This is a genomic window from Thiothrix fructosivorans (genome assembly GCF_017349355.1).
GTDB lineage: Bacteria > Pseudomonadota > Gammaproteobacteria > Thiotrichales > Thiotrichaceae > Thiothrix > Thiothrix fructosivorans.
On record NZ_JAFMPM010000008.1, the window covers coordinates 57,247 to 114,727 of the forward strand.

Below are 57,481 nucleotides of genomic sequence, written 5' to 3' on the forward strand. Positions count from 1 at the left end.
CCGAGTTCGAGGATGGTGCTGCCAGTGCGTTGCGCTTGAACACATTGGTTGAGGTCGACGGGCAAATCAATGCGCAGGGCGTCTTGGTTGCGGAGGAAGTATCCGTCAAAGATTTTGGTTTCTAAAAAAATGCCTCGGTGTTACGAGCACTGAGGCATTTAACAACTCACCCAGTGATTGGGTAAGCACTTTGGTAAATGGCAAATGGAGAAATATTCATGAAAGCCAGTATAAACATTCCCTTAGCACTTGCGCTAGGGGTGTTGCTGACGGCTTGCGGCGGTGGTGGAAGTTCTACCACGACGACAAGCGGTAATGATAATGATGGTACTACGACGACCACAACAGGTACAACCACCACCGCTAGTGGTAGTACTGCCCCCAATATTGCAGCCCCCGATGGCGCACGTTTACTCGCTTCGCAATGTTTTCAGTGCCACGGCATGAACGGTGTTTCTGCCAGCGGAATTGAGAGCATTGCGGGTGATTCTGCTGCGGATTTGGTGTCGGAAATGCTGGAAATGAAATACAGCACCAAAATCGACATCATGCACTATCAGGCCAAGGGTTATAGCGAAGACGAAATTCGCTCAATGGCGACGTATATCGCTGCTTTACCTAAAAGTGGAGGGACTAACTAATGTCTAGTTTAAATCGTCGTCAATTTTTGCAATCACTAGGCTTAGCATCGGCAGCGACCGCAGCGATAGCTTTTCCGGGCATTATTACAGCGGCTACCACGCGCCCACACGTTGTGGTTATCGGGGGTGGTTTTGCAGGGGCAACGGCTGCAAAATATTTGCGCTACTGGTCAAGCGCTGTGGATGTGACGTTGGTTGAACCCAATGCTACGTATTACTCGCCGATCCTCAGCAATCTGGTATTAAACAACCAGCGCAATTTGGGGCAAATCAGCTTTAATTACAACACACTGGCTTCCAAGTACGGGATTAAAGTCGTAAACGATTGGGTGGATGCTATTAACGCGCCCAACCAAACTGTGAACTTGCGTAGCGGCACGACTTTGGCGTATGACCGCTTGATTATTGCACCGGGTATCCAGTTCATGGATGTGCCAGGTTTAGACAGCAATAAAGTGCCACACGCATGGAAAGCGGGGGCGCAAACTACCTTGCTGCAACAACAATTGGCGGCAATGCCAGCGGGGGGCACGTTTGTGATGACCATTCCCGCCGCGCCGTACCGTTGCCCGCCGGGGCCGTATGAACGCGCTTGTGTGGTGGCGGATTGGTTACGTACCAATAAACCCGGTTCTAAAGTCGTGGTGTTGGATGCAAATGCGTCGATTATCGTCGAGCCAGCGATTTTCGGGGCGGCGTTTACTGAATACGGCGTGCAATACGTGCCGAATGCGGCGTTGCAGGGCGTGGATTCCGACGCGAAAATTGCACACAGCAGTGCGGGCGATTTCAAAGCGGATGTGCTCAACGTGATTCCGCCGCAAAGTGCGGGTTCGATTGTGTTGCAATCCGGTTTGGCGAATGTGGGTGGGCGTTGGGCGGGTGTGAATCCGTTGAGTTACGAGTCAACGGCAGTACCGAACATCCATATTATTGGTGATTCGCAAGGCACAGGTCAGCCGAAAGCAGGGCATATTGCCAATGCGGAAGCCAAAGTGTGTGCGGATGCGATATTGCGTCTGTTGTCCGGCGGTCAGCCTTACGCAGCACCGGTAACCAATTCGGCGTGTTACAGCCCGATTTCTGCGACGACTGCATCATGGTTGACGGCGGTTTATGCGTATGACCAAGCCAGTGGCACGATGAAGGTTGTCCCAGAATCGTTTGGTGCAGCGGCAGCCCCTAGTGCCAAATATTACAGTCGCATGTTTGATTGGACGACGAATTTGTTTAACGACACGTTCGCTTAATAGTGACAATGACACGATAAAAAAAGCCCCGTTGTTACGGCAGCGGGGTAGCACATGCGTAAGGGAGAAAACCACCCCATGTTTTCATACAGTACCCACCCACGGAAGGAGATTCGCTAATGCCACGTACTCATGAACTGCTATTTATCAGTCTATTAATTATTATTATAATTTTGAATATGCGCGATTTTTATTACGATTACGGTGAATATCAAGAAGGCAAGTACAGCTTGTTGAGTCTTGCATTGGAATCATTTGTTATTGTCGCGTCGACACTCGGTATTGCCTTTCTCATTCATGTCATTCATGGCAGGATGCAGGAAGTTGAAGTATTGCGCCATCAATTAAAAACTACCCATAAAAATATCAACGAACTTAATCAGAATCTCAGTCAAATGAACGACAAAATGCGTCAAGCCAGTCGTCAATACGTAACTGAACAGTCCCCCCTTACCCAAACGCACTAAATTTGCGACACTCCCCCGATGACCCAACAACTGAAAGACCACAGCCTCAAACAGCTTAACAGCCAGTACCTTGCCAAGCTCACGCCGGAGGAACTGCTGCACCTGTCGACCAAGTTGTTGCATGACCTGAAAGAAGCGCGGGAACAGATCAACCAAAACTCCAACAACTCCTCCAAACCACCCAGCAGCGGTTTCCCGTGGGAAACGTCACCCAAAACGGTGGCTTTGCCCGAAACAGAAGGGGTGGGTGCAGCCAGAGGAAAGCCAACCCCGGAACCAGAAGCTGTGGCGGGCACAAAGCCAGCCCAACCAGCCAAACGCAAAGCGGGTAAACAACCCGGCGCACCGGGTTATGGTCGGGTATGGCATCCGCCCATCAATGCAGACGAACACCATTACCCCAGCCGATGTGAAGCCTGTGGCAGGTCCCTGGATGCGGCTGTCTCCCGTATTTATACCGCCTATGACAGTGTGGACATCCAGTTTGGCACGGATGGGAACCCCGGACTGACCGTCATCACCACCCGCCACCACCTTCACGATAGCGTATGCACCTGCGGTCATGTGAGCCGCCATATCCCGCATCGCCAAGCTCCCGACCCGTTATACCCGGAGGTTGATGTGGGCGAGTGGCGGCTGATTGGGGGCAATCTGGCGGCACTTATTGTCCACCTACGGCTGCGCTCACGCTTGTCACTGCGTGGCACACAAGAACTGTTGCGGGAGGTGTTGGGCATTCCCCTAAGTGTCGGGGTGTTGCAGCAATGTTTTGAGGAAGCAGCCGCGAGTGCTTCTCCATTGGAAGATGCCTTGGTGGAAGGGCTGTTGGCAGAAGCCACCGCTGACGGCGGGGTGCTGTATATTGATGAAACCTCTTGGAAAGAGCGTGGCGAAGCCCTGTGGCTATGGACATTCGTCACCACCCTCAGCGTTTGTTTCTACGTAGGGCAGCGCACCATTGAAATGCTCGACAACGTGATTAGCCCCCACTTTGGGGGCTGGCTGATGAGTGATGGCTATGCCGCTTACCGCCACCACCCCAAACGCTTGCGTTGCTGGGCGCACCTGATCCGCAAAGCCCGTGGGCTGGCAGAATCACTGGACAAAGACGGGCGGACGTTTGGCAACTTCACCCTCGCTTGGCTGAGGGTATTACAGGACGACATTTACGCTTGGCGGGCAGCAGGCGGCACGGTGGGGACGCAAACCGACGTGATCCGTCAACGCCATCAGGCAAAACTCCTGGAATTCAGGGCATTATGCTTGATCCATGCCGTATCTGCCCATGACAAGACGGCGGCACTGGCGAAAGAGTTCATCAATGATTGGGATGCCATTTTCCGAATCCTTGACCACCCGTGGCTTCCCTTGACCAATAATGAGGCTGAGCGGGCGTTGCGCCATTGGGTGATCCTGCGCAAAACCAACCATGGCACAAAGAGTGCTACGGGGAGCCGTGCGTTTGCCATGCTGGCCAGCATCATCGGTACTTGCCGCAAACGTGGACAGTCTGCCTTGGCTTATCTTGCCAGTGTTATTACCGCTGCCCGCGCTGGCTTTGCCCTGCCCGCTTTACCGCAAGGGGTGGGGATGTGATCAATTACGTCAATACAGCGAAGTGATTCAAGAACAGCTTACGACATGGGAATTCACCCCCAGCGAAAAAGAAATTGCCTTATTACTACTGAAAGGCTTGAGTTTTGAAGAAATTGCCGGTATTCGCGATGCTAAGGAAAAGACCGTGCGCCAACAGGCGACCGCTATTTACCGCAAATCGGGTTTGAATGGTCGGCATGAATTCGCCGCTTGGTTTTTCGAGGATTTTTTACATTAATAAAGACAAAACGGATAGTTTCACTAGTTTGAATCTGGTGATCGACTTTTAGGTGTTCGAGGTTGCCATCGCTTAAGGGTTATTTAAGGATAACGGCGCAACATCACCCTTGTTATTCATGTAATGAGGTATTTTTATGTTGCGCACCCACTATTGGCAGGCTATTGCAGTCTGCACGCTTCTTCTGACCGCACCTGTCATGGCAGAAACCCCGCAAGAAATCCTCGATGGCTTCACCGCACAAGCCAAGACCGAAGCACCTGATTTCAAGGGTTTTGATGCCGAGCGCGGTAAGCTGTTTTTCAACAATACCCACGGTAATGACTGGAGCTGTGCCAGTTGCCACACCTCAAATCCCGCTGATGTGGGCAAGCACGCCAAAACCGATAAGGCGATTGATCCGTTAGCCCCTTCCGCCAATGCCGAGCGTTTTACTGACCCGAAAAAGGTCGCCAAGTGGTTCAAACGCAACTGTGGCGATGTGCTGGATCGTGAGTGCACTTCGCTGGAAAAGGGTGATGTGCTGACGTATTTAATGGCGATCAAGTAAGGAGTTCCCCATGTTATTCAAAGCAAAAAAATCAACGTTGGCTATCACATTGGCGGTGCTGATGCTGTCTGGTTTTGGGGCGATGCAGGCATTCGGCGACGATGACGAGCGCGGCGAACGCGGTGAACATGACGAAGGTATGAAGGGTGGTTTAATGACCGCCACCAACGCGACGTTCCAAACCGAATGCAGTGCTTGCCACATGGCTTACCCGCCCGGTATGTTGCCCGCCTCCTCTTGGAAGGAAATGATGGGCACGCTGGACAAGCATTTCGATACCGATGCGAGTCTGGATGAGGCGACCGTTGCCGAGATTCTACCTTTCCTCGAACAGAATGCGGCGTCAGAACGTAAAGCGGATAGCGGCGCAAAGCCCGTATTGCGCATTACGGAAACCCGTTGGTTCAAGAATGAACACGATGAAGTTTCGCCCGCAACGTGGAAGCGCGAGTCCATCAAAAGTGCTTCCAACTGCATGGCGTGCCATACCAGCGCGGACAAGGGTGATTTCGACGAAGATAATATCCGCATTCCCAAGTAAGGAGGTTATGCCATGTTACAACGTATCTTGGTGTGGGACGTACCGACGCGGGTGTTCCATTGGACATTAGCGCTGTCGTTTGCTGGCGCGTACCTGACGGCGGAATCGGAACGGTATCGCGACATCCACTTAGCCTTGGGGTATTTGCTGCTGGGGATGATTGCGTTTCGCTTGGTCTGGGGTTTTGTGGGAACGGCTTATGCTCGCTTCGCCGCGTTTGTGTTTAAGCCAGTCGAGGTGGTGCAGTACATGCGTTCGTTGCTGAGTTCGCATCCGCAGCATTATCTGGGGCATAACCCAGCGGGTGCAGTAGCGATTTTCCTGTTGCTGGCGTTGGGTTCGCTGATCAGCATCAGCGGTTTAGGTTTGCATTGGGAATTCGGCGATGAGGATATTTTCGAGGAACTGCACGAAATTGCTGCCAATCTGATGTTGCTGGTGGTGTTCGTCCACATTGCGGGCGTGCTGATTAGCAGCGTGTTGCACAAGGAAAATCTGGTGCGTGCGATGTTTACCGGATACAAGCAAGCGGCGAATGTGGTTAGTATTCCACGTACTTACGCTTGGCTCGGTGTCGTGATGGCGTTGGCGAGTGCAGGATTCTTAATCGCTTACTTAGGATATTCATGAATCAGACGGAATTTTTGTTCATGCTGATCCCCGCGCTGGTGGCGTTGGGTGGTGGGGTACTGGCGATGTATTGGCATCCCAGTCATCAGATGCGCAGCCTGATCCAGCATTTTGCCGCAGGGGTAGTGCTGGCAGCGTTGGCGGTGGAGCTGTTACCGGAAATTGGGCGCGAACATGCTCCCGGCTCGGTGGCTGATTGCGGCGTTTGCGGCGGGAAGCCTGTTCATGTACGGCATGAAACTGTGGACAATGCGTCTGGAGGCGGGTGATGGTCATGCTCCCACCAAAAATGGGCTGGCTTGGGGCTTGCTGGTGGCGACCTTTATTGATATTGCGGTGGATGGTTTCATTATCGGTGCAGGCTTTGCGGCAGGCGGTGAAACGGGGATGATTCTGTCTTTGGGGCTGTCGGTGGAATTGCTGTTCTTGGGACTAGCATTGACGTCGGAAAGTACCAAAGGCTGGCGCATTGTGGCGATTTCTGGAGCATTGGCGGTTACGGTACTGGTGTGTGCGGTGCTGGGGAATATCCTGTTGTCGGGCGCATCCAATGCGGTGATTGCAGCGGCATTGGCATTCAGTGCAGCAGCGTTGCTATACCTTGTGACCGAGGAATTGCTGATCGAAGCACACACGGTGGAAGAACAGCCGATTGCGACACTGGTGTTGTTTAGCGGTTTTCTGGTGTTCTGGAGCATTCAGTTGTCGGGGAGTTAACCCGTATGCGGATTTTGGTGGTGGAAGACGATGCCCTGCTGGGTGATGCGATTCAGGCAGGGCTGAAGCAGTCCGGTGATGCGGTCGATTGGGTGCGGGATGGCATCCAGGCAGATCATGCACTGCTGACAGAAGCTTACGCAGCGGTGGTGCTGGATTTGGGTTTACCACGCCTATCTGGTTTGGAGGTGCTGCAACGTTTGCGCCACCGTCAGTCCACCCTGCCAGTGCTGATCCTCACTGCCCGCGATACGGTGGAAGACCGCATTCAGGGTTTGGATACCGGTGCGGATGATTATCTGGTCAAACCGTTTGATATGGGAGAATTGTCTGCACGCTTGCGAGCCTTGATTCGTCGTGCCAGTGGTTTCGCTACGCCGCTGTTGCAGGTCGGTGGGGTGGAACTTGACCCCGCTGGGCATTGCGTCAGTTATCAGGGCGCAAGTGTTGACCTTTCCTCGCGTGAATTCACCGTGTTGCAGGCATTGATGCTGAATGTCGGTAGGGTGCTATCCCGCGCCCAACTGGAAGACAAGCTGTATGCGTGGGGGCAGGAGGTCGAAAGTAATACCGTGGAAGTCCACATTCACCACCTGCGGCGCAAATTGTACCCCGGCTTGATTGAAACCATTCGCGGCGTGGGCTATCTCATCCCCCGCGACAAGGCGACTTGAGATGTCACTGAAACAACGCCTGCTGCTGTTGGTCTTGGGAGTGGTGACGCTGGTGTGGGGTGGCGTGGCGACGTTCGTCTATTACGATACTCGGCATGAGTTGGATGATGTGTTGGAGCATTATGCTGAGCAAGTTGAGTCGATGTTCAAGCATCGCAAACATGAGCGCGAGGATGATGACGAGGACGGTGACGCGGAATTGCTGGAACTGCGTAACGAATTGGCAGGCAAGATAACCTTCACCTTATTATTTCCCTTGCTGCTGACGCTACCTTTGCTGGCGGGGGTATTGTGGTGGGTGGTGGCGGTGAGTTTGCGTCCGTTGGCGAAGTTGACGCAAGCGGTGGCTAGTCGCCAACCGGACAACCTCGCCCCGCTGGAAGTGGCTGCCCCGCGTGAAGTCATGCCGCTGATCGAACGCCTCAACCACCTGTTCGCCCGCACCGGCAAGCTGATCGAAAACGAGCGCCGTTTTACCGCCGATGCTGCCCACGAATTACGCACCCCGATGGCTGCCATTAAAGCGCAAGTGCAAGTGGCGCAAGGTGCGACGGATAAGGCAGGGCGTAACCGTGCGCTGGATAATGCGATTCAGGGTTGCAACCGTGCCACCCATTTGATTGGGCAATTACTGACGCTGGCACGGCTGGAAAGTGCCGATACCGCCAACTTACAACTTTGCCCATTGCGAGCATTGGCGGCGGAAGTGATGGCAGAGCTTGCGCCCAAAGCCTTGGAATCTGGGGTACGCTTGGAATTGCTGGACGGTGAAAACATCAGCGTCAAGGGTCTGCCTGCCTTGTTACAGGTGATGCTACGCAACTTGTTGGATAACGCGGTGCGTTACTCGCCAGCCGGTACGCAGGTGGTGGTAGCTATTGGGCAGCGGCAGGGCAAGCCTTACCTGAGTGTCAGTGATGATGGTTGTGGTTTGCCGGAGGAAGAATTGGCGAAGATTTCGCAGCGGTTTTACCGCCCGTTAGGTACATCTGCCAGCGGTAGCGGGCTGGGGCTTTCCATCGTGCAGCGTATTGCGGAAATTCATCAGGCGGAGGTGCAAATCGTTACAGGTGTCGATGAGCGCGGTTTGCAGGTCACCGTGCGCTTTTAAGGCATTCAGTCAGCGTATAGGACAAATGTCTTATGTGATTTGTCTAACTTTTTTATAGATTTGATGTATGGTATGCCCGATGCAAGTTAATGAATTTTCATCATAAACTGGCAGCTTCGATAACCACATAAAAGAGGCAACCCCCATGAAACACTTATTGACTACAATAGTAGCCGTATCTGTGCTGCTCCCCGCTTTGGCTTCCGCCAACCCCGCCACGCTCAATCACCCCGGACGGCTTCTCGCCTCGAATTGTTTCCAATGCCACGGCACGGACGGTTACGGCATGGAACATCTGGCAGGCGAACGCGCGTCCGAAATTTCAGGTGAATTGATGGAAATGCAGTTCGAGCCAGCACGTCAGGACATTATGGCTGTCCATGCGCAGGCTTACACGGCAGAAGAAATCAACCTGATTGCCGACTATTTTTCCAAACAACCTAAATAAGAGGGGCGGGCTATGCAACGCAGAGACTTTTTACGTTTACTCGGTACGGGTGTAGCATTGGGCATGATGGCACCGTTTGCTGATGTTTTGGCTGCTGGCAGTGTGACCATGCCGGGAAATACCGGCGCTAATGGCAGGGTCGTGGTGATTGGTGGCGGCATGGCGGGGACAACCGTCGCCAAATACTTACGCTTGTGGGGCGGAACAGGGGTGCAAGTCACCTTGGTTGAACCTAACCCGACCTATATTTCCAATATTTTCAGCAACAAAGTGCTGACGGGTGAGCGCACCCTCACGCAGTTGTCGTACAAATACGGCACGCTGACCAGCAAGTACGGCGTTAAGTTGATTACCAAATCCGTCACCGCGATTGATTACGTCGGTCAGCAAGTCACGCTCAACGATGGCAGCAAACTGCCTTACGACCGTTTGGTGATTGCCCCCGGTGTGGCGTTTGATGCACTGCCGATGTCCGGCACAGCGGCGGCGCAGGCGAAAGTGGTACACGCATGGCAAGCGGGTGTGCAAACCACGTCACTGCAAACCCAGATCAAGGCCATGACCAAAGCGGATACCTTCATTCTGACTATTCCAGCAAAACCGTACCGTTGCCCACCGGGGCCGTATGAACGTGCTTGTGTGGTAGCAGATTACCTGACCCGTACCAAGAAGGGCGGCAAAGTCGTGGTATTGGATGCCAACCCCGGTATTCAGGCAGAAGTGGAAAACTTCACCAATGCTTTCAAGAATATCCACAAGAACATCACCTATGTCCCGAATGCCAGCATTAGCAGTATTGACGCGAATACCGGCACGGTCAACACCAGTGCGGGTGCATTCAAGGGCAAGGTGATTAATGCGATTCCACCGCACCGCGCAGGCAAGATCATTACCGATAACCCACTGCTAGCGAATGTTGGCGGGCGTTGGGCAGGTGTGAATGTGCTGAGCTATGAATCCGCGCTTCCCAAAATCCATGTGATCGGTGATGCTGCGGCAACGACACAGCCGAAAGCAGGGCATATCGCCAATGCTGAAGCGAAAGTGTGTGCGGATGCGATTGTGCATTTGTTGCGTGGTGAAGCGGTGAATCCGTCGCCGATGACGAATTCAGCTTGCTATACACCGATTACTAGCACGACTGCTTCGTGGTTGTCAGTGGTTTACCGTTACGATCCGGTGACAGGCACGATGTTGCCAACGGGTAATGGCGTGACCGAATCCAGCGGTATCAACAAGGATAACCACGAAGAAATGCTCAAATGGTTCAGTAACTTGATGTCGGATACCTTCGCATAATATCTCCCTAGTTTTTTGTTTGAGAGCCTTGACAGCCACCCACTCGCGGTGGCTGTTTTTTTCAGCTTCATTTCAGATTGCCCCCTTAACATGCTCCTTAACGAATCATTGATAAGGAGTATATCCAATGAAAACACTTAAAACGCTGAGCAGTGTGGTGCTGATGTGTGGCTTGCTGGCAGGTTGTGGCAGCGATAGTGCTGCTGCCAGCCTTACCGATACGACGGCTAGTAGTACCACGGCAATTACACCAACCACCGCTAGCAGTACAACCAGTGCAACGGGTACGGTAACAACGACGCTTGCTACCCAGTCATCGTTGAGCACCACGGAAACCGCCACGCTGCTATTCGTGCGCGAAGAGGAAAAGCTGGCACGCGATGTTTACCTGAGCTTGAATGATAAATGGGCGCAAAAGGTTTTCCTGAACATCGCCACCAAGAGCGAACAGCAACACATGGATGTCATGGGAACGTTGGTGGCTACGTACAACTTGCAAGACCCTGTACTGGATAACACCATCGGCGCATTTACCGACCCCGTGTTGTTGGGTTTGTATCAGGATTTGGTGATGCGTGGTTCAACCTCACTCGTTGAGGGTTTGCAGGTTGGTGGCTTCATCGAAGAATTCGACATCAACGATTTACAGGAAGCGATTGCTGAAGCCCAAGCAGGCACAAACCCTGCTGACATCATTGTGGCTTACACCAATTTGATGTGCGGTTCGCGTAATCATCTGCGGGCATTCGTGGGGCAACTGGCAAACAATGGCGTGAAGTATCAAGCGCAAGTCGTCCCGCAAGCTACCGTCGATGCGATTGTAAACAGCCCTGAAGAACAGTGCGGCAAGTAATAAAGCATAACGACAAGGAGAGATTCTCATGACATTCCGTAAAACACTTATTGCAGGCATGGTTGCCATTGCTTGCACAGGTCTACTGACCACGCCCACGTTTGCCAAAGGCAACGGGCAGCAAGCGCAAGCAACGACGGCGCAAGCTCAGGTATTAAGTACCGCTGAAACCCAGTCTCTGCGTTTCATGCGCGAGGAAGAAAAATTGGCACGGGATGCGTACATCGCGCTGTATCGCCAATGGCAATTGCCGGTGTTTAACAATATTTCCCAATCTGAACAGCAACATACCGATAAAGTTAAAGCCTTGCTACAAACCTACCGCATTGCTGACCCTGTAACCAATGATGCCGTCGGCGTTTTCCAGAATACGGATTTGGCAGCCTTGTACGCAACGCTAATGGCGCGAGGGCAAACCTCCGCACTGGATGCGCTGTACGTCGGTGCGTTGATTGAGGAAGTCGATATTGTGGACTTGCAAAAATCCATGCGCGAAACCACCCGCCCCGATATTCTCAACACTTACGATAATTTGATGCGAGCGTCACGCAATCACCTACGGGCGTTTGTTGGGCAGATTCAAAGCAAAGGTGTCGCGTATGTGGCGCAAACCATGCCACAAGCGGAAGTCGATGCCATCGTGAATAGCCCGAACGAGCGCGGCGGACAAGGTGGTGGACGTGGCAATGGGCAAGGACGCGGGCGTTAATAAGCTAACGCAACCTCATCCGACAAATGTCTTATAAGCATCATTAGTGCAGAAATAACAGTGTAGGCAGTCCATCCGCTACCTACACTGTTAACGTCTTCATAATAATTTGATCGGAGTGTTACCGCTATGCAATACCGTATTGTTTTCCCGACCTTATTGGCGACCTTGAGCCTGTTTGCTTGCAATAATTCAGACAGCCCCGCGAACCTCGCCACTGATACCACCACACTGAGCAGCACCCCCACGACAGGCATGACCCCCGCATTGACAGCGGAAATGGCGCAAGTGAGCCGTGCTTACGTGCCTGCCTTGTTTTACACCAATAACACGGCCGCCCCACTGCCGATTGCCGCCGCAGGCAAAGCCGCCCTGAGCCGCTTGGATAGTCGTTGGCAAGCCTTCGTGGTCAACAGTGCCGCCACGTTTCCACCCGCGACCACTGCCAAACCTGCCGTGGATACGCATCTATTAGCCGCCAATAATACGCTGGATCAAGTCAGCACATACCCCGCCGATTTGAGTGCTGCCCACGAACATCTCGAAGACATCCGCACCGTTATGCTGCAAATGCGCCGTGATAATGGCATTGATGATGTCATGGATACCCTGACGTTGGCGCATCGGAGCATGGGCGATGTGGTCGCCGCTTTCACGGGTGCAACCACGCCAGCCTTGCTGACACAGCAACACAAAGCCGATTTGACCGTGCAACTTGCCAATTACACCAGCGCCTTTAACACCTTGGCAGCACGCAAGATTGACAGCGAGCTATTCGGTTTTTCCCCCGCCAAAACCCAAGGGATACAAGCCGCTGTAAGCGCTTCCAAGCAAAATAATACGGCACTGCAAGACGCGCTCTTGCTCAATGATAATGCCGCTATTCTAGCCTCCGCCAACAAAGTGAAGCCGTTGTTTGTGAAATTGTTTCTCGCGTATGGCGATTTTCTCAGCCCTTCTGCGCCGCAATGGGTCGCGTTTGATCAAGCCTACATCCCCGCCTTATTTGCCAGTAATAACACCGTCGCCACCTTTGAAAATGTGCAAGCCGCCCAAACCGCGTTAACCGCCTTGGAAACTCGTTGGAATGTGTTGGGTTCAGCCACCACGTCCAGCCGTTATCCCGTGACCTTGCAAACTCCACTCAATTGGACAACGTATTTCAGCGCAATCAATGCCAATATTGCCGCCTCAAAAACCGCGTTGGAGGCAGCCTTGGCAGCAGGTGATTTCCCCACCGATATAACGCCCGCTCACGAGCCGCTGGAAGATATTCGGATGCAATTGCTGGCACTGCGTACCTTGGAAAATTATGAGTGGGTGATGGATCCGATCACCCGTTACCATCACGGTTTTGAGCCTGCACTGACAGCGGTGAAGAATGTGGTGGATGGCAGCCAATTGACCGCTGAAATCACCGCGATTATTGTGCAAACCTTGCCAGTCTTGCAGGCTGAAATGCCGAAAATGGTGACAGCCGTGCAACAGCTTGACCCCACGCTCTACGCGTTCAGTGCCGAAAAACAGGCTGCCCTAAATACTTCCCTGACCGCCCAAACCCAAAATCTGGCAGCCTTAGCCGCCGCGTTGACGGCAAATGATGCCACGGCAATTGTGGCGCGTACCAAACAAGTGAAAGCCTTGTTTGTGCCATTTTTCCTCCAGTTTGGCGGATAGATTTTTCAGCTTCATTTCAGGTTGAGCCGTTACAGTCTCGCGCTTTTCGTAAAATAGATAATGGGATTGTTCCGCATGAAAATGAAAAAAAGTATGGCTGTAGGGTATGTGGTCGCGTTGTGTTCCGTATTGGTACTCGTCGGGTGTGGCGCTGGTGATGGCGGCAGTGGCAACAGCACCGGCGGTAATGGTGGGGGTGGCGCACCCACCGAGTCTTACATTGATTACCTTGCCAGCCATCATGCGGCTTACACCAATACGGGTACGGCGGAAAATCCGAGCGCCCGCTTTGACGATACCAGCTATTCCTTATCATGGCTGATTGCCACCCAAACGGCAGAACAAGCTGAAAACCTTCAGAAACACATCGAGTTCATGGGAACAGCGATGGAGAATGGTGGTAATCCCCGTGAGTGGGATAAGTTGTTTTTAGCGGATGCCTACATGAAAACCGAACACCGTTATGAAACGCGTGTGTCGGTTTCTGGATATACTGTCTTGGTTGAAAAAGTGGCTACCGATGCGTGCGCTTATCAGCTTTTAAAAGCTCATGCGACGGGTATCAGTGGTCAGTTTTTTGAAGGCAATATCAAAGTGGATTTCAGCCCACTCGCCGAAGCTGTCATTGCCAGTGAAGCGTGTACGACTGACCGTAGTGCTATCGAGACGTACATTGCGGCACGGTTGAAACCCGTTCCCAAGGGTATTCAGAAAAACAGTTGAACATGGAGAAATATGACCGATGAAAAAAATCTACCTACCATTAATTGCCGTGGCGTTCCTCTCAGCGTGTTTCTCGCCGGAACACAAGCAACATGGCGCACAAGGTCAAGCAGCAACGCTTGATTTGGCGACGATGGAGCACCCCGGTGCAAAAGTGTTCCAGTCGGCGTGCGTATCGTGCCACGCGCTTGGCGGCAAGGCGGGTGGGATTGCGCCACCTGCGTTTGGCATGAAAGATCATGTAAAAAAGGCGTTCCCTGCGCGTGAGGCGTTTGTTGCGCATTTGGTGAAATGGGTGAAAGCGCCTAATGCCACTGATGCCATCATGACGGGTGCGGTGAAACAGTTTGGATTGATGCCCGCTATGCCGCAGCTCAGCGATGCCGATCTGACGGCGGTGGCGCAATTCTTGTACGATACGGATTTAGGTGAACCTGATTGGTACAAAGCGCATTATGAAGCAGAGCATGGTAAACAACCGTGAGTGTGTAGCGATAAGGATGGCTTATGCGCTTGCTATTGGTTGAAGATGACAGTGAACTCAGCAGCAGTTTGCACACCCGTTTGAAGCGTGAAGGCTTCGCCGTCGACATCGCCAGCAATGGCGTGGACGGCGAATTCATGGGCGACGAAACGCCTTACGATGCGGTGATTCTCGACCTCGGTTTGCCGCAACGCAGCGGGCTGGAAGTCTTGCAACATTGGCGGCAACGCAGCAATCGCGTGCCAGTGATTGTGCTGACTGCCCGCGATGCTTGGCACGAACGGGTGGATGGTTTTAAAGCGGGGGCGGACGATTACCTCGGCAAGCCGTTTCACTTTGAGGAATTGCTGGTGCGGGTGCAGGCATTGATTCGCCGCAATTTGCAAGCGGCTGTCCCCGACCAAAAGCTGCATTGCTGCGGCTTGCAATTAGATGAGGCACACCAGCAAGTGACCACGCCCGTCGGTGAGGTATTCGAGTTGACGGGGACAGAATTTCGCTTGCTGCGCTATTTTATGTTGCACCCCGGTCGGATTCTTACCAAATCACGCTTGACCGAACACGTCTACGAGCAAGATTTTGACCGTGATAGCAATGTGATCGAAGTCTACGTGCGCCATTTGCGCCGCAAGTTGGGTGATTGGCGCATTCAAACACGGCGCGGGCAGGGTTACATTTTCATCGACCCCGCTAAGCCGGAGTTGCCACTATGAAATCACTTGAACGCCAGTTACAGGTCAATCTTGCGGTTATTTTGGTGCTGGTGATGGCGCTGATTTGGGGCGTAGGCTTGGCTTTGCCGTGGTTCTTTGCGGAGACGCAAACGCTGCATTCACTTGATGTATCGGAAACACCCCATCATCCGCAGCGTTTCAAATGGCTGTTCCCCTTTCTGGCGGCGGGTGGCATTACGCTGATTTTAGCGATTCAAAGCATGGTCATCCGCCGCACGTTTCGCCGCCTTGACGCGATTCGTGCTGAGCTTCGGCAACTGGAAGCAGGCAATGTGGCAAAGCTAAACGAAGCTGTTCCTACCGAAATTGAGCCGATCATTAAGGAATTGAACCACCTGTTGAGCTTGATGCAGGAACGTTTGGAACGTTCCCGTAATGCCTTGGGTAATCTTGCACACGCCTTGAAAACGCCGCTGAATTTGCTGGCGCAACACCTTGATACTGCCACACCGGATGCTGCCACCAACCAGCAGGCATTACTGCAAACCGAACGTATTCGCCAATTGACCGAACGCGAACTCAAACGTGCGCGGCTAGCAGGTTTGGGCAATACCACGCAACGCTTTGATCCGCTTGAGGAATTGCCGGTGTTGGTGGAGGTGTTGGCGCGAGTACACCAGAAATCCCCGCGCTGCATCACGCTGGCGATTGCGCCCACTATTACGCGTTTCGGTGATCGCGAAGACATGTTGGAACTGCTGGGCAATTTACTGGATAACGCCTGCAAATGGGCACGAGAACAGGTGCATTGCCAGCTTGAAAGCGTAGCTGGGCAAGTGCGTATCACGGTGGAAGACGATGGGGTAGGGCGTACCGATGCTGAGTTGCTGCAACTGACCGAGCGCGGCGTGCGGCTGGATGAAACCGTGGAAGGTCACGGTTTGGGGCTGGCAATTTGCAAGGATATTACCAAGCTGTACGGCGGTACGTTGGTGTTTGGGCGTTCGGCACGGCTGGGCGGTTTGGCGGCAACGGTCACGCTTTAGTCAAGTTTTAGCCAGAAGTCTTGTTGGGTTTGAGCAATTTCTGTAGCACAGTAAGGCGGGTATTTAGGGCAAATAATATTTCGTACCGAGTGAGAGTGGGTGGGTATAATTTGTCTTTTGGTTAAGATTTACCGCCATGACTGTACGCCTGCACCACAATGAAATCCGCAATCGCTCCCATGCCTTCGTGCAGAAATGGCGTGCGGAAAGCCGCGAAGAGGCGGAAGCCAAGTCTTTTTGGGATGCGTTTTTCAGTGTGTTCGGCATTGAGCGCAAGGATGTGGCAGTATTCGAGTGGTCGGTTGCCAAGCTGGATGCGCGGCACGGTTTCATCGACTTGTTTTGGAAGGGCGTGTTGCTGGTCGAGCATAAATCACGCGGCAAGTCGTTGGATAAAGCCGAGTCACAAGCCTTCGAGTATTACCTTGGCTTGCCGGAAAAGGAAAAGCCTAACTTTGTGCTGCTGTCGGATTTTGCCACGTTCCGCCTCTACGATTTGCGCCGTAAGCAGGAATACAGCTTTGCGATTGAGGCGCTGCCGGAACACATTCACCTGTTCGATTTTATGTCCGGTTTGCAGCATTACGGTGATGTGGCGGCGGAAACTACGCTTAATATCCAAGCGGCGGAATTGCTGGGTAGTTTGCACGATGCGCTGGCGGATTCGGGTTACAGCGGGCATGAGCTGGAAATTTTTCTGGTACGGATTTTGTTCTGTTTGTTTGCGGAAGATACGGGGATTTTTCCGCATCACCTGTTCATCAACTACCTGCTGAATTTCACGGTGGAAGACGGTTCGGATACCGAGATGCACTTGAGCAAATTGTTTCAGGTGATGGATACGCCGTTCAATAAACGCAGCAAAAACCTGACAGCGGAGTTGAATGAGTTCCCGTATGTGAATGGGCATTTGTTCCGTGAGCGCTTGGATATGCCGTCGTTTGATGCGGCAATGCGCGATGTGTTGCTGGATGGGGCGCATTTTGATTGGAGCAGCATTTCGCCCGCGATTTTTGGTTCGTTATTCCAGTCGATTATGGATAAGGATGCGCGGCGCAATTTGGGGGCGCATTACACCAGCGAAACGCATATTTTGCGGCTGATTAAACCGTTGTTTTTGGATGCGTTGTGGGCGGAATTTCGGGCAATCCAGCAAGGCGGCAACCGTGACAAGCGCAAGAAATTGGCGGCATTTCAGCAGCGGCTGACAGCGTTGCAGTTCTTTGATCCGGCGTGTGGCTGTGGTAACTTCCTGATCATTACTTACCGTGAATTGCGGCGGCTGGAATTGGCGGTGCTGCGAGCACAACACGGCGACAAGCTCGACACCACGCACCTTGGGTTGGACATTACCGTTGAGCCGACCATCAAGCTGGAGCATTTCCACGGCATCGAGATTGAGGAATGGCCTGCGCGTATCGCCGAAGTTGCCATGTGGTTGACGCAGCACCAGATGAACCGTGAATTTGCCCGCCAGTTTGGGCGCGAACCGGATTTGTTGCCACTGAAAACGGCGGCGCATATCACCATCGGCAATTCCTTGCACCTCGATTGGAACAGCGTGGTAGCGCGTGACTCCCTCTCCCACATCATCGGCAACCCGCCGTTTATTGGGAAGAATTTCCGGCTCTTTGGGAATTCCCGTGGAAGCCACCAGATGTAGTGTTAGCCTCATGCTGGTTGCTTCCTTGAAAATGCCAGATCCACCTGAATGTGTTGGAAGAAACGCTTCACATCCAACAACCCATAGCAGCGGCGCTTGATGACTTTCAGCTTGTTGTTCATGCCTTCGACAAAACCGGAGGTGTTGCGATCTTCAAAGTAGTTGGTGATGCCATCCTGCCATGTTTCCAGCAAGTTGAGGAATTTGTCAAAACAGGCCAGCCCTGATGCTTTAACCTTGGCCTTCCAGTCTTGTAGTTGTTGTTGGGCTTGTGCCTTGGTTTGTTCCTGTTCAAATAGCAGGTTCAGTTCATGACGCAGTAGCCAAGCATCTTTCAACTCAGGGGCGAGTAGCAGAAATTCTTCCAGTTGCCCACGCTGTTCTGCGGTCAATGACCAGTAGTGGTGACGGAACAGCCAGAGTGTCCCCTTACAGGTAGCGTAGGTATCTGCCGAAAGTGTTTGTTTGAGTTCCTGCAAGGTCTGCTTACGGAAATTGTCCACCTCCCGGTTGTAGTATTGTGCGACATGGAAACGGTCTACCACGATAGCGACCTTGGGCAAGGTTTCCCGGACGGCATTGGCAAAACCCTCGTTCATGTCACAACATGCCCCGCACACGGTGGTTTGCAGGTGTTCAGGAATGCTGCGCAGGAAGGCAGCTACCGTTTCTTTGAGACGGTCAGGCAACACAGCCAACACCTGCGGACGGTCATGATCATCCAGTGAGCTGATAATCGCGGCATAGTGCTTATGGCCTTTTTTCAGGGCGATTTCATCAATGCCCAAGGTGCGTAATTGCTTAAAACCAGACCAATCCACTTGGGTGCTGACACGACGTTTCAGCACCCCTTCCACCTCACCATAGCTGACACCACAGCGGCGGCTGACATCCATGACGGTGGAATTGCCCAACATCTTCAACAGCCAGTCCTCAAAAGCACGGGTATGCGGGCTGCGTGGGTCATACCATTCCAGCGTCTGGGTAGTGGTCGGGTCACCTTCGCAATGGCGGCAGCGGTAACGTTTGGGGCGGATTTCAATCCAGACATCACGCCCCAGAATCGGCAAATGGCGCAAACGGATCGGTCGGTCGTAGCCATGGAATTCGGTAATCTTGTGCCCACAGCAACGACACTTCGTGAATGAAAGGCTACTTTCCACTTCCAGAATGAAATTGCCCTGTGCGTCATGGGAACTCGACTGTAAACGGACGTTGGGGAGATCAAGCGGGATTTGCAGGCTACTGTTCATGGGGGATCCTCGCTAGGGGTGCTCGGTTTTCCTCATGATACTACATGTTGTGGCTTCCACGGGAATTCCCAAAGAGCCGAATTTCCGCACGGCGGAACAGAATGAGGATATGGATAAGCTGTTCAGCGTGGTGAAAAACCACAAATCGCTGGATTACGTCACCTGCTGGTTTTACAAAGCCGCGCAGTTCATCCAAGGGACGCGCATCACCGTAGCGTTTGTCTCCACCAATTCGATTACGCAAGGCGAACAGGTTGCACCGTTATGGCAACCGCTGCTGAATCAGGGTATCCACTTGCATTTTGCGCACCGCACTTTTGCATGGGATTCAGAAGCACGCGGCAAGGCGGCTGTGCATGTGGTCATTGTGGGGTTTGCTGATTTTGATACGGATGGCAAACGCATTTTCGATTACCTGAATATCAAGGGCGAACCTGTCGAAATCGCCGCAAATAACGTCAATCCTTATCTGATCGACGCTCCCGATATAGTGGTTGATAATCGGACAAAACCTCTGTGTAACGTGTCTGAAATTGTGTACGGCAATAAGCCTGTTGATGGTGGGTTTTTGCTGCTATCGCCTGACGAAAAAACCGAATTATTAGCAAAAGAACCACTCGCTGCGAAATGGTTAAAACCACTGCTTGGTGCAGAAGAATTCATTAACGGAAAGGAGCGTTGGTGTTTATGGTTAGTAGGCATTCAGCCTCATGAATTACGAGCACTGCCAGAAGTCATGAAGCGAGTGGAACAAGTGAAAGCGTTTCGCTTGGCAAGTAGCAAAGCTCAAACGAGAGATAAGGCAAGTGCAGCAGCGTTTTTTGTAGAAAATCGTCAACCTCAAGGTGACTATATTTTAGTGCCACGGGTATCTTCTGAGCGCCGTGACTATGTTCCGATGGGATTTTTTGACCACAACACCATTTCTACCGACTTGAATAATATGATCCCCAATGCAACGCTCTATGAGTTTGGAGTGCTGGAATCGAAAATGAACATGGTTTGGCTTGCGGTGGTTGGTGGAAAAATGAAAAGCGATTACCGTTATTCTGCCAAGCTGGTTTACAACAATTTCCCGTGGCCTGATGCCGACGACAAGCACCGCCAAAAAGTCGAGGTGGCGGCGCAAGCGGTGTTGGAGTAATTGATCACATCCCCACCCCTTGCGGTAAAGCGGGCAGGGCAAAGCCAGCGCGGGCAGCGGTAATAACACTGGCAAGATAAGCCAAGGCAGACTGTCCACGTTTGCGGCAAGTACCGATGATGCTGGCCAGCATGGCAAACGCACGGCTCCCCGTAGCACTCTTTGTGCCATGGTTGGTTTTGCGCAGGATCACCCAATGGCGCAACGCCCGCTCAGCCTCATTATTGGTCAAGGGAAGCCACGGGTGGTCAAGGATTCGGAAAATGGCATCCCAATCATTGATGAACTCTTTCGCCAGTGCCGCCGTCTTGTCATGGGCAGATACGGCATGGATCAAGCATAATGCCCTGAATTCCAGGAGTTTTGCCTGATGGCGTTGACGGATCACGTCGGTTTGCGTCCCCACCGTGCCGCCTGCTGCCCGCCAAGCGTAAATGTCGTCCTGTAATACCCTCAGCCAAGCGAGGGTGAAGTTGCCAAACGTCCGCCCGTCTTTGTCCAGTGATTCTGCCAGCCCACGGGCTTTGCGGATCAGGTGCGCCCAGCAACGCAAGCGTTTGGGGTGGTGGCGGTAAGCGGCATAGCCATCACTCATCAGCCAGCCCCCAAAGTGGGGGCTAATCACGTTGTCGAGCATTTCAATGGTGCGCTGCCCTACGTAGAAACAAACGCTGAGGGTGGTGACGAATGTCCATAGCCACAGGGCTTCGCCACGCTCTTTCCAAGAGGTTTCATCAATATACAGCACCCCGCCGTCAGCGGTGGCTTCTGCCAACAGCCCTTCCACCAAGGCATCTTCCAATGGAGAAGCACTCGCGGCTGCTTCCTCAAAACATTGCTGCAACACCCCGACACTTAGGGGAATGCCCAACACCTCCCGCAACAGTTCTTGTGTGCCACGCAGTGACAAGCGTGAGCGCAGCCGTAGGTGGACAATAAGTGCCGCCAGATTGCCCCCAATCAGCCGCCACTCGCCCACATCAACCTCCGGGTATAACGGGTCGGGAGCTTGGCGATGCGGGATATGGCGGCTCACATGACCGCAGGTGCATACGCTATCGTGAAGGTGGTGGCGGGTGGTGATGACGGTCAGTCCGGGGTTCCCATCCGTGCCAAACTGGATGTCCACACTGTCATAGGCGGTATAAATACGGGAGACAGCCGCATCCAGGGACCTGCCACAGGCTTCACATCGGCTGGGGTAATGGTGTTCGTCTGCATTGATGGGCGGATGCCATACCCGACCATAACCCGGTGCGCCGGGTTGTTTACCCGCTTTGCGTTTGGCTGGTTGGGCTGGCTTTGTGCCCGCCACAGCTTCTGGTTCCGGGGTTGGCTTTCCTCTGGCTGCACCCACCCCTTCTGTTTCGGGCAAAGCCACCGTTTTGGGTGACGTTTCCCACGGGAAACCGCTGCTGGGTGGTTTGGAGGAGTTGTTGGAGTTTTGGTTGATCTGTTCCCGCGCTTCTTTCAGGTCATGCAACAACTTGGTCGACAGGTGCAGCAGTTCCTCCGGCGTGAGCTTGGCAAGGTACTGGCTGTTAAGCTGTTTGAGGCTGTGGTCTTTCAGTTGTTGGGTCATCGGGGGAGTGTCGCAAATTTAGTGCGTTTGGGTAAGGGGGGACTGTTCAGTTACGTGTTGGATGCGCGGAAGAAGTATCCCGATTCGACGCTGGCGGATTTGTATGACCCGCGTTCCATGCCGCCCGATTTGGTCAAAGCACACAAGGCACTGGATAAAGCGGTGGAACAGGCGTATCGGAAGGAGAAGTTCGTGGATGATATGGAGCGGTTGGGGTTTTTGTTTGAAAGGTATCAGGAGCTGGCTAAATCATGAATTTATTTGTAAGTGAAAAAGAGGCTTTAGCTAATGCACAAAAAACCTTAGATGGTCTTGCTCCATATCATTGTCCGATTTACATATTTGACGAGAAAGGTGTGCCACAGCAAATTGGAACTTCTGTGTTAATAGATGTTTTTGGTCACAAGTTTCTAGTTTCGGCTGCGCATGTCTATGATGAAACGCATAATAGGGATTTGTGCATAACTTTTCGAAATAAATTCATCCCTCTTCGAGGAGATATAATTGAGTCTAATTCAAATGGGAATAGGGGGAGTGATAGAATTGATTTAGCTCTATTGGAAGTGAGCGAGGATTTCGAGGCGTATTTGGCAGACTACAAAGCTGTTTCATTCGATAGCATTGATTACAATCATATTTGTTCTTCTTTGCATGATTATATGGTAGTTGGTTTTCCAGCAAGTAAGAATGGGCTTAGATATGGAACAAACTCTGTGAAAAGAAAAATATATGGGTATGCTGGAAAAATGGCTGATGCTGGTGTCTTTGATAAGATGTTTATCAGTCCAATGTCGCATGTTATCGTGAACTTCAGAAAAAACAAGCTTATGTCGTTAGATAAAAATTTTGTTACATTCCCTGATCCTTATGGAATTAGTGGCGGCGGTATATGGTTGATTGAAAATATTAGTTTTAATCGCAGGCTGAAGATAAGAGAGCCAAAGTTAGTTGCTATTGGTATTGAGTGGAAAAAACATCATAAGTGCTTATTAGGTGTGGGAGTAGCAACAATAATTGAGATGCTCAAGACTCATACGAATATTATTCCAATACAGGGGATAGTGACGAATCTAATTTGTGTGAGCTGATTTTGTCGTAATTGATCACATCCCCACCCCTTGCGGTAAAGCGGGCAGGGCAAAGCCAGCGCGGGCAGCGGTAATAACACTGGCAAGATAAGCCAAGGCAGACTGTCCACGTTTGCGGCAAGTACCGATGATGCTGGCCAGCATGGCAAACGCACGGCTCCCCGTAGCACTCTTTGTGCCATGGTTGGTTTTGCGCAGGATCACCCAATGGCGCAACGCCCGCTCAGCCTCATTATTGGTCAAGGGAAGCCACGGGTGGTCAAGGATTCGGAAAATGGCATCCCAATCATTGATGAACTCTTTCGCCAGTGCCGCCGTCTTGTCATGGGCAGATACGGCATGGATCAAGCATAATGCCCTGAATTCCAGGAGTTTTGCCTGATGGCGTTGACGGATCACGTCGGTTTGCGTCCCCACCGTGCCGCCTGCTGCCCGCCAAGCGTAAATGTCGTCCTGTAATACCCTCAGCCAAGCGAGGGTGAAGTTGCCAAACGTCCGCCCGTCTTTGTCCAGTGATTCTGCCAGCCCACGGGCTTTGCGGATCAGGTGCGCCCAGCAACGCAAGCGTTTGGGGTGGTGGCGGTAAGCGGCATAGCCATCACTCATCAGCCAGCCCCCAAAGTGGGGGCTAATCACGTTGTCGAGCATTTCAATGGTGCGCTGCCCTACGTAGAAACAAACGCTGAGGGTGGTGACGAATGTCCATAGCCACAGGGCTTCGCCACGCTCTTTCCAAGAGGTTTCATCAATATACAGCACCCCGCCGTCAGCGGTGGCTTCTGCCAACAGCCCTTCCACCAAGGCATCTTCCAATGGAGAAGCACTCGCGGCTGCTTCCTCAAAACATTGCTGCAACACCCCGACACTTAGGGGAATGCCCAACACCTCCCGCAACAGTTCTTGTGTGCCACGCAGTGACAAGCGTGAGCGCAGCCGTAGGTGGACAATAAGTGCCGCCAGATTGCCCCCAATCAGCCGCCACTCGCCCACATCAACCTCCGGGTATAACGGGTCGGGAGCTTGGCGATGCGGGATATGGCGGCTCACATGACCGCAGGTGCATACGCTATCGTGAAGGTGGTGGCGGGTGGTGATGACGGTCAGTCCGGGGTTCCCATCCGTGCCAAACTGGATGTCCACACTGTCATAGGCGGTATAAATACGGGAGACAGCCGCATCCAGGGACCTGCCACAGGCTTCACATCGGCTGGGGTAATGGTGTTCGTCTGCATTGATGGGCGGATGCCATACCCGACCATAACCCGGTGCGCCGGGTTGTTTACCCGCTTTGCGTTTGGCTGGTTGGGCTGGCTTTGTGCCCGCCACAGCTTCTGGTTCCGGGGTTGGCTTTCCTCTGGCTGCACCCACCCCTTCTGTTTCGGGCAAAGCCACCGTTTTGGGTGACGTTTCCCACGGGAAACCGCTGCTGGGTGGTTTGGAGGAGTTGTTGGAGTTTTGGTTGATCTGTTCCCGCGCTTCTTTCAGGTCATGCAACAACTTGGTCGACAGGTGCAGCAGTTCCTCCGGCGTGAGCTTGGCAAGGTACTGGCTGTTAAGCTGTTTGAGGCTGTGGTCTTTCAGTTGTTGGGTCATCGGGGGAGTGTCGCAAATTTAGTGCGTTTGGGTAAGGGGGGACTGTTCAGTTACATTTTGTCTATATTTTGTGAGAATGGTTGGTTTGTATATGATTTTTATTGCATACTTGAGATATGCAAATTGAGAGTCACATAAACCAAAAGCTTTCCCTGCCCGATGGTCTGGTAGTAGATCGCCCGTGGCTACAACGCAAAGGTTTTACCCGTTCTAGTATTGATTACTTCATCCGTTCTGGTAAGTTGCAAAGCGTTGGACGTGGCGCATACCGCCGATCGGGGCCACCGCTCAAATGGCAACATTTCGTCTATTCCTTACAAGAACAAGGCTACCCAATCCATGTGGGTGGGCGTTCTGCGCTGGATCTGCAAGGTTTTGCCCACTACCTGCCATTGGGTGGCATCCAGACCATCGACCTCTACGGCATCAGCAAATTACCTACTTGGTTGCAGGAAGTGCAAATAACACCCCATTTCAAGGTGGGCGGAACGGCTGCTTTTAGTCATCTGCCAGAACAAGCCCTGACAACCCAGCCATTCGGTCACTGGGATTGGCTGTTACATTTTTCCACTCCTGAATTAGCCTTGTTTGAGTTGCTTGCCCAAGTGCGGGATGAAGCAGATTTTTCATTGCTGGACAAATATTTCGAGTCATCCCCGACTTTGCGCCCGGATTTGCTCAATGCATTGCTGCAAACCTGTGGCAGCATCAAAGCCAAACGCCTATTTTTATGGTTTGCCACGCGCCATCACCACCCTTGGTATTCCAGCCTTGCAATTGACGGGGTAAACCTTGGCAGCGGCAAGCGCATGATTATCGCTGGGGGCGTGTTGGACAAGACCTATCAAATAACCGTGCCCCGCCGCATGATTGAGGATCAAGATGCACCCGACTTTTTCTGAACAAGTGCGGTTACTGGTGACAGCCATGCCCTACGTCGCTCAAGAAACGTGCTTTGCGCTCAAAGGTGGCTCGGCGATTAACCTATTTTTACGCAACCTGCCGCGCCTTTCCGTTGACCTTGATTTGGTGTATTTGCCAATAGAAGATCGTGAAACCAGCCTGACTAATATTGATGCTGCGATGCGTCGCATTGCAGCCCGCATTCGGCAAGCAATGGTAGGTTCTAGCGTTGCCGAAACGTTGTTACCTAAAACCAAGCAGTGCATACGGCTTCAGGTGATGCAGCACAATACTTCGATCAAGATTGAGGTTTCTCCTGTCATGCGCGGCACTTTAAACCCAATAAGTGCCAGTGTTTTATCAGCAGCAACACAGGTAGAATTTGGTTTTGCTCGTATGAACTTGCTGCACTTTACTGATATTTACGCTGGGAAACTCTGCGCCGCACTTGATCGACAACATCCCCGCGATCTGTTCGACGTGCATTTCCTATTGGAAAACGAAGGCATCACGCCCGCGTTGAAAGATACTTTCCTCGTCTACCTGATCAGTTCCAATCGCCCGATGGCGGAACTGCTTGCCCCCAATCGCCATGACATCAAAGCCTTGTACGCCGCCGAATTTGTGGGGATGACCAACGAACACGTTCCGCTGGAACAATTGCTGGATGCCCGCGAACGCATGATTGCCACCCTGCATGAGCGACTAACGGATCGGGATCGTGAATTCTTGCTGTCAGTCAAACGTGGCAAGCCGGAATGGAGTTTATGTGCATTGCCAAATGCGGCAAATTTGCCAGCAGTACGTTGGAAGCTGCACAATCTGGCAGCGATGAAACTTGCCCAACACAAACAGGCGCTGGCGAAATTGGAGCAGGTGCTACTGTAACTTTATCCTTCTTTCGCTAAATTGTTTGCAATGCTGCTAGTGTTGCAGGATAAATCCCCTCCAACTCCTCCAGTAACGCACTGATTCCCGCAGCATCCCCGCATTCACCCTTGTGCTGCAAAGTCTTGCAAATCTCCGCCATCTGTTCTGCGCCCAAACTCACGCACGAGCCTTTCAGCTTGTGTGCCGCTTGCGCCATAGCGGGCAAGTTACCTGCACTGGCGTGTTGGCGAATCTCGACCAACAGCGGTGGGGTGGTGCTACCGAACATTTGTATAAGGCGCGGCAAGATCACCGCCGGTAAGTGTTGCAGGGCTTCAGGCGCTAACAGTTTCATTAAGATTTTCCTGAATGGTGACAGAGGGGAATGGCGCACTGCACCAACGTTCTAACACGGCTTCGACCGCTTCGGGTAATACGGGCTTGCTGATGTAATCGTTCATGCCCGCTGCTAAACAGTTTTGTTTGTCGCCGTCCATCGCGTTAGCGGTCATGGCGACAATGATCGGTTGACGGTCGGGTGGGAAGTCGGCGCGGATGCGGCGGGTGGCTTCCAGCCCGTCCATTTCTGGCATTTGCATATCCATAAAAATTACGTCGTAAGCCTTTTTGCGTAAGGCTTCCAGCGCTTGCTTACCGTCTTCGGCGATGTCGGCTTTGTAGGCAATTTCATCCAAAATGGACGTGGCGACAATCTGGTTAATTGGGTTGTCTTCCGCCAGCAAGATGGTGAGGGGTAGGCGTTCGCCCAATTTGAGTTTGGATTCTTGGGGGCGAGCGGTGACGAGGTTGAGTTTGCCCAATACGGTCATCAAGCTGTCAAACAAACGGCTGCGCGTAATCGGTTTGGTGAGGTACAAATTGAACAGTTCGCGCACGATTTCTTTGGGATGCGGGTCATTCGGCGGCGCAATCAAGATCAGAGGGAAGGCTTGCTTGCTGTAACGGCTGCGCACGTATTTGGCAAAATCGAGTGCGGAGGCATTCGGTAAGTTGCTGTCGATTAAACCAATATCATAGACGTGTCCAGCGGCGATGCGGGCAATTGCTGCGCTGCTGGAGGTGCAGGCTTCGGTGGTCGCGCCCCAGCCGAAGCAAAAGTCTTGCAGGGCTTGTTGATTCGCGGGGTTGTTTTCGACAATCAGGATGCGTTTGCCAATGATTTCGGGAATATCGGGGTAGAGGAACGGTTTGAGCTTGCCTTCCGCTTTGCGGGTTTTGACGGTGAAATGGAAATGGCTGCCTACGCCGACGGTGCTTTCTGCCCAGATCGTGCCTGCCATCATATTGACCAAACGGCGCGAAATGGCAAGCCCTAAGCCCGTGCCTTCGTTACGGTTGGTGAGCGCATTATCGGCTTGGCTGAACTGCTCAAAGATACTGTCCAAACGATCCGCCGGAATACCTGCGCCGGTATCATTAATCTGGAATTCGAGTTCGTACTCATCGCCTTGATGGCTGCGCGACAGCACGAACACCGTAATTTCGCCTTTATCGGTAAATTTGATGGCATTGCCCAGCAAGTTGGTGAGAATTTGCCGCAAGCGCACCATGTCGCCTTCGATGAACAGCGGGATGGAAGGTTCCACGGCGTAGGCTAATTCCAGATTTTTCTCGAGCGCTTTGGAGGTGAGCAGGTTGAGCACGTCTTCGATACACGCCCGCAGTTCCACGGGTTCGCGTTTGAGGTCGAGTTTGCCCGCTTCGATTTTGGAAAAGTCCAGCACGTCGTTGATAACAGTGAGCAAGTGTTCGCCGCTGAGGTAGATGCTTTCGACGAAATCGGTTTGCTTTTTGCTCATCGGCGTATTCATCAGCAAGCGTGTCATGCCGATCACGCCATTCATGGGGGTGCGAATTTCGTGGCTCATGGTGGCGAGGAAACGCGCTTTGGTTTTGACGGCATCTTCGGCGACTTTTTGCGCGGTTTGTGCTGTTTGGGTCAGGTGTTGGAAACGGGTGGAAAAATACAAGCGGCTGATAATCAGCAAGATAATAATGCCTAATGTTCCCCACAAAGCGCGTTGTTTTAAATAGGTGAGTTGTGCCGCCATCTGTGCGGTGCTGGCATCGGTGCTTTGGATGGATGCCAGAATGGTGTCGCCAATTTGCTGTCCAAGTTGATTGTCGATTTTTTCAATGTCCGCCATCAAGATTTTGGCATGATTGGCAGTATCGCGGGCATCAACTGCGAGTTGGTGCCAATGCGCGGGGGGTAAGCCTTCCAACTCCGTACTAAGGTTGGACATGATCCCCACGGCTTCTTCGTAGTTTGCTTTTAACTCTGGACGGTTTTCAAGCGGCCAGATCGCTAACAGTTGTTCGCCTTGGTCTTGCAAGTCGTGGCTGAGCTTATGCAGCAGGGGGAGATTCGTCGGGGTACTGTTAGGGTCAAACGCAAATTTGAAAAATTCATCATTCAACTGGTCAAAAGTGGCACGTTGTTGGTCAATAGCCGATTCCAGTTCGATTTGGCGCACGAAGGCAGCATGAGATTGCTGCAACGAAGTATTCGATGCCAGCATACTTTGGCGTACTTGGTTGGATACATCGCTGAGATTAAACCACAGTAGTACAGCGATGATTCCCAGCAACGCAACAAGGAAGGTGCTGTCAATAATTTGCAGCAATCGTAAGTTATTGAAAAAGCGCATAATCAAAGGTTTTTCATTATTCTATTAAAATGCAAACGTCAGGGTATCGGACGTAAAGTGATGTTGGCTGCCATCGTGATCAAACACCGCGACTGCCCCCTTAACCGTACTGCCTAAGGTGAAGCGTACATCGTCTTCATGACCGGTATTGAGCTTGCGACGTTGTTCCAGATGCCAGTACCCGTCTTTCCACACCCCTTTAGCTTTGATGTCATCCACACCTTCGGGAAGTTTTTCCAACGGGGCGTATTTGGGCATGATGTCTTGCTGTTTTTTGAAATAGCGTTTGGTGGCATACGGTTCGCCGCCGAGATCGGTCGGGCGATTAATGTACAGGTTTGAACCATCCGGCAAGGTGGCTTTGTACGATTCGGTCATCGGCTGTTTGCTAATAATGGTGATTTTGTCATGGCTAATGCCAATCGGGTTGGTGCGTGCGGCTTTCCAGTTCCACATATCGGCGGTGAATTCTTTGCCGGAAAACCAATTCGCGTCGTAATCACCTTTCATCGCAAATTCCAGCGCGAAACGGTCTTCGAGTTGTGGCCCTTCGACGTATTTTTGTTGGGCTTCATCCCAGACACTGGGTTTATGCAGAATGTCTTGGGTGCTGTCTTCCCATGTGGTGTAGAAGAAGACTTCATCGCCGAAAATACCTGCTTTCAGCAAGACGGTTTTGGTGAGTTCAGGTTTACCGATGTAGGTGAGTTTTAGCGTCGTAGCAGTAATGTCTTGCCAGTCTTCGGCTGCACCGTCGAGTTGTGGCGCGGCTTTGAGTGTACCGATCTTGATTGTAGGTGTTTCAGCCTGTGCTAGGCTCAGTGCGCCGCATAGAATGAAAGCTGATGCCATCCGTAATGGGTGTCTCATGCGCTGTATCCCCGCTTATTTTTGAGTGTATTGGTAGCTGCGCGAACAATGTATTCTGTATGTTCCAGAATGGTATCAATAAAACTATTTAATTGGAATAAGTTATTTTTTCCAAAAAAAAGCCTCGTAAGTCGTTGACTATACGAGGCTTTTTAAAAAATGGCGGAAAAGGAGGGATTCGAACCCTCGATACGTTACCGTATACACACTTTCCAGGCGTGCTCCTTCGACCACTCGGACACTTTTCCGCAGGATTCTGACATTGGCAAAATCAAGGGCGCAATCCTAACGCAGCAGCAGGTACTTGTAAACCGCCGTGGCAAACTTTTGTAGTAATTACACGGGTGTAGGGTGGCAATGTACAGTTAGTCGGTTAAAGTTCGACACTAATCCGGTGCTGGGCTAGCATGGCAATTGGGGTTTTCAACAAAAAATAATAATAAAGCCATGTCATTTACTGCAAAATTTCAAACATTCATGCGTTGGTGGGGAGAAGGCTTATACAACGGTCTGCCGAACCCTGCACGTAAATTATTCCGTACCGAATTGCCGCGTTTGCTGTTGCAAGTGCAGGATGAACGCACCTTAGAAGCCGCGTGGTTGCAAGACGGCAAGAAGCAAACCTGTGGCAGAATCAACTTGCAAGACACCGATACGTCCCTGAGCAATTTGCTGCCCAAACACGCGCAACGCAAGCCGTACCAAGTCGAATTGTGCTTAGGGAAGGCGCAAGTGTTGGCGTTACAGCATTACTTTCCCGAAGCCGTGAAAGACAATCTCCAACAGGTATTGAGTTATCAGTTGGATCGCTTAACGCCGTTTACGGCAGACAATGCCTTGTTTGATGCCCGCGTGGCGCAACACGATAAAGGGCGCAAAGAAATTCTCGCGGATATTGTTGTCGTGCCGAAATTGGTGGTGGAGCGTTTAAGCCGTCAGTTAAGCGAGTTGGGCATTGGGCTGATTCAAATCGTTTCCGTTGCAGGGGCGCATCCCGATATTAATTTATTGGCAAAGCAATCGGGGGCGACAACGCAACAATGGTCGCGTGTACCGCTGTACTTTTTTCTTGGCGCATTGGCGTTATCGTTAGCGATTCCCTTGGGTTACAAATACCGTCGCGTCGATCAAATCGACACCGCCTTGGCAGAAGTGCGCAAGTCGTCAGCAGAACAATTGTCGATTCGCGAAAAGTTGGTTGAAGCAGAAGACGCGCTGAAATTCATCGAAGACAAACGCAACACGATGCCAATGGCGTTGGATGTGGTGGAAAAATTATCCGCTCTAATTCCCGATCATACGTGGTTGGAGCGCTTGGGCATTCAAGGCGGCAAGCTGGAAATTCGCGGCGAATCAGCGAAAGCCCTGACGTTGATTGACAGTTTGGAAGAAGCGCCCGAATTTGCCGATGTGCGTTTCAAATCCCCCGTCACCCGCAATAAAGACAATGGGCGTGACCGTTTCCATATTGAAGCCTCATTGGAGGTGTCTAATGCTGAATAATGCGTCGTTACGGCAACATCACACCTTGCTGGCGTGGGGGTTGCTGGTGTTAGCTTTGGTGCTGGGGGTGTTTCTGATCATTATCCCCACGGTGCAAAAATCCTTGGAATTGACTGAAAAGGTTGAAACGGGCTACCAACAACTCTCACGTTTCCGGCAAATTGCCAATGCCACGCCGGAATTCATGGCGGAATACGAGCGCGTGCAACAAAACGGGCTGGATAAGCTGTTTTACCCCGCAGGCATGACCTCGGCACAAGTCGCTAAGGAATTGCAAAAAAACCTCTCCACCGTGATTACTCGCGACAATGGCGTATTGGTTAGCTCAGAAGTACTGGATGAGCAACAAACGGCAGAGGAAGGGCAAGAAAAGTCAGTTTACCAACGTGTTATGGTGAAGGCTGTGTTCCAAAGCAGCCCTGCGTTATTGCGTGAAGTCTTGCATCAGGCGTATCGAGCGCGTCCGTTAATGTTTGTGGAAAGTTTAGACGTGAAGCCTTTGGATGGTGAAGAAGGCAAAGATCAAGTGGTCAAAGCTGAAGTACAGATTTCAACGTACTGGCGTGGTGGGGAGGTGCAACATGAAACAGTGGATTAACCCGCCGATACAAGCATTCTTGTGGCTAAGTGGTTTGGTCTTGTGCGCGTTGACCGGTTGGAGTTTTTTCAACTTACAACTCTTGGAAGAACAACAAAAGCATCCGTCAGACAATATTAGTGTGAAAATTCCTGATGCCAGTGCCTTGGATGCTCCCGACTTAAACAATTATCCACAAATAGTCAGCACACCGCTGTTTTGGGAAGGGCGTAAAGCTATCGAACCGGAACCCATTGCTGCCGCCCCTGTTGCGCCAGTCGTACCCGTGGATACAACCTTACCGGAAGGGCGTTTGATTGGCATTATCGATATGGGCGCAAGCCTGTTTGCCATCATGGAAAACGCTGCGGGTGGCAGTGTGCATTTGCGCAAAGGCGATAAATGGGGCGCGTGGGATGTGACGGGAATTGACCCTGACCGTTTGCTGCTAGGGATAGGGGATCAGGAACAAGTGATTCCGCTAGTGGCTGATTTCACCGCTCCACAAGAAAGCCCACAAGTGGCGCAAGCCCGTGTTGTGCAACAGCAGGCAGCACAACAACAAGCGGCAATGCGTGCTGCTCCTCCTGTCGCCCAGCCAATGGCTGCACCACCGGTAGCTATGGCACAAGCCGCTGGCAGTGTCCCCGCTGGCGCTGGTTTGCCGTTTCCCGCCGATACCGAGAAGCAGCCGCCCGCCTTGTCTGTTAATGATGCGCTGGAAGCACGTCAGCGTTTAATGGCTTCACGTTGGGGTGGCTTAACCGGAGAAGGGCAGGAACAAGCGCCACCCAATACGGGAAGATAGGCAGTCTTTATCCGATAAGCTGTACTTTTTATTAAAATGATAAACCATTAGTATAGTTAAAACAGAACTCGGTGGCGTGTGTCAGCTTGGGTCATACAATAAAAATAAAAACAAATGGGGTTAGCTTGTGAAATACAAGGGCAGCATTGTAGGGCTGGTCAGTGTGGCGGTACTTATGTCCGCTTGCACATCAATAAAAGGCAGTCCAGGTTATCGCAGTAACATCAAAAACAACAGTGGTTTTCAACGCAGCGACGCGGTGCGCGAATTAGCGCCCAGCGCGGTGGGTTTATCGCGTCCGGTCTTGCGCCCTGCGGATACCGGCAGTGTGCAGACTGTCGGTTATCGTGAAGAAAACCGCAATACACCGGCTTGGGATGCGATGCCATCGGGTTCAAACAGTGCGAACAAATCCAGTAAGCAAGGCGATGTGGAGCTAATCCTCGGCAACCACGATTATTACCGTTCCGATGTGAAACGTCCTGACGTGGCGAATAAAGCCAGCAAAGGCGCAGGCATTGCCCTGAACTTCGAGCGTGCCAGCATCCGCGAAGTGGTTAAGGTCGTGTTGGGCGACATCCTCAAAGAAACCTACACCGTCGAACCGGGGGTAGAGGGCGAAGTCACCATCAATTCCACCGACCCGATTGAACGCGATGCACTGATTCCGACCTTGGAATCCTTGCTGCAAACCCAAGGGGCGGTGCTCTACAAAGACGATACTGGGAATTATCGCGTGGCGGCACGCGCAAATCTGAAAGGGCGCGGCTTTATGCCGTCTACAGGTTCAATTAAGCCGGGTTACAGTATGCAGGTAGTAACATTACGTTACATACCGGTTGCCGAAATGCAGAAAATCCTCGAACCGCTAGCTAGCCCGGATGCGTTTGTGCGGGTTGATCCGAACCGCAATATGTTGGTATTGGCAGGCACAAGCTCCGAGCTGGCGAACTTAATGGCGACGATCAAGACGTTTGACGTGGATGTATTGAAAGGCATGTCGGTTGGTTTGTACCGTGTTAAAAACGTGGAAGCGGGCGTGGTGGCGAAAAACCTCGATGCATTGTTCGGCGAAAGCGGCAATAGCCCAATGGCAGGCATGATCAAAATCATGCCGATTGAGCACATGAATAGCATCATGATCATTTCCGCCAATGCCGATTACCTCAAGGATATGAAGGACTGGGTAGACCGTTTCGACCAGGTAAGTCCGACGGCTGGGCAGCAACTGTTTGTTTACCAAGTGCAAAACGGCGATTCTGAACACTTGGCCGATATGCTCAACCAGATTTTTGGCGGCAAGAAAAGCAGCAGTAAAAAGAGTGGCTTACCGGGTAGTAATGCCTCAAGCCTTGCGCCGGGTTTAGAGCCTGCCAGCGTGGGGGCGGATGGTCAGCCCGTGGCAGCAGCGGCTGAACCGGCTAAAACCATGTTGGGTGGTACAGGTGATACGGGCGGCGAAGGGTTGAGCATTAACCCCGATGCGGAAGTACGCATTGTCTCCGATAAGACCAACAATTCTTTGATGATTATGTGTGCTGAAGATACTTACAAGCAGATTCAGGAATCGCTGAAACGTTTGGATGTGATGCCGATGCAGGTGCAGGTGGAAGCCTCGATCATGGAAGTGACCTTGACTGACGGGCTGGAATACGGCTTGCAATGGTACTTCAAGAACAATGGCAATGCGTTCGGGGCGAATGGTGTGGGCGGTTTAGGGGCTAATGCCAATGGCTATACGACACCGGGCGGTTTCTCGTTCTCGGCGACCTTGGGAGCGGAACGGGTGATGGGTGCGGTCAATGCCTTGGCGCGGGAATCCAAAGTACGCGTGTTGTCTTCACCGTCGGTGTTGGTGTTGGATAATCAAACGGCATCCATCAAAGTGGGTGATCAGCAACCTGTCTTTACGGGGAGCTTGTCTACCGCCAGTGGTAGTGCTTCAGGGCTGACCACGGCGACGACGGTGCAGTACAAAGATACCGGGGTTTCTTTGCAGGTAACGCCGCACGTTAATGCCAACGGGCTGGTAAAAATGGACATCCAGCAAGACATTACCGACGTGGGCGAAGTGGATTCTGCCACCGGCAATCGCAGCTTCTTGCAACGTAACATCAAGAGCAACGTCGCGGTGAAAAGCGGTGAAACGGTGGTGTTGGGCGGTTTGATTCGCGATAACAATACGGAAGGGCGCAATGGCGTACCCGGTTTGAGCAAGTTACCTGTGATTGGCGGCGCATTCAGCGGCACGAGCAAAGGCGGCAAGCGCACCGAATTGTTGGTCATGATTACGCCGACGGCGATTACCAGCCAGCGCGATTTGGTGAAAACCGGCGAGGAAATGCGCGAGCGCATGAAAAGTCTGATGGATGGGGATAAATTCCTCCCACAATTGAAGGGGCAATATGTTGAATAGAAATACCGTGAGTGTGCTGCTGGCAGGTGCGCTGCTGGCAGCGTGCAGCCCAGCCGAAACCGTGCTGAAAGACCACGCCCAACAACGTTGGGATGCGCTGATCAGCGGTGATGTCGAAAGGGCATACGTGTATTACACCGATGCGTTTAAAGCCACCACAACCCCCGAAGCCTTTCGCCGTAAAGCGTCAGGCACAGGGTTGTGGAACAAAGCGCAGGTGAAACAGGTTCAGTGCGACGCCTCCGGCAAGCGCTGTCAGGTCGATGTGGATGTTACGGTTTCGATGAAAATGCGCGGACTGAGCACGCCGGTAGAAACCAGCGATGTTGTGCACGAAACATGGGTCAAGGATGGCTGGTTTTCGGACTGGCGGTACGTAAAACAGTAAATGTGGTGATCAAAATAATTTATGTATTACGTATAATGGTCTGGTCATCCCCAGTCACTTTTGGGTCTGGGAACAAATAGATTTAAAACAGTAAATCTTTCAATACTCCGTCAACAATATAAAAGATAGAACCAGGAGGCACGCAAGTGTTCAAGAAAAATAAAGTCGCCATCAGTGTCGTTACCGGCATTCTCGGCTTAGCGGGGGTCATGACGAGTGCGCAAGCGGTGCATGTCAACCAAGATGGCACGGGTCAAGTGCTGCTGTTCCCTTATTACAATGCGAATGACGGTTATGTCACTAACGTCAATTTGGTGAACTCTACGGATCAAACCAAGGCGGTCAAAATCCGTTTCCGCGAAGGCAAAAGCAGTAATGACGTGCTGGACTTCAACATTTACATGTCGCCTGAAGACATCTGGACAGGTAGCGTTAAAGCCGGTGATGACGGCAAAGGCAATATGGTCGGTACACTGAGTACATCTGACCGCACCTGTACCTTGCCAGCCTTGGCTTCTTGTGCGGATGGCAAATGCCAAGCAGAAGTGCCGTTTACAGGGCATAACCTGTACAAAGGTGTAACCGCTGCGGATACACGCGAGGGCTATATTGAAGTCATCGAAATGGGTGTCGTCGAAGACACCGCTGTAAAAGCCGGTGTTTTGCATAAAAATGGTGCTCCAACTGACTGTAAAACGATTGAAGCAGCGTGGACACCGAGTACTAGCGGCGGCAAAGGCACGTTCTCACAAGGTGCGGGCACGGCGGCGGCAGGTGTGAGCGCACCGACGGGCGGCTTGTTTGGTTCATCGGCGATTGTGAACGTTGGCAAAGGTTCGGCTTACGCACTCGACCCAGTGGCTATCGACAACTACACGACGCAAGCCCAACATTACCTGTCGCATGACCCGGATAACTTCCTGTTGCCATCACTGGCTTCCGGTAATGTGGCCAGCAGTAGCGTTATGACCAAGACCAGCACGGGTGAAAACGAAATGGTCGTTACCCAATGGACAGCGCAAAAAGATGCGTGCTTGGAAGACAAGGATGAGCTGACCCCACAATGCGGCACGAACCCTTACCCGATTGCCCACGTTTTGTTAGCACCGCATTTGATGAACGAATACTTCCTCGACCCTACCGATGGCTATGACGGTCATACGGATTGGGTCGTCACCTTCCCGATGAAGAAACACGGCATTAATGCCGCAACGACCGACGTAGTAGCTACCTTTGAAAACGGCATCTTTGACCGTGAAGAAGGGCGGGCCGGTTGGGTTGCATCCAGTGGTACATCATTCGGTTTCTCCCCGCCGATCGGTATGGGTAATGTGAAAGTGGATGATTCCAGCTTGCTGAACCGCGAAGTGAACGTGATCAGCTTCAAGTCCAGTGACCCATCCTATGATGCTAGCCGCACGTTGTTGTCGAGCGACTCCAAGCAAAGCGTGAGCGTGGGTGCATTTGTGAGCGGTTGGGCGCGGTTGTCCTTCCCTGGTTACAGCTTGTCTAGCGGCTTCCAGTCTGCACAAGGTTACAGTGCGAAACCGAGTACTTACACGGCTGATAGCAATGTGTACAAAGGTGTTCCTGCGACTGGCGCGGCTTTCTTGGAAGGCAACGTCAGTGCTAACCCGAATGCTCGCTTCGGCGATGCGCTGCCATACAAAGTTCAGCGCGATTAAGTTGACTTCTCGACAATCTCCTTGGTGACGTGACTTGGTTGGGACTTTCTCCGGGAGAGAAACAGGTGGCAAGGGTTTCCTTTGCCGCCTTTTATTGGTTGTAGGCTTGCTATTTGGTAATCATCGTTATGCTGCGTAACTTAACTTTCGCGCTGCTGTGCGCGTGTGCGTTTCCGGCTGTGGCTGCGCCCGCCGAAACCGCTTTCATCCGTGATGCTTTAGTGAAACAGGGGCTAGACAAAGGCTTGGATAAAAGCCCTGAGTTGGAAAAACGCGTCACCGAATTCCGTAACGAACAACTGGCGCGGCTGGCGCTGGATGCTGCCCGCGATGAGGGTATGCCTGATTTTTCTGCGCGTGCCGAAGAGCTGTATCAAGCCCGCATGGCGCAGCAATACCAATTGCCGTTACGTTTGCGCGTGCGTGCCTTGGAATTAACCATTCCCGACGGTAAAGAAACCGAGATTCGCGCCAAACTCGCCAGTCTCCGTGCAGACATTGCGGCAGGTAAAACCGAGTTTAAAGCGGCAGTATTGGCAAACAGCACCGCCGCCGATTTAAAACTCACCGAAGGCGATTCGCAGTGGTTTCAACAAGGGCAAAAACCGGATGTGTTTTTCGAGACTGCCGCCCAATTGTCTGTGGATAAGCCACTCAGCGAGGTGTTTATTCACCAGAAAACGGCTTATCTGCTGGCATTTATCGACAAAAAAGCCCCTGAAACACGTACCTTCGCCGAAGTGAAACCTGAAATTATTGCTGAACTGCAACAAGAATACCGCGAAGACCGTGAAAAAACGCTCATCGAGGCATTAAAAGCCGAGTTTCTTACGCAGAATCCTGTGAAGTGAATGCTGCAACGTTAACCTTACTGGGGCAATTATTGCGGCATGACTTGCGCGAGCGTTATGCGGGAACAGCGCTGGGCGTGTTTTGGCTGTTGGCGCAACCGCTGTTTATGCTGCTGGTGTATGCGCTGGTATTTGGGGAAATCCTGCAATTGCGGGTAGGGGCGGCAACCGATTCTGCGCAGTTTACCGCGTGGTTATTCACGGGTTTGACGGTGTTTAATGCGTTGGGGGAAGTGCTGACGCGTGCGCCGTCGATTCTCACCGAGCGGCGTGAGTTATTGCTGAATTCGCCGTTGCAACCAGCGTTGTTGCCACTCTTGCCGGTCGGCTCTTCGCTGGTGTTGGAAGGGCTGTCGGTGGGCTTGTTGTTGCTGTGGTTGCTATTACAGGGGCAGTGGCAGCCGTTGGGATTGTTGTTTTATCTGCCGTTTCTGTTGTTGCGTGTGGTGTTTTCCTTGGCATTTGCGTATGGATTGGCGGTGTTGGGGGTGTTTTTGCGGGATTTGCGCCAGATGATGCCACCGTTGCTGACGGTATTATTGCTGATTTCACCGATTGTATACCCGTTGCAGGTTGTGCCGGAGGTGTTTCAGGCGTGGTTTGCGTGGAATCCGTTGGCGTATTTGGTGGCTGGTTATCGGGCGGCGTTGCTGGAGGGGCAATTTTTGTGGCAGGCGTTTGCGGGGCTGTTAGGGCTGGCTAGCGGGTTGTTGGGGGCGGCATTGTGGTTGTTTCAGCGGCTGTTGTTGCGGGCGAGGTATGTGTTGTGAATGCGGCTGGGGTGATTCGGTTGGTAGACGCAGGTGTGGCGTATCGGCGGTATGCTCATCCGCGTGATGCCTTGCTGGAATGGGTGTTGCGTCGTCCGCGTCATGCATTATTTCATGCCTTGCAAGGTTTGAATTTGCGCTTGCAGGCGGGGGATTCGCTGGGTGTGGTTGGCGATAATGGGGCGGGGAAAAGCACTTTCCTGAAAATGCTGGCGGGTAATTTGCCGCCAACCAGTGGGACTTGCGAGATTCACGGCAGGCGTTCGGCATTGTTGGAATTGGGGACGGGGTTGCAGCCAGAATTCAGCGGTGTGGAGAATGCGCGGCTGGGCTTGGCGTTGCGCGGGCTTGCCCATGCTGACATCGAGCGGCAGTTGCCGGAGGTGCTGGCGTTTGCGGAATTGGGTGAGTTTGCGCAACAGCCAGTGAAAACGTATTCGAGCGGCATGGTAGTGCGGTTGGTGTTTGCGGTGGCAGCGGTGATTGAGCCGCAGGTGTTGATCGTGGATGAAGCCTTATCCGTCGGCGATCAGTATTTCCAGAAAAAATCCTTGGATCGGATGCGAGCGATTTTAAGCAAGGGCGCAACGCTGGTGTTTTGTTCCCACAATCTTTACCAAGTACGTGAAATGTGCCGTCAAGCCGTGTGGCTGGAACAGGGCAGGGTGCGGATGTTCGGCGCTGCGCAAACGGTTGTTGATGCCTATCAAGATGCCACCCGCGCCAGAAATGCCGTAGGGGCAGACCCCCGTGTCTGCCCTCTTCAGGGTCACGATCAGGATGGGGAGGGCGCACACGGGGGTGCGCCCCTACTGCTGGCGGTTACGTTGAACCGTGATATTTTTCAAACTCACGACCCGTTTCGTTTACGCATTGAAGCCAGTCAAGGCAATCACCCGTTAGCCGATGTGCATGTGGGGCTGGTGATTCGCCGTAATGATGATGTGCAATGTTACGGCATCAGCACCCTGCATGATGGTGTGCAAATGCAGCCGGTGGCGGCGGGAATGGTGGCGGCGGAATTCGTGATTGAGCATCTGTCGTTGCTGTCGGGGGAATATTGCGTGGAAGTGTGGTTGATCGACGGTAGCGGCGTGCATGTTTACGACTCGCGTGAGCGTTGCTGTCCGTTTCGGGTGCAGCAAGCGGGGCAGCAGCAGGGCGTGGGCATGGTGATGTTGCCGCACCGTTGGGCAAGCGTGGTGGAGGTGGCGGATGCGCTGGCGTGCTGACGATTTTTCCTTGCGTTATAACCTGTTGTTTCCGGCGTATGCGCAACTACCCCCACGCTTGGGTTATGCGTTAGCGGGGCAACACGCGGGCTTGTTCCGCCGCAAACGCGCGGAGGAAGAGGCGGTGATTCGCACGCAAATGCAGGGGGCTTTTCCTGCGGCGACCGAGGTACAGCTTGCGGGTTGGTTGAACGATTATTATCGCATGGTGGAGCAGGAGGCGTTGGATACGTGGTATTTGCAACACCAGCCCATTCAAAATCTGGTGGACTTGCAGGGGTTCGAGGCAGTTGCGCAAGCACGGCGGCAGGGTAAGCGGGTCTTGCTGACGGGGGGGCATTTCGGACGTTTCTGGATGGCGGGCGCAGCGATGCGGGCGCAAGGGTTTACCACAGGGACGATTACCCGTGACGGCGGCACGACCAATCAGCATGGGCTACATCCGGCGGAATACCGTTACCGCTTATTCAAGCTACAACGTTTACAACAGGCGTTGGGCGGGGCGTTTTTGGTGGAAGGGGATGAATTGCGCCCGCTCTACCGTGCGTTAAACGATCATTTAATTGCATTAATATTTGATGTGCCATACATAGAAGCGCATAAAGGAAGAGTGACAGTTAATTTTATAAGCGGTACTATTGACCTGCCTGCCGGTATTTATCGAATTGCAAAAAAAACCAAGGCAGTGATCGCGCCGTTCTTTATGCGTGATTGGGGGGAGGGTCGAGTCGTGGCAGAATTTTCCGCGTTACTTGATCCCAATGATTATAACGAAGCAACACTGATGGGGTTGCTCGCCCAGCAACTGGAACAGCGTATCCGGGAAAGCCCCGGTCACTGGTGGTTGTGGCCAGCATTGCCCTTATTACGGAGCAAATAAGAATGAATCAGGGAACAAGCCACTTAGCATTGGATGACAACCACTCTCACAGCCAGATCGTGCGGCGCATTCCGCGTTATGCGCAAGTCCTCGAACTCGGTTGTGGCGACGGCAGCATGTCGCGCTTAATCCGCGAGCGTTGCGAAGGGCATATTATCGGTATTGATCATAACCCCGACATCGTGTGGCAGGCGCAACGCTATTGCGATTACGTGTTCACCGAAGATTTGGATGATCCGCATAGCCTCGATGCGCTGGAAGGCGAGAAATTCGATGCGATTACCTTGGTGGATGTACTGGAACATTTACAACGCCCCGACGATTTGCTGCGCCGCCTTAAACCGCTGTTGTTGGATGAAGGGAAAATTCTGATTTCCATCCCCAATATTGCACATGCCTCGGTGCGGCTAGAATTACTCAACGGGCATTTTGACTACGAAAAAGCGGGCATTTTGGATAGCACGCACCTGAAGTTTTTCACGGCGGAAAGTGTACAAACCTTGCTGGTTGAGGCGGGTTATGCGGTGCACGAGTTAGACTATACGTGGCACGATTTACCGGATGAGGTGATTGCACGTTACTTGAAAAAAGCGGGCTTAGAACCGACACCGCAAGCGCTGGCGAAATTCCATGAGCCGGATGCGATGGCTTACCAATTCATTATTTCCAGCAGTCCGATTGTGGAAGAAAAGGCATTGGCAGCACATTTTCCGGCGGCGATGCTTAAGCCGATTGATGCGTCGTGGCAGACGTGGGGCAGAATGCACACCGAATTGGCGATGGCTCATGCGGAACTCGAACGCGTGTATTCGACGCGTAGCTGGCAGATGTTGCGGCGTGGGGCAACGGCGTGGCGCAGTATTCAGTCGAGATTCACGCTTGAATGATAGAGTGATGAGCGGCTAAACCGTCAATCATTATAATAAGTTGGGGTATGTTGTGGTTAAGGTCAGTGTGATCCTGCCAGTGTATAACCACGCTCGCTGGGTGCAACAGGCGTTGGATTCGGTGCTGGCACAAACATGCAGCGCGTTGGAACTGATCGTGATTGATGATGCTTCGCACGATACCTCTTGGGAAGTGATTCAAGCGTTTGCGCACGCGCATCCGGCTGCCCCGCTGCACTGCGTGCGCCATGCTCAAAATCAAGGCGCACCAGCGACGATCAATGAAGGTTTAGCGCTTGCCCAAGGCGATTATCTCGCCATTTTAAATTCGGATGACGTGTGGGATGCACGACGGCTGCAACGCTTAGTCACGTTGGCAGATACGACCCATTTGGATTTCATTAGCACCGATGTGGCGTTACTGGATGGCGATTCCCAACCCAAAGAAGCGGCTGAACCGCACTGGGTTGCGTGGTTTGAAGCCTTAAAGCAAGACTACGTGAGCCGCAACGACAGTTGGGCGACTTTATTGCGCGGTAATTTCCTCATTACCACCTCCAACTTCTTTTTCCATCGGCGCGTGTATGCGCAACTGGGCGGGTTTGCCGAGCTGCGGTATGTGCACGATTATGAATATGCCTTGCGGGTTTGGTTAGCGGGTTTTAATACGCAATGCTTGCTGGGTGAAAAGCTGTTGGGCTATCGCTTACACGACACTAATACTATCCGTGAAAAGCCGTTGGCGGCGATTGAAGAAAACATGCGCTTGCTGTTGGAGTGGTTGCCGCGTTTGTACGGGGTATTGGATTGGCAACGTTTACGCGGTTTGGACATTCAGCTCCAAGACTTGTACCGCTATACCCGTGAGGAATGGCTGACGCTGGTGCATCTGCGTTTGGTGGCGCGTGAGCAAGAATTGTTGCCGCTGATTGCCGACCGTGATGGCTGGATAGCAGAACGTGACCAACTAATTGGCGACTTGCAACAGCAATTGACACAGTACCAGCAATGGCTTGCCGAGCGTGATGGCTGGATTCTTGAGCGAAATGCTTGGATAGCGGAGCGTGATACGCTGATTCAGCGCCAAGCCCAGCACATCGCTGAGCGGGATACGTGGATTGCTGAGCGGGATACGTGGATTGCTGATCGAAATCGTTGGATAGCGGAACGCGATGTCCTGATCCGTGATTTACAACAACACTATCAAGCGGTGTTAGCAAGCCGCGCCTTCCGTTGGGGTGAAACGCTGTTGTCGCCCTTGCGCCGTTGTAAGCAATGGTGGGCGGGGGTGAGTCATGCCTGACAAGCTGATTTTGCGTGACTGGCAGCAAATTCGAGGGTGGTTAGAACCGCGACTCCAAGGTGTGCGCTTAATTTCCCTCGATATTTTCGACACGGTATTAGGGCGTTACGTCGGCGACCCAGAAGAAGTGCAACGTGCCGTTTGCCGTGCCGTCAGCCAACGGACGGGTATAGATGCTGAAACCGTGTGGCAAGCCCGCCAACACGTCGAACAAGCCTTACGGGCTGAAGCCATCCAAGCCGGTTTTGATCACGAATGCCGCTACAGCAGTTTGCTGGCGCGTTGGGTAGCGGCGTTGGAAAAGGAAGAAGAACACCACTACGCGTTAAAACATTTCATCCTCCAAACGGAATTGGATTTGGAAGCCGCCACGTTATATGTCAAACACGATGCCCAGATTTTTATGGCGTGGGTGAAAGAGCAAAACCTTCCGATCATTGCCATGTCGGATATGTATCTGGATGGTGAGCTGTTATGCGAGCTATTACGGCGTAAGGGCATTGTGGACTATTTCAGCTTTGTCTATGTCTCCGCCGATTTCAAACTGGGCAAATACAGTGGGCGGCTGTTCGAGAAAATGTTGCAAGTCAATGGCTTAGAAGGCAAAGACGTGGTGCATATCGGTGACAATCCGGTGTCGGATCGGCGTATGGCGTGCCGTGTTGGCATCCAAGGTATTTGGTTGTATGAAAAAGCCGAGTTACGGCGGCGCGAACGCCAAACGCTATCGGCACAAATGGCGCAACGCGGTGGTATTTGGGTAGGGCGACATTTTTTTGAATGCGTCGCCACCCGTATGCAGCAGCAAGACAACTTGCAACCGCGTAGTTTCTTTTTCCGCTATGGGCGTGAAGTGTTAGGGCCTGCATTCAGTGTCTTCATGCAAGGTTTACAGGAACGTTTACAGCAACAAGCTGCCGCCGAACAGCCGATTGAAAAGTTACTGTTTGTGGCGCGGGATGGTTTTTTGTTTGAGCGTTTATACCGCACCACGGCAGGGCAAATTCCATCGGAATATGTTTACTTATCGCGGCGGGTCATTACCGCAGCCGCAACAGCGGAGGGCTTAAGCTGGGAACAGACCATTGTGGCGTTTTACAACCCGAAGCAGCACGGGCTGGAATCGGTGTGCAAAGTGTACGGCTTACCACAAGAAACCTTGCAACCGCTGGCGCAACAGCACGGTTTTGAGGACTTTGCTGCCCCCATCCACCAGTGGGACGATGTGCGCCTGCATAATTTTCTGAACGATCAGCGAGTACAAACGATTATTCGGCGTGAAGGGCAAAAACACCGTGCATTGTTGCAGCGCTATTTGGAACAAGTCGGGTTTTTTGCGCATCAGCGCGTGGCGTTGGTGGATATTGGCTGGAATGGCACGGTGCAGAAATTCCTCAAGCAAGCGTTTGGGCAGCGAGCGGATTTTCCGGTATTGCATGGCTATTACTTTGCGTTTGTGCCGAAGCTGTACGCGGATTTTGGCGAGAACAATGTCTGTGAAGGCATTGTGCATGATTCGCGGCGCGGCAATGCCTGTGAACGCATTCCGGCGGAATTTGAGGAAATTTTTGAGCAGGGGGCGCGTTCGTTTGAGGCAACCACGATTGCTTACCGCGAAGCGAATGGGCGAGTTGTCCCCGTGTTGAAAGCGGATTCTGCGCCGGATCGGCAGGCAGAATTGGCGTGCAACCCGTTGGTGGCGCAAATGCAACAGGGGATTATGCACCATTGGGAGCATTTCAATGCGGTGCAGCAGTTAACGGGGTATTCCAGCCAGCAATTATTGCCGTATGTACATGGCTTGTTGGAGCGAGCGGTGGTGTATCCCACGTCCGAGGAGACGCGTGAGTTGACCCAATTGGTGCATACCGAAGATTTCGGGCATGACCATGTGTTGGCACTGGCGAATCAGTCGGTCGGGTGGGGCGATTTGCTGCACCCTCGGCAATTGTTGCGGCGCTTGGAGTTGAGCGCGTGGCGTTATGCGTTGTTTGATCGGATTCCGACGGGGATGGCGAATTTCGCGTTTCGCATGGCGTATTTGCATACGGTAAAAAAATAAGAAAGGAGCGCCAGAGATGGTTCTGAGTCCACTAAAACTGTTTGGTTACGCGCTGGCATTCCGCTTTTCTTCGGGGCGCGGGCGGTGTTTTAGCCCCGGGATCAAGGCGATGCTGGTGTGGTATGGCACGCGTTTGCGCTTGTTGCTGTTAGATTGGTCGGCGGCAAAGTGGTGGCGTGGCTGGTTTGAAGCGGGTTGACGATGGAAGCCACACGCGTACAAATTTTGCTGTCAACCTGGAACGGGGAGCGTTGGCTGCCGGAGCTATTGGCATCGTTGGAACAGCAAACGTTTCAGGATTGGCAATTGCTGGTGCGGGATGATGGCTCGACCGACCAAACCTTGCGTATTTTGCTGAAATGGCAGGCAGAACATCCCGAAAAATTGGCAGGTTTGGTGCTGGATGGCAATCATTTGGGCAGTAAATTGAGCTTCAGCCGTTTGGTGGAAGCGAGCACTGCGCCGTGTTTGATGTTTTGTGATCAGGATGATGTGTGGTTTCCCGAAAAAGTGGCAGTGCAATACACCGCGCTGCGCCGCTTAGAAGCGCAATACGGTGAGGATACGCCGTTGCTGGTACATGCTGATTTGGTGGTGGTGGATGAAAATCGGGCGTTACAGGCGGTGTCTTTTTGGGATTACCGCGATTTCGATGTGGAGCAGCGCAAGCAGGCGTATTTGCTGAACAATGTGGTGACGGGGTGTGCGACCGCGTTCAACCGGGCGGCGGCGGTGTTGGCGTTTCCTTTGCCGTTATATGCGATGGAACATGATCGTTGGTTGGCGTTGGTGTGTGCATGGTTTGGGGTGGTATTGCCATTGTCTCACCCGTTACTGCTGTATCGCCAACACGCGGATAATGTGATCGGGGCAAAGCCTGCTCGCCTTGAGGGCTTGAGTGCGCGTACCGAGGCGTGGAGTCAACAGGCAGAGGTTTTTTTACACCGTTTCGGTGAGCGCTTGAATACACAAGAATATCAATTGGTGGCGGCGTTGGCGGGGTTGCGGCATTTGCAAGGGTGGCGGCGGCGGCAACATATTTTGCAGCATCGCTTGTTTAAGCCGGGCGTTTTGAACAATGTCGCTTTGCTGCTCTTTGCTTAACAACAGGGGTATACGTAATGACAACAAGAATAGAGCGCCCTGATGTGGCGGTGATCGTGTTGACCCGCAATGCGGGGCGTTTGTGGCCGGAATGGCTCAAGGCGATGCAGCAGCAAACCGTGCGAGCGGGGCGCTATTTGGTGATTGATTCCTTGTCGGAAGACCATACTGCCGACTTGGCAGCGGCGGCGGGATTGGAGGTGCAACGCATTCATCCGCGTGATTTTAGCCACGGCGGCACACGGCAATTAGCCGCAGAATTGTGCCCCGATGCGGAATTGCTGGTGTACCTGACGCAAGATGCAATTTTGAAGCAAACCGATTCCTTGGAAACGCTGCTGCGCCAGTGCGATGCGGATAGTCATGTGGGTATGGTCTACGGGCGACATTTACCGCGTCTGGGGGCGCATTTGTTGGAATGCCATGCACGCGGTTTTACGTATCCGGCAACGTCGTCGGTACGTGATCGTGACAGCTTCAAAACGCTGGGGTATCGGGCGGCATTTGCGTCTGATGTGTACGCGGTGTATCGCGCCAGTGCGTTGCGCAGCATTGGGGGGTTTCCACAGCATATTATTGTGAGCGAAGACAGTTATGTGGCAGCGCGTTTGTTGCTGGCGGGTTGGAAAACGGTGTATTCGGCGGAAAGTACGGTGGAACATTCGCATCGTTATACCTTGTTACAGGTGTTTCGGCGTTATTTTGATGTGGGCGTGTTTCATGCGTCGGAACAGCCATTGATGCAAGCGGTGGGGGCGCCGGATCGTGAGGCGGGGACATACGTGCGTTCATTGATACAGTATTTATATGAACGCCAGAGGTGGTTGTTGCCGTTGGCAGCGGTGCAAACGTTGGTAAAGCTGATCGGATTTCGCTTGGGCAAGCGTTACCAGTCGCTGCCGTTGGCGGTGTGTCGGTTGATTAGTGTGCAACAGGCGTATTGGGTGGATGATGTTGGGGGGGATGAGAGGTGGGAAGAGGGTGCACATATAGGTGTGTCCTTACCCATAGCCCGTAGGGGCGCACCTATGTGTGCGCCCTCTTTGGGTGCGTTAGCGCACCCAAAATATGAAAAATATGCAACAAATGTGTTACAGCCTGTTGACAAAGAAAGGTTAGAATATTAGTATATTATCATATTGTTTACTACCGATTTAACACTCCTCCATCCTCCTTTGGTGGTAATTGCGCGGCTCACACGAGCCGCGTTTTTTTATTGGGGGGATGGGTATGTGAATGACCTCTTTTTCATAGTGTTTGTCTCTTTGATTTAGTGCCTCTCCGTCGTGTGAGGCATTTTTTTGTCGATGGCAGGGCGCAAACACTTGAGAATTAGCGTCACTTCCCCTAAAATGCCGCGTTTCTTCGTTCCCCCACCTTATCAAGGTTTGGGGCGGATCGGCAAAACAGATTTAAGAAGTGGATTGAGCAAGATGAAAACATTCAGTGCAAAGCCGGCTGAGGTAAAACGCGACTGGTTCGTCGTCGATGCCGAAGGTAAGGCGCTAGGCCGTTTGGCCTCCGAAGTTGCCCGCCGTCTGCGTGGCAAGCACAAGCCGGAATATACCCCGCACGTTGATACAGGCGATTATATCGTTATTATCAATGCCGACAAAGTGGGTATCACTGGTAACAAAGCCAAAGATAAAACTTACTACCACCATACCGGTCACATCGGTAACATGCGTGCGTTCACCTTTGAAAAGATGCAGCAACGTGCACCCGGTCGTGTTATCGAACTGGCTGTAAAAGGCATGTTGCCAAAGAATCCACTGGGTCGCGCCATGTACCGTAAAATGAAAGTTTACGCTGGCACAGAACATAACCACCAAGCACAGCAGCCACAAGCGCTGGACTTTTGATCGGGCAGGAATTAGAAATGGCTGAAACACAATATTACGGCACGGGTCGTCGCAAATCTTCATCGGCTCGCGTGTTTATGCGTGCAGGTAGTGGCACGATCACGGTCAATGGCAAAGCACTGGGTGACTTTTTCGGTCGCCAAACGGCTAGCATGGTTGTCCGTCAACCACTGTATACCGTTAACATGGCAGAGAAATTTGACATCAATGTAACGGTTGCTGGCGGTGGTATCACGGGTCAATCCGGCGCTATCCGCTTGGGTATTGCCCGCGCTCTGTTGCAATACGATGAAACCCTGCGTGCTGAACTGAAGTCTGAAGGCTTCTTAACGCGTGACGCTCGTAAGGTTGAACGTAAGAAAGTCGGTTTGCACAAAGCACGTCGCGCCACACAGTTCTCCAAGCGTTAATCACGTATTACTTTTCGGTTCGCCGAATCTCAGTATGAACAGTGTATCAAAAAAGCCACAGTATCTAGATACTTGTGGCTTTTTTGTATCTAACCACTTGAAATTCAATACGCTACCGTCTGTCGGTAGATGGCTGTTTTGCCCAGCAACCCCTGTAGCATTTCTACAACATATGCAGTAAACTTTGTAGCGTATTTGCAAAAAAGCTGTTGCAAGACGCTGGCAAGGGATGTATAAATACTCCCGTCAGATTGAACAAATCGAAATTAAATTTTAAAGACAGGACAAACCTTCTTAATAGGAGTCGACTCATGAAAAAATTACTCGTAATCGCAGTTGCTACTGCACTGATCGCACCTGCTGCGGCAATGGCTGATACCACTCTGTACGGCAACCTGCACGCTTCCGTTGGCACGGTTGATAGCGGCACTACTTCTGATACAGTTGTAGAAAGCCACAGCTCACGTTTAGGCGTTAAAGGTTCTACTGAACTGGATAACGGTTTGAGCGCAACTTACGGTACAGAATTCAATTTGGAACTGGATGGTGACAACAGTGCCAATAACCTGACTACTCGTAACCAATTCGTTGGTTTGAAAGGTGGTTTCGGTGAGGTTCGCGTTGGTAAGCATGATACCCCCGCTAAACTGGCTACTTCTGGCTTAGATGCTTTTGGTGACACTTACGGCGCAATGGAAAAGATTGTTGCTGCTGACAATCATCGTGTAAACAACGCCGTTGCTTATATCACTAAAGCGGGCCCAGTTGGTTTGGCTGTTGCTCATTCAACAGCTCCTACCACCAATGATGCTACAGCATCTAGCACTACTGCTGCTAATACGGCAATGGCTAACTACAGCAACGGTCCTGTGTATGCTGGCTTGGGTTATACCACTATTGATAGTCTTGCTACTGACATCAATCTCGGTGTTGGCTATAAGCACGAAGCGGGTCATTTCGCTAACGTCGTATACGAAACCGTTGAAGGTGATGCTACTGCTGGTGCTGGTGTTCCAACACTTGGCTTACCGCCTGCTAATGCTACTGACACCAACATCTATGTTGCTGGTGGCTTCAAAACTGGCGCTGCAACACTGAAAGCTGGCTACGGCTCTGGCGACCGTGACACTGGCGGTGAAGAAACCATGACAAACGTGGGCGTTGATTACTCTCTGGGTAAGAAAACATCTGCTTATGTTCTGTGGAGCGAAAACGAAAACGATGCTCGTGTACTGAACGGTACAGCTAAGACTACTGCTACAGCGGTTGGTTTAGTAACTCAATTCTAATATCCTTCTGGATTTTAGTTGACAGTTTAAAGAAAAGGCTTCTTCGGAAGCCTTTTCTCGTTGAGGCTTTATGAACAAAACAGTACGTCAATGCCAGCCCTGTACCGCGTGTTGCGACGGCTGGGTGCAAATGAATATCAAGGGTACGGATGTCTACCCCGGTTGCCCATGCCCCCACAGCACGGGTAAAGGTTGCAACGACTACGCCAATCGCCCTATAGACCCGTGCGACAATTTTAACTGCGGCTGGGTCATTCCCAACAGCCCGCTACCCGATTGGATGAAGCCGCATGAAGCCAAAGTCATGGTGTTATTCAATAAGTTCCACTGGCAGGGGATGCCCGTTGATGTTGCGATTCCCGTCGGTAAACGTATCCCACCCCGTGCCTTGAACTGGATCAAACACTTTGCCGAACAGCACCAGCGCCCCTTGGTGTATTTAGAGCAAGAAGTCATCAATGGCAAAATTCAACGCGAACAGCAAGCTATTGCGTATGGCTCACCTGACTTCCAACAATACGTGCTTGCCAAAATTGCCGCAGGTCAGCGTTTGTGGCGATGATGAGAAATAGTGGTATGTATGATGGCGTTTCTTCATGCCAAGCCAGATATCTATATTGAATATTTCATTCGCCGTGATGGTGTTTTTATTGCAGGTCGAAGAGCGAACATGAGTATTGAGTTGTACGTTTGAGGATTTCATCGCAGCAATTGGCGGTTCGCCAAAATTTGATGCTTGGTGGCAATGGCTTGAGCGATGCTATTTAGTTAAAGTGTAATTTCTTCCCACTCCCACCTCACAAAATTCCGCACCTCGACACTAAACTCCATCCCGATCAAAAAGATGCGCTGCTGCCCATCCCGATACGGCGCGGCATAATCTTTTTCCTTAATCTGCCGTAGCGCACTGCCATCACCTTCCGCACCCTTCACCATTTTAAATTCAAAGATATACACCTGCTTTTGCCCATCAGGCAGCGTAATAGCCCTCGTATTCCGCTAGGGTGTCTTTGGTGTGGTTCTGATGCGCGATACCGTCAAACAAGGTGCGGAATAGCCGTTCCAACGCCACAAAATCATTCATCAGCAACGCATCGTAAACTGAGCCGCGTTCTTGCCGATCATCTGTCAAATAATTTTTCAGCAAATAACTCATCAAGCTATAACGCACTTCGTTATTCGGGTAGCTCAAGGTGTATTCCGGTAAGCCCCCCATAAATGGCACGCTCTCTTTCTTGATGGTCAAGTAACCTGTTTGAAACAACAGCGTTTCCAAATGCAGTCGCTCTACATCAAAATCACCCAAGGCTTTATAATCCATACGCACGGCTTCAAGGTCGGGTAGATGGAACGGGCGTTTGCGCAGAATATCCACCAAGAATGACGGTGTGGCAGTTTCAAACCAATACGGCAGGAATTTTTACCTTTAGAAATAAACAGCAGCACATCAAATGGGTTATAAACACTCTCTCCCAGCCAGTTATAGCCGTTGTACCACGCCCGTACCAACGACATATCCGCCCCTGCGGAAACGTTGGGGTTTTGTTTTGGTGGGGCAGAGTGGCACTAACCAACATACTCATGCACTTATATGAGTATATGAGTATTGCGATCTGCGGGTGCATTTGTCTCACCACTGGTGCGACTTTTGGCGTTCAAGATGGCAGAGAATACCATGTACCTTTGCCAACCCCGTTCTGTTGCAGCAACCCACTACGTACCAATTCCTCCAGCCTTTTCCTGATAGTGGGGCGGTTGGCTTGAGTAGCCAGCAAGATTTCTCCGGTGGTGATCCTACCGTTTTCCCGTGCCAGCTCCAAAATGTCTGCCGAGAGCTGAGGCAGGGCTTGCAAGAAGTGGCGTTCACGCTCGACTTTTTTCAGCAGGTTATCTTTCTGCTTTTTCATGGCGCGAAGGAAAAACAGCAACCAATGCCCCCATTCTGGCGCATCACTTTTCAGGGTGGATTGGGTGCGGCGCAGTGCCAAGTAATAGCCTTCCTTGTTGGCTTCCACCACGCTTTCCAAGGAGCTGTAAGGCACATACACATAGCCCGCTTTCAACAGCAGCAGGCTGGTGAGGGTGCGTGACAATCTGCCGTTACCGTCTTGGAAGGGGTGGATTGCCAGAAAGCGCACCACAAACACCGCCACCACCACCAACGGATGCAGGAAACGGTCAAGCAGGGCTTGGTTTGTCCACTCCACCAGTTCTTGCATTTGCAGCGGGGTTTCAAACGGGCTGGAAGTCTCAAAAATAATGCCAATTTCCTTACCGTCCGCACTGAAAGCCGCCACGCTGTTGGAGAGGATTTTGTAAGCTCCCCGGTGGCGTTCGTCCTTGTCGCTGTATTTCAGCAGCAGGGTGTGAAGCTGTTTGATGTGGTTTTCGGTCAGGGGAATGCTGGTATACGACTCAAACAGCAGTTGCATGACCTCGGCGTAGCCTACCACTTCTTGTTCATCGCGGGTGCTGAACTGGCGTTGCCCCAGATTTTGCAGCAGTTTTTCCACTTCACGGTCAGTCAGTTTCACGCCTTCGATACGGGTGGAGGAGGTCAACACTTTCCACCGTTGCCACGCGGCGCAGGGCTTCTAGGCGTTCCGGGGCTAGGTTCTGGTAGGCACGCCAACCGCCTTTGAACTCGTCGATTTCACCGATGAGGATGAGGATTTCGGGGAGGATTTCCGGCTTGATGGCTTGCATGGTGGGTGTCCATATTCATAAATTTATCCGTATTTATTCATATATTGCCGTTGATTTGCAAGGATGCTGTAAAATCCGTCTATAATGGCGGCTTGTTGCCTTGTAGTACTTCGGACTCAAAATTAAGGGGAACGTAATGTTCCCCTTAATTTCTCTTAAGAGAACTAGACTTGTTATTTCACGGTCAAGGTAACGGTTTTGCTGTTATTGCTGGGGGTGCTGTCACCAGTGTCTGATGTTGTTTTGCCGGTCACGGTAAAGCTACCAGCTACCGCAGGACGTAGGTAAATGTAACGGTTGCGGGATTCACTTTTTGCCAAATCACCAAAACTGCACACCACTTCCGTAGCAGAAGGCACGCACTCCGCCGCACCACCGGATACCCAAGTGGTATTGGCTGGCATCGGCAATACGAAGCGAGCATTTTTCGCCACATCGTTACCATTGTTTTTCAGCACAAAATTGAATCCGGCTGAACTCCCTTTAGTAACGCTGGCAGCGGTCGCCTTGAAGGTTGTCAGTGCTATGTCTGCATTGCCTGTGGGTGGTGGTGGGGCAGCATTGATCACCAGACTGAATGCTTGGGTATCGGACAAGCTTTTACTATCCGTCACCTTGATGCTGAAGCCGAATGTACCAGCAGCAGAGGGTGTGCCGCTAATCACTCCCGCCGTACTGAGTTTCAAACCCGTCGGCAACTTGCCACTGCTGATTGACCACTTATACGGGGATGTACCATTGCTGGCGCCCAAGGTTGCGTTGTAGGCGGTTTTTACTGTCCCTGCTGTTAGGCTGGTGGTGGTGATGTCAGGCAGTGATGGTGGCAGGGCGGCATTGATGACCAGATTGAGGGCTTGGGTATCCGACAAACTTTTACTGTCCGTCACCTTGATGCTGAAGCCGAATGTACCAGCAGCAGAGGGTGTGCCGCTAATCACTCCCGCCGTACTGAGTTTCAAACCCGTCGGCAACTTGCCACTGCTGATTGACCATTTATACGGGGATGTACCATTGCTGGCGCCCAAGGTTGCGTTGTAGGCGGTTTTTACTGTCCCTGCTGTTAGGCTGGTGGTGGTGATGTCAGGCAGTGATGGTGGCAGGGCGGCATTGATGACCAGATTGAGGGCTTGGGTATCCAGTGCGCCATTGGCATCGGTTACACCCAAGGTAAGGTTGGTTGTACCTGCAACACTGGGCGTACCGTTGATAAGTCCTGTGGCGCTCAAGCTCAAGCCGTTGGGTAAAACACCCCCTGCAACATGCCAAGTGTATGGGGCAGAACCACCGCTGGCGTTCGCCTGTACGGAATAACTTGTGCCAACAGTTCCTTGTGGCAGGCTGGTCGTGTTGATGTTCAATGCAGGTGGTTGACCAGAGAACTCATAAGCCCCCAAGTCCCATAACCCATTCATCGGGCGTACCAAACCATCGTAATCATGGTCAGGTGCATGGTTGGCTGTGCCTGCATCAATGGCGGGGGAGCTGGCTGTCAGGTGGAAATCCGTGGCACTGACAAGTTGCGGGGCTGCCAGCAAGGGATTTGTCCCCAGCATTTCACTACCCCAGTCACAACGTGGCTTGCCAGATGTGCCATTCAGCAGGTTGTTTTCAATCGTGTAGTGGGACACAACTTCGGCATGAGCGTTGTGGGAGATTGGGCAACCTGGGAAGTTCAGGGTTTTATGCCCGTTGTCGTGAATCAGGTTGTTGGCAATGTAGATATTGCCGAATTCAGGATGGACGGGGAGTCCTGCATCACGGGTATAGTTGATACCATTCTGCCCATTGCCCACGATAGTGTTGTTGACGATTTTCACCCCGTTGATATTGCCGGGTGTTGGGGCAGGGCTGCCACATTGGCCAAACAAATCCCCCCAAATGCCGACGTTCACCCCGTGGCGGGTGTTGTTGTAGATCAGGTTGTTACTGATGGTGACATTACGCAAAGGGCCGCCACACTCAGAACCTAGAGCCACACCACTTTTGCCGATGCTATAAATCTTGTTGCGGTCAACCACGATGTTGTAGGTTAGCTTGTCCCATGACTCTACATAAATCCCCACTTTGGTGTTGTTGTAAACGGTGTTGCCTTGCACCAGCACGTCGTGTGAACCCTGCTTGATGTCGATGCCTTCGCCGCCGCCAGAATCATTGCCGTTGTCATGCACCACGTTGTTGGTGACGGTCACGAAACTGCTTTCCCGCAAGATGGAGAGGTTTTCTTGTTCGCCAGTGTTGTTGGCTTTTTCAATATCGTTGCCATCAACCACCACGCGGTCGCCATAACCCACCACGATCCCGGAGATGCGGGTGTTGTAAGTCTTGTTGTTGCGGATTTCACTATCGGCGCAGTAATAACAGGAAATACCAAAACCATTGTTGGCTGTGTTGTTTTGGATTTTCAGACCGCTAACTCGGACATGGCTAGTCTTGCTGGTTGCCGTACCCCGGATGGTAAATACCCCATTCCAATAGTCTGCGGAGGTCTTGCCAGTTGCATCCAATACAGGGGTTTCACCTGCATAGTTGGTAAAGGTAATGGGATTGCCTGCTGTACCGGATTTAGTGACCAGCACCAGACCGTTGTAAGTGCCGCCCCGGATGTAGACGGTATCGCCTGCATTGACAATGTTGGCGGCTTTCTGGATGGTTTTGAACGGAGCGGCTTCCGTACCAGCGTTGGTGTCGTTGCCTGTGGTGGCAACGTAGTAGTTAGCGGCATGGCTTGCCTGCGCTGCCAATAATAGAGGTATGGAGGCGTATAGCCAGAGGTGTGGTTTCATGTATTACTCCCTTCGCGATTGTATGATGCAAGTATCAGGAAGGTAACATTTGTACAAGAAAAAAACACATACCAATTGTCGGTATTTATAGAAAGGTTGAGTTCTGTCATGGTTTCGCAGGTATCATAGATTCCTGACGCGGTAATGAACCCGGAATGCCTGCTGAGTTTGGTTGCCGATGATCCCCATCAGGATGCTGTGTAACCTTGCCTGTATTTTCAACATATCGCCAATCTCGCCAGCAGAGGCGGCACGTTCAGCCTCCCGCAAATAAGCCAATAGTTCCTGTTCACGGCTGGCATAATCCGCCGTGCTTTCTGGGTTTTGTTCTGGTTTCACTGTGGTGTCTCTGTTTTTTGATCTAATGAGGATGCCGGGGTGGCTTAACCCGCGAAACAATGCCTCATTACCCGCAAACAATTGATGCAAGGTGTCCACCAGTAACGATTTACCAAAGCGACGCGGACGTGAAAGGAAATAATAATTCCCGTTTGTTAGCAGTTGACGGACATAAGCGGTTTTATCCACATACACGCAATCATCCACAATGATTTTTGCGAGGGCATTATAGCGGGTTTCCCGTTAACGCCCCTGCACACTAAACGCCCCAGTACGCCCCGCCAAATACGTGGTAGCTTCCAGTGTATACGTGCCTGCCGCGAGGCTGCGGGTAATCTGCGAATTGCTCGTGCCATTACTGTCGTCATTGCTGGTAATCACCGCCCCTTGTTTGTCGTTGCCTGTCAGCAAATACAGGTAAGTATCTTGCGTACTGGCATCCAGATTTAGGGTGACATCGGCAGGTGCTGGCAGCGTAAAGGTGTAGTAAGCCGCGTAGTAGCCGTTGCCGCGATGCGTGGAAACACAAGTGCTTGCCCATTGCCCCGTGACACTGTTGCCTAGCGTTAGGCTTTGTGGGGCGCAGGCGGAGGTGTCAGCCTGCACGTCAACTTTGATGGAAAACGCCCCGGTGCGTGCGGTTTGGTACGTGGTGGCTTCGAGGGTATATGTTCCGGCGGCGAGTTTGCGCACGATGCGTGAGTGGGTTTCACCGTTGCTGTCGTCGTTGAACGTTAGCATATTGCCTTGTTTGTCCGCGCCTTCCAGCAAGAACAAATAGGTGTCTTGTTGGCTGGACTCCAACGCGATACTGACTTCTGCCGCCGCTGCTAAGGTGAAGGTGTAATAGTTGGCGTAATAAGCATCACCTCGATGCGTGGAAGTACACGCATTGTTCCATTGTCCGCTGCTGCTTTGCCCTGCGGTGAGTGCGTTCAGGGTACAGCTACTGCTGCTGGGTGGTGCGACTTGTTGCGTGATACTAATGCTGAAATCACCGTCACGGCTGGCGTAATAGGTGGTGGCTTCCAGTGTGTAAGTGCCTGCGGGTAGTGCATACACGATTTGCGAATCGGTCGAGCCGCTACGGTCGTCATTAGCGCTCAAGACTGTGCCCGTTTTGCCATTGCCTTGCAGCAAATACAGGTAAGCGTCTTGCTGGGTGGAGGTTAGGTTGGCGGTGATGGTCGCGGCGCTATCCAAGGTGAAGGTGTAATAGCGGGCGCGGTGATTCACGCTGCGATGTGTGGAGGCGCAATCGCTGCTCCAATGCCCAGTGGTATTGCTGCCCAGTGTCAGGCTGTTAGGGTCGCAAGTCGTAGTGGGAGGGATCGGTGCAACGGTAACATTGCTGTAGCTGCTACTGCTTAAGCCGACGTTGTTGGTCACAGTTAGGCGGAAAGCGAGCGTTTCGGCGGTCGCAGGTGCAACGAAGGTAGGGTTAGCTACGCTGCGGTCGGACAGGGTAACGGGTGTTCCGGTCGTTTGTTCCCAACGGTATTGCGTAATTGCGCCGCCGGGGGTGTTGTCTGTGCCAGTGCCTTGCAGGGTGACACCCGCGCCGATTTGCACGCTTTGATTGCTGCCCGCGTTAGCAACGGGAGGGGTTTTTACCGCCATGATGGCACGGTAAGCATCCAACGCCCCCGTACCACAAGTA

General features: G+C 52.2%; 60 protein-coding genes, 1 tRNA gene and 1 pseudogene (2 of these 62 running past the window's edge). 48 read left to right on the forward strand and 14 right to left on the reverse strand.

The window, feature by feature from the left end:
- The 23 genes from J1836_RS14565 to J1836_RS14675 form a co-directional block, all read left to right on the forward strand.
- Positions 1-125: the 3' portion of a DUF5666 domain-containing protein gene (locus J1836_RS14565; protein ID WP_207251878.1), read on the forward strand. Its footprint begins 844 nt before the window's first position; the window shows 125 of its 969 coding nt (coding positions 845-969); its start codon lies off the left edge, out of view; the stop codon is at positions 123-125.
- Between the two features lie 93 nt (positions 126-218).
- Entirely contained in the window at positions 219-641 is a 423-nt protein-coding gene (locus J1836_RS14570) for a c-type cytochrome (protein WP_207251879.1), read from the forward strand.
- Entirely contained in the window at positions 641-1,891 is a 1,251-nt protein-coding gene (locus J1836_RS14575; protein WP_207251880.1) for an FAD-dependent oxidoreductase, read from the forward strand. The genes J1836_RS14570 and J1836_RS14575 overlap by 1 nt, the downstream gene beginning before the upstream one ends.
- A 119-nt stretch (positions 1,892-2,010) precedes the next feature.
- Positions 2,011-2,358 (forward strand): hypothetical protein, encoded by a 348-nt coding sequence (locus J1836_RS14580; protein WP_207251881.1) that lies wholly within the window; start codon positions 2,011-2,013, stop codon positions 2,356-2,358.
- An 18-nt stretch (positions 2,359-2,376) separates the two neighbouring features.
- Complete coding sequence (gene tnpC, locus J1836_RS14585) at positions 2,377-3,954, forward strand: IS66 family transposase (RefSeq protein ID WP_242632653.1); 1,578 nt, start codon at positions 2,377-2,379, stop codon at positions 3,952-3,954.
- Positions 3,917-4,192, forward strand: a complete 276-nt coding sequence (locus J1836_RS14590) for a helix-turn-helix transcriptional regulator (RefSeq protein ID WP_242632863.1) — start codon at positions 3,917-3,919, stop codon at positions 4,190-4,192. The genes tnpC (J1836_RS14585) and J1836_RS14590 overlap by 38 nt, the downstream gene beginning before the upstream one ends.
- Positions 4,193-4,328: 136 nt before the next feature.
- Positions 4,329-4,742, forward strand: coding sequence for a DUF1924 domain-containing protein (locus tag J1836_RS14595; protein WP_207251883.1), 414 nt, complete (start codon positions 4,329-4,331; stop codon positions 4,740-4,742).
- A gap of 10 nt (positions 4,743-4,752) precedes the next feature.
- Positions 4,753-5,283 carry a diheme cytochrome c gene (locus J1836_RS14600; RefSeq protein ID WP_207251884.1) on the forward strand — a complete coding sequence of 177 codons (531 nt, stop codon included), beginning with the start codon at positions 4,753-4,755 and terminating at the stop codon, positions 5,281-5,283.
- A gap of 12 nt (positions 5,284-5,295) precedes the next feature.
- Positions 5,296-5,913, forward strand: coding sequence for a cytochrome b/b6 domain-containing protein (locus J1836_RS14605; RefSeq protein WP_207251885.1), 618 nt, complete (start codon positions 5,296-5,298; stop codon positions 5,911-5,913).
- Positions 5,910-6,182 (forward strand): hypothetical protein, encoded by a 273-nt coding sequence (locus J1836_RS14610; protein ID WP_207251886.1) that lies wholly within the window; start codon positions 5,910-5,912, stop codon positions 6,180-6,182. Before J1836_RS14605 ends, J1836_RS14610 begins: the two co-directional genes overlap by 4 nt.
- A complete protein-coding gene (locus J1836_RS14615; protein WP_207251887.1) occupies positions 6,139-6,630 on the forward strand; it encodes a ZIP family metal transporter in 492 nt (163 codons plus the stop codon). The genes J1836_RS14610 and J1836_RS14615 overlap by 44 nt, the downstream gene beginning before the upstream one ends.
- 5 nt (positions 6,631-6,635) lie before the next feature.
- On the forward strand, positions 6,636-7,304 hold the full coding sequence (locus J1836_RS14620) for a response regulator (RefSeq protein WP_207251888.1): 669 nt from the start codon (positions 6,636-6,638) through the stop codon (positions 7,302-7,304).
- Between the two features lies 1 nt (position 7,305).
- Positions 7,306-8,415 (forward strand): ATP-binding protein, encoded by a 1,110-nt coding sequence (locus tag J1836_RS14625; RefSeq protein WP_207251889.1) that lies wholly within the window; start codon positions 7,306-7,308, stop codon positions 8,413-8,415.
- A 145-nt stretch (positions 8,416-8,560) separates the two neighbouring features.
- Positions 8,561-8,863 carry a c-type cytochrome gene (locus tag J1836_RS14630; protein WP_207251890.1) on the forward strand — a complete coding sequence of 101 codons (303 nt, stop codon included), beginning with the start codon at positions 8,561-8,563 and terminating at the stop codon, positions 8,861-8,863.
- Positions 8,864-8,875: 12 nt separating this feature from the next.
- Positions 8,876-10,162, forward strand: coding sequence for an FAD-dependent oxidoreductase (locus J1836_RS14635; RefSeq protein ID WP_207251891.1), 1,287 nt, complete (start codon positions 8,876-8,878; stop codon positions 10,160-10,162).
- Between the two features lie 127 nt (positions 10,163-10,289).
- Positions 10,290-11,015 carry a DUF2202 domain-containing protein gene (locus tag J1836_RS14640; RefSeq protein WP_207251892.1) on the forward strand — a complete coding sequence of 242 codons (726 nt, stop codon included), beginning with the start codon at positions 10,290-10,292 and terminating at the stop codon, positions 11,013-11,015.
- A gap of 28 nt (positions 11,016-11,043) precedes the next feature.
- Positions 11,044-11,724 (forward strand): DUF2202 domain-containing protein, encoded by a 681-nt coding sequence (locus J1836_RS14645; protein WP_207251893.1) that lies wholly within the window; start codon positions 11,044-11,046, stop codon positions 11,722-11,724.
- Between the two features lie 129 nt (positions 11,725-11,853).
- Positions 11,854-13,401 (forward strand): hypothetical protein, encoded by a 1,548-nt coding sequence (locus J1836_RS14650; RefSeq protein ID WP_207251894.1) that lies wholly within the window; start codon positions 11,854-11,856, stop codon positions 13,399-13,401.
- Positions 13,402-13,476: 75 nt separating this feature from the next.
- Positions 13,477-14,124, forward strand: a complete 648-nt coding sequence (locus J1836_RS14655; RefSeq protein ID WP_207251895.1) for a hypothetical protein — start codon at positions 13,477-13,479, stop codon at positions 14,122-14,124.
- A 19-nt stretch (positions 14,125-14,143) separates the two neighbouring features.
- Positions 14,144-14,608 carry a c-type cytochrome gene (locus J1836_RS14660; RefSeq protein WP_207251896.1) on the forward strand — a complete coding sequence of 155 codons (465 nt, stop codon included), beginning with the start codon at positions 14,144-14,146 and terminating at the stop codon, positions 14,606-14,608.
- Between the two features lie 23 nt (positions 14,609-14,631).
- Positions 14,632-15,321, forward strand: coding sequence for a response regulator transcription factor (locus J1836_RS14665; RefSeq protein ID WP_207251897.1), 690 nt, complete (start codon positions 14,632-14,634; stop codon positions 15,319-15,321).
- Positions 15,318-16,328, forward strand: a complete 1,011-nt coding sequence (locus J1836_RS14670; RefSeq protein ID WP_207251898.1) for a sensor histidine kinase — start codon at positions 15,318-15,320, stop codon at positions 16,326-16,328. Before J1836_RS14665 ends, J1836_RS14670 begins: the two co-directional genes overlap by 4 nt.
- Positions 16,329-16,464: 136 nt before the next feature.
- Positions 16,465-17,991, forward strand: coding sequence for a DNA methyltransferase (locus J1836_RS14675; protein ID WP_207251899.1), 1,527 nt, complete (start codon positions 16,465-16,467; stop codon positions 17,989-17,991).
- An 8-nt stretch (positions 17,992-17,999) separates the two neighbouring features.
- On the opposite strand, the gene J1836_RS14680 is transcribed toward J1836_RS14675, so the two are convergent.
- Positions 18,000-19,244, reverse strand: a complete 1,245-nt coding sequence (locus J1836_RS14680) for an ISL3 family transposase (protein ID WP_207249679.1) — start codon at positions 19,242-19,244, stop codon at positions 18,000-18,002.
- Between the two features lie 34 nt (positions 19,245-19,278).
- On the opposite strand from J1836_RS14680, the gene J1836_RS14685 reads away from it, so the two are divergent.
- Positions 19,279-20,388, forward strand: a complete 1,110-nt coding sequence (locus tag J1836_RS14685) for a type IIL restriction-modification enzyme MmeI (protein WP_207251900.1) — start codon at positions 19,279-19,281, stop codon at positions 20,386-20,388.
- A gap of 4 nt (positions 20,389-20,392) precedes the next feature.
- On the opposite strand, the gene tnpC (J1836_RS14690) is transcribed toward J1836_RS14685, so the two are convergent.
- Entirely contained in the window at positions 20,393-21,970 is a 1,578-nt protein-coding gene (gene tnpC, locus J1836_RS14690; protein WP_242632653.1) for an IS66 family transposase, read from the reverse strand.
- A 27-nt stretch (positions 21,971-21,997) separates the two neighbouring features.
- Between tnpC (J1836_RS14690) and J1836_RS14695 the strand changes: the two genes are divergently transcribed.
- Both J1836_RS14695 and J1836_RS14700 read left to right on the forward strand, forming a co-directional pair.
- Entirely contained in the window at positions 21,998-22,225 is a 228-nt protein-coding gene (locus tag J1836_RS14695) for a type IIL restriction-modification enzyme MmeI (RefSeq protein WP_207251901.1), read from the forward strand.
- Positions 22,222-23,058, forward strand: coding sequence for a hypothetical protein (locus J1836_RS14700; RefSeq protein WP_207251902.1), 837 nt, complete (start codon positions 22,222-22,224; stop codon positions 23,056-23,058). The genes J1836_RS14695 and J1836_RS14700 overlap by 4 nt, the downstream gene beginning before the upstream one ends.
- A 15-nt stretch (positions 23,059-23,073) precedes the next feature.
- Here the strand turns inward: J1836_RS14700 and tnpC (J1836_RS14705) are convergent, their stop codons facing one another.
- Positions 23,074-24,651: an IS66 family transposase gene (gene tnpC, locus J1836_RS14705; protein WP_242632653.1), complete on the reverse strand. Its 1,578-nt coding sequence runs from the start codon at positions 24,649-24,651 to the stop codon at positions 23,074-23,076.
- Between the two features lie 116 nt (positions 24,652-24,767).
- Here tnpC (J1836_RS14705) and J1836_RS14710 point away from each other — a divergent pair, with 116 nt between their 5' ends.
- Together J1836_RS14710 and J1836_RS14715 are read left to right on the forward strand one after the other, a co-directional pair.
- Positions 24,768-25,553, forward strand: a complete 786-nt coding sequence (locus J1836_RS14710; RefSeq protein ID WP_207251903.1) for a type IV toxin-antitoxin system AbiEi family antitoxin domain-containing protein — start codon at positions 24,768-24,770, stop codon at positions 25,551-25,553.
- Positions 25,534-26,442, forward strand: coding sequence for a nucleotidyl transferase AbiEii/AbiGii toxin family protein (locus tag J1836_RS14715; protein ID WP_278189502.1), 909 nt, complete (start codon positions 25,534-25,536; stop codon positions 26,440-26,442). The genes J1836_RS14710 and J1836_RS14715 overlap by 20 nt, the downstream gene beginning before the upstream one ends.
- 16 nt (positions 26,443-26,458) lie before the next feature.
- Here J1836_RS14715 and J1836_RS14720 read toward each other — a convergent pair whose 3' ends face one another.
- The 4 genes from J1836_RS14720 to J1836_RS14735 form a co-directional block, all read right to left on the reverse strand.
- Complete coding sequence (locus J1836_RS14720; protein ID WP_207251905.1) at positions 26,459-26,779, reverse strand: Hpt domain-containing protein; 321 nt, start codon at positions 26,777-26,779, stop codon at positions 26,459-26,461.
- Positions 26,760-29,072, reverse strand: coding sequence for a response regulator (locus J1836_RS14725; protein ID WP_242632864.1), 2,313 nt, complete (start codon positions 29,070-29,072; stop codon positions 26,760-26,762). The genes J1836_RS14720 and J1836_RS14725 overlap by 20 nt, the downstream gene beginning before the upstream one ends.
- A 48-nt stretch (positions 29,073-29,120) precedes the next feature.
- The gene (locus tag J1836_RS14730; RefSeq protein WP_207251907.1) at positions 29,121-29,966 is read right to left on the reverse strand and encodes an ethylbenzene dehydrogenase-related protein; all 846 of its coding nucleotides are present in this window, start codon (positions 29,964-29,966) and stop codon (positions 29,121-29,123) included.
- A 160-nt stretch (positions 29,967-30,126) separates the two neighbouring features.
- Positions 30,127-30,214: transfer RNA gene (locus J1836_RS14735), tRNA-Ser, on the reverse strand.
- Between the two features lie 229 nt (positions 30,215-30,443).
- Between J1836_RS14735 and J1836_RS14740 the strand changes: the two genes are divergently transcribed.
- The 20 genes from J1836_RS14740 (at position 30,444) to J1836_RS14835 (ending at position 50,555) form a co-directional block, all read left to right on the forward strand.
- Positions 30,444-31,469 carry a PilN domain-containing protein gene (locus J1836_RS14740; RefSeq protein WP_207251908.1) on the forward strand — a complete coding sequence of 342 codons (1,026 nt, stop codon included), beginning with the start codon at positions 30,444-30,446 and terminating at the stop codon, positions 31,467-31,469.
- Entirely contained in the window at positions 31,459-32,067 is a 609-nt protein-coding gene (gene gspM, locus J1836_RS14745; protein WP_207251909.1) for a type II secretion system protein GspM, read from the forward strand. The genes J1836_RS14740 and gspM overlap by 11 nt, the downstream gene beginning before the upstream one ends.
- The gene (locus tag J1836_RS14750; protein WP_207251910.1) at positions 32,051-32,854 is read left to right on the forward strand and encodes a hypothetical protein; all 804 of its coding nucleotides are present in this window, start codon (positions 32,051-32,053) and stop codon (positions 32,852-32,854) included. Before gspM ends, J1836_RS14750 begins: the two co-directional genes overlap by 17 nt.
- Positions 32,855-32,981: 127 nt before the next feature.
- Entirely contained in the window at positions 32,982-35,270 is a 2,289-nt protein-coding gene (gene gspD / locus J1836_RS14755; RefSeq protein ID WP_207251911.1) for a type II secretion system secretin GspD, read from the forward strand.
- Positions 35,260-35,658 carry a hypothetical protein gene (locus J1836_RS14760; protein WP_207251912.1) on the forward strand — a complete coding sequence of 133 codons (399 nt, stop codon included), beginning with the start codon at positions 35,260-35,262 and terminating at the stop codon, positions 35,656-35,658. The genes gspD and J1836_RS14760 overlap by 11 nt, the downstream gene beginning before the upstream one ends.
- A gap of 146 nt (positions 35,659-35,804) precedes the next feature.
- Positions 35,805-37,343 (forward strand): hypothetical protein, encoded by a 1,539-nt coding sequence (locus J1836_RS14765; protein ID WP_207251913.1) that lies wholly within the window; start codon positions 35,805-35,807, stop codon positions 37,341-37,343.
- Positions 37,344-37,471: 128 nt separating this feature from the next.
- Positions 37,472-38,194: a peptidylprolyl isomerase gene (locus tag J1836_RS14770; protein ID WP_207251914.1), complete on the forward strand. Its 723-nt coding sequence runs from the start codon at positions 37,472-37,474 to the stop codon at positions 38,192-38,194.
- On the forward strand, positions 38,191-38,964 hold the full coding sequence (locus tag J1836_RS14775) for an ABC transporter permease (protein ID WP_207251915.1): 774 nt from the start codon (positions 38,191-38,193) through the stop codon (positions 38,962-38,964). Before J1836_RS14770 ends, J1836_RS14775 begins: the two co-directional genes overlap by 4 nt.
- Positions 38,961-40,196, forward strand: coding sequence for an ABC transporter ATP-binding protein (locus J1836_RS14780; protein ID WP_207251916.1), 1,236 nt, complete (start codon positions 38,961-38,963; stop codon positions 40,194-40,196). The genes J1836_RS14775 and J1836_RS14780 overlap by 4 nt, the downstream gene beginning before the upstream one ends.
- On the forward strand, positions 40,180-41,076 hold the full coding sequence (locus J1836_RS14785) for a lysophospholipid acyltransferase family protein (RefSeq protein ID WP_207251917.1): 897 nt from the start codon (positions 40,180-40,182) through the stop codon (positions 41,074-41,076). Before J1836_RS14780 ends, J1836_RS14785 begins: the two co-directional genes overlap by 17 nt.
- Before the next feature lie 2 nt (positions 41,077-41,078).
- Entirely contained in the window at positions 41,079-41,963 is an 885-nt protein-coding gene (locus tag J1836_RS14790) for a class I SAM-dependent methyltransferase (RefSeq protein WP_207251918.1), read from the forward strand.
- 52 nt (positions 41,964-42,015) lie between these two features.
- The gene (locus J1836_RS14795) at positions 42,016-43,266 is read left to right on the forward strand and encodes a glycosyltransferase (RefSeq protein WP_207251919.1); all 1,251 of its coding nucleotides are present in this window, start codon (positions 42,016-42,018) and stop codon (positions 43,264-43,266) included.
- A complete protein-coding gene (locus J1836_RS14800) occupies positions 43,259-45,328 on the forward strand; it encodes an HAD family hydrolase (protein ID WP_207251920.1) in 2,070 nt (689 codons plus the stop codon). Before J1836_RS14795 ends, J1836_RS14800 begins: the two co-directional genes overlap by 8 nt.
- Before the next feature lie 16 nt (positions 45,329-45,344).
- Positions 45,345-45,527, forward strand: a complete 183-nt coding sequence (locus J1836_RS14805) for a hypothetical protein (RefSeq protein WP_207251921.1) — start codon at positions 45,345-45,347, stop codon at positions 45,525-45,527.
- Between the two features lie 2 nt (positions 45,528-45,529).
- Entirely contained in the window at positions 45,530-46,432 is a 903-nt protein-coding gene (locus tag J1836_RS14810) for a glycosyltransferase family 2 protein (protein ID WP_207251922.1), read from the forward strand.
- A gap of 17 nt (positions 46,433-46,449) precedes the next feature.
- A complete protein-coding gene (locus tag J1836_RS14815) occupies positions 46,450-47,559 on the forward strand; it encodes a glycosyltransferase family 2 protein (RefSeq protein ID WP_207251923.1) in 1,110 nt (369 codons plus the stop codon).
- Between the two features lie 306 nt (positions 47,560-47,865).
- Entirely contained in the window at positions 47,866-48,294 is a 429-nt protein-coding gene (gene rplM / locus J1836_RS14820) for a 50S ribosomal protein L13 (RefSeq protein WP_207251924.1), read from the forward strand.
- 17 nt (positions 48,295-48,311) lie between these two features.
- A complete protein-coding gene (gene rpsI / locus J1836_RS14825) occupies positions 48,312-48,704 on the forward strand; it encodes a 30S ribosomal protein S9 (RefSeq protein ID WP_207251925.1) in 393 nt (130 codons plus the stop codon).
- A 311-nt stretch (positions 48,705-49,015) separates the two neighbouring features.
- A complete protein-coding gene (locus J1836_RS14830; protein ID WP_207251926.1) occupies positions 49,016-49,993 on the forward strand; it encodes a porin in 978 nt (325 codons plus the stop codon).
- A 70-nt stretch (positions 49,994-50,063) separates the two neighbouring features.
- Complete coding sequence (locus J1836_RS14835) at positions 50,064-50,555, forward strand: hypothetical protein (RefSeq protein ID WP_207251927.1); 492 nt, start codon at positions 50,064-50,066, stop codon at positions 50,553-50,555.
- A gap of 206 nt (positions 50,556-50,761) precedes the next feature.
- Here the strand turns inward: J1836_RS14835 and J1836_RS21600 are convergent, their stop codons facing one another.
- From J1836_RS21600 to J1836_RS14865, 7 genes and pseudogenes are all read right to left on the reverse strand, one after another.
- Entirely contained in the window at positions 50,762-50,950 is a 189-nt protein-coding gene (locus J1836_RS21600) for a PD-(D/E)XK nuclease domain-containing protein (protein WP_242632865.1), read from the reverse strand.
- Positions 50,951-50,963: 13 nt separating this feature from the next.
- The gene (locus J1836_RS21605) at positions 50,964-51,371 is read right to left on the reverse strand and encodes a hypothetical protein (protein ID WP_242632979.1); all 408 of its coding nucleotides are present in this window, start codon (positions 51,369-51,371) and stop codon (positions 50,964-50,966) included.
- A gap of 277 nt (positions 51,372-51,648) precedes the next feature.
- On the reverse strand, positions 51,649-52,554 hold the full coding sequence (locus J1836_RS14845) for a Fic family protein (protein WP_207251928.1): 906 nt from the start codon (positions 52,552-52,554) through the stop codon (positions 51,649-51,651).
- Positions 52,514-52,699: a hypothetical protein gene (locus J1836_RS14850; protein WP_207251929.1), complete on the reverse strand. Its 186-nt coding sequence runs from the start codon at positions 52,697-52,699 to the stop codon at positions 52,514-52,516. Before J1836_RS14850 ends, J1836_RS14845 begins: the two co-directional genes overlap by 41 nt.
- Positions 52,700-52,872: 173 nt before the next feature.
- Positions 52,873-55,482, reverse strand: a complete 2,610-nt coding sequence (locus J1836_RS14855; protein WP_207251930.1) for a putative Ig domain-containing protein — start codon at positions 55,480-55,482, stop codon at positions 52,873-52,875.
- Between the two features lie 375 nt (positions 55,483-55,857).
- A pseudogene (locus J1836_RS14860) lies at positions 55,858-56,034 on the reverse strand (AAA family ATPase); the annotation flags it as partial.
- A 30-nt stretch (positions 56,035-56,064) separates the two neighbouring features.
- Positions 56,065-57,481 carry the 3' portion of a S8 family peptidase gene (locus J1836_RS14865; protein WP_207251931.1) on the reverse strand. The gene runs 1,376 nt beyond the window's last position, so only the last 1,417 of its 2,793 coding nucleotides appear in the window; its start codon lies off the right edge, out of view — the gene reads right to left on this strand; it ends in the stop codon at positions 56,065-56,067.

Bases quoted from the DNA above. Each gene is read 5' to 3' on its own strand.
- J1836_RS14855 (WP_207251930.1), bottom strand. From the start codon at position 55,482: ATGAAACCACACCTCTGGCTATACGCCTCCATACCTCTATTATTGGCA.
- J1836_RS14770 (WP_207251914.1), top strand. From the start codon at position 37,472: ATGCTGCGTAACTTAACTTTCGCGCTGCTGTGCGCGTGTGCGTTTCCG.
- J1836_RS14575 (WP_207251880.1), top strand. From the start codon at position 641: ATGTCTAGTTTAAATCGTCGTCAATTTTTGCAATCACTAGGCTTAGCA.
- J1836_RS14595 (WP_207251883.1), top strand. From the start codon at position 4,329: ATGTTGCGCACCCACTATTGGCAGGCTATTGCAGTCTGCACGCTTCTT.
- J1836_RS14650 (WP_207251894.1), top strand. From the start codon at position 11,854: ATGCAATACCGTATTGTTTTCCCGACCTTATTGGCGACCTTGAGCCTG.
- J1836_RS14720 (WP_207251905.1), bottom strand. From the start codon at position 26,779: ATGAAACTGTTAGCGCCTGAAGCCCTGCAACACTTACCGGCGGTGATC.
- J1836_RS14680 (WP_207249679.1), bottom strand. From the start codon at position 19,244: ATGAACAGTAGCCTGCAAATCCCGCTTGATCTCCCCAACGTCCGTTTA.
- J1836_RS14700 (WP_207251902.1), top strand. From the start codon at position 22,222: ATGAATTTATTTGTAAGTGAAAAAGAGGCTTTAGCTAATGCACAAAAA.
- J1836_RS14630 (WP_207251890.1), top strand. From the start codon at position 8,561: ATGAAACACTTATTGACTACAATAGTAGCCGTATCTGTGCTGCTCCCC.
- J1836_RS14760 (WP_207251912.1), top strand. From the start codon at position 35,260: ATGTTGAATAGAAATACCGTGAGTGTGCTGCTGGCAGGTGCGCTGCTG.
- rplM (WP_207251924.1), top strand. From the start codon at position 47,866: ATGAAAACATTCAGTGCAAAGCCGGCTGAGGTAAAACGCGACTGGTTC.
- J1836_RS14685 (WP_207251900.1), top strand. From the start codon at position 19,279: ATGATACTACATGTTGTGGCTTCCACGGGAATTCCCAAAGAGCCGAAT.
- J1836_RS14750 (WP_207251910.1), top strand. From the start codon at position 32,051: ATGAAACAGTGGATTAACCCGCCGATACAAGCATTCTTGTGGCTAAGT.
- J1836_RS14715 (WP_278189502.1), top strand. From the start codon at position 25,534: ATGCACCCGACTTTTTCTGAACAAGTGCGGTTACTGGTGACAGCCATG.
- J1836_RS14730 (WP_207251907.1), bottom strand. From the start codon at position 29,966: ATGAGACACCCATTACGGATGGCATCAGCTTTCATTCTATGCGGCGCA.
- J1836_RS14665 (WP_207251897.1), top strand. From the start codon at position 14,632: ATGCGCTTGCTATTGGTTGAAGATGACAGTGAACTCAGCAGCAGTTTG.
- J1836_RS14710 (WP_207251903.1), top strand. From the start codon at position 24,768: ATGCAAATTGAGAGTCACATAAACCAAAAGCTTTCCCTGCCCGATGGT.
- J1836_RS14645 (WP_207251893.1), top strand. From the start codon at position 11,044: ATGACATTCCGTAAAACACTTATTGCAGGCATGGTTGCCATTGCTTGC.
- J1836_RS14815 (WP_207251923.1), top strand. From the start codon at position 46,450: ATGACAACAAGAATAGAGCGCCCTGATGTGGCGGTGATCGTGTTGACC.
- tnpC (WP_242632653.1), bottom strand. From the start codon at position 21,970: ATGACCCAACAACTGAAAGACCACAGCCTCAAACAGCTTAACAGCCAG.
- J1836_RS14610 (WP_207251886.1), top strand. From the start codon at position 5,910: ATGAATCAGACGGAATTTTTGTTCATGCTGATCCCCGCGCTGGTGGCG.
- J1836_RS14810 (WP_207251922.1), top strand. From the start codon at position 45,530: ATGGAAGCCACACGCGTACAAATTTTGCTGTCAACCTGGAACGGGGAG.
- J1836_RS14740 (WP_207251908.1), top strand. From the start codon at position 30,444: ATGCGTTGGTGGGGAGAAGGCTTATACAACGGTCTGCCGAACCCTGCA.
- tnpC (WP_242632653.1), bottom strand. From the start codon at position 24,651: ATGACCCAACAACTGAAAGACCACAGCCTCAAACAGCTTAACAGCCAG.
- J1836_RS14675 (WP_207251899.1), top strand. From the start codon at position 16,465: ATGACTGTACGCCTGCACCACAATGAAATCCGCAATCGCTCCCATGCC.
- J1836_RS14805 (WP_207251921.1), top strand. From the start codon at position 45,345: ATGGTTCTGAGTCCACTAAAACTGTTTGGTTACGCGCTGGCATTCCGC.
- J1836_RS14580 (WP_207251881.1), top strand. From the start codon at position 2,011: ATGCCACGTACTCATGAACTGCTATTTATCAGTCTATTAATTATTATT.
- J1836_RS14640 (WP_207251892.1), top strand. From the start codon at position 10,290: ATGAAAACACTTAAAACGCTGAGCAGTGTGGTGCTGATGTGTGGCTTG.
- J1836_RS14615 (WP_207251887.1), top strand. From the start codon at position 6,139: ATGTACGGCATGAAACTGTGGACAATGCGTCTGGAGGCGGGTGATGGT.
- J1836_RS14835 (WP_207251927.1), top strand. From the start codon at position 50,064: ATGAACAAAACAGTACGTCAATGCCAGCCCTGTACCGCGTGTTGCGAC.
- J1836_RS14800 (WP_207251920.1), top strand. From the start codon at position 43,259: ATGCCTGACAAGCTGATTTTGCGTGACTGGCAGCAAATTCGAGGGTGG.
- rpsI (WP_207251925.1), top strand. From the start codon at position 48,312: ATGGCTGAAACACAATATTACGGCACGGGTCGTCGCAAATCTTCATCG.
- J1836_RS14660 (WP_207251896.1), top strand. From the start codon at position 14,144: ATGAAAAAAATCTACCTACCATTAATTGCCGTGGCGTTCCTCTCAGCG.
- J1836_RS14830 (WP_207251926.1), top strand. From the start codon at position 49,016: ATGAAAAAATTACTCGTAATCGCAGTTGCTACTGCACTGATCGCACCT.
- J1836_RS14635 (WP_207251891.1), top strand. From the start codon at position 8,876: ATGCAACGCAGAGACTTTTTACGTTTACTCGGTACGGGTGTAGCATTG.
- J1836_RS14785 (WP_207251917.1), top strand. From the start codon at position 40,180: ATGCGCTGGCGTGCTGACGATTTTTCCTTGCGTTATAACCTGTTGTTT.
- J1836_RS14790 (WP_207251918.1), top strand. From the start codon at position 41,079: ATGAATCAGGGAACAAGCCACTTAGCATTGGATGACAACCACTCTCAC.
- J1836_RS14620 (WP_207251888.1), top strand. From the start codon at position 6,636: ATGCGGATTTTGGTGGTGGAAGACGATGCCCTGCTGGGTGATGCGATT.
- gspM (WP_207251909.1), top strand. From the start codon at position 31,459: ATGCTGAATAATGCGTCGTTACGGCAACATCACACCTTGCTGGCGTGG.
- tnpC (WP_242632653.1), top strand. From the start codon at position 2,377: ATGACCCAACAACTGAAAGACCACAGCCTCAAACAGCTTAACAGCCAG.
- J1836_RS14670 (WP_207251898.1), top strand. From the start codon at position 15,318: ATGAAATCACTTGAACGCCAGTTACAGGTCAATCTTGCGGTTATTTTG.
- J1836_RS14625 (WP_207251889.1), top strand. From the start codon at position 7,306: ATGTCACTGAAACAACGCCTGCTGCTGTTGGTCTTGGGAGTGGTGACG.
- J1836_RS14605 (WP_207251885.1), top strand. From the start codon at position 5,296: ATGTTACAACGTATCTTGGTGTGGGACGTACCGACGCGGGTGTTCCAT.
- J1836_RS14600 (WP_207251884.1), top strand. From the start codon at position 4,753: ATGTTATTCAAAGCAAAAAAATCAACGTTGGCTATCACATTGGCGGTG.
- J1836_RS14850 (WP_207251929.1), bottom strand. From the start codon at position 52,699: ATGCAAGCCATCAAGCCGGAAATCCTCCCCGAAATCCTCATCCTCATC.
- J1836_RS14570 (WP_207251879.1), top strand. From the start codon at position 219: ATGAAAGCCAGTATAAACATTCCCTTAGCACTTGCGCTAGGGGTGTTG.
- J1836_RS14655 (WP_207251895.1), top strand. From the start codon at position 13,477: ATGAAAATGAAAAAAAGTATGGCTGTAGGGTATGTGGTCGCGTTGTGT.